The sequence below is a fragment of the Microlunatus sp. GCM10028923 genome (assembly GCF_042666975.1).
In the GTDB taxonomy this organism is placed as follows: domain Bacteria; phylum Actinomycetota; class Actinomycetes; order Propionibacteriales; family Propionibacteriaceae; genus Microlunatus.
Genome location: NZ_JBHTFF010000007.1, coordinates 223,715 through 279,639, shown reverse-complemented (window position 1 = coordinate 279,639; position 55,925 = coordinate 223,715). Strand labels below are relative to the sequence as shown.

56 protein-coding genes (2 of these 56 running past the window's edge) are annotated in these 55,925 nt (G+C 68.6%); 42 read left to right on the top strand and 14 right to left on the bottom strand.

Translation table 11 applies throughout. The annotated features are described in order from the left end of the window. The 14 genes from ACFQU4_RS19120 to ACFQU4_RS19055 form a co-directional block, all read left to right on the top strand. A protein-coding gene (locus tag ACFQU4_RS19120; protein ID WP_377494778.1) for a cell division protein FtsK crosses the window boundary here: on the top strand, nt 1-2,021 show its 3' portion. The gene continues 376 nt to the left of window position 1, outside the view; 2,021 of the gene's 2,397 nt are visible here — the last part of the coding sequence; its start codon lies off the left edge, out of view; it ends in the stop codon at nt 2,019-2,021. 142 nt (nt 2,022-2,163) lie between these two features. Next, on the top strand, nt 2,164-2,526 hold the full coding sequence (locus tag ACFQU4_RS19115; protein WP_377494776.1) for a hypothetical protein: 363 nt from the start codon (nt 2,164-2,166) through the stop codon (nt 2,524-2,526). Continuing rightward, a complete protein-coding gene (locus ACFQU4_RS19110) occupies nt 2,523-2,837 on the top strand; it encodes a hypothetical protein (protein ID WP_377494774.1) in 315 nt (104 codons plus the stop codon). Before ACFQU4_RS19115 ends, ACFQU4_RS19110 begins: the two co-directional genes overlap by 4 nt. Beyond that, nucleotides 2,834-3,076 carry a hypothetical protein gene (locus ACFQU4_RS19105; protein WP_377494772.1) on the top strand — a complete coding sequence of 81 codons (243 nt, stop codon included), beginning with the start codon at nt 2,834-2,836 and terminating at the stop codon, nt 3,074-3,076. The genes ACFQU4_RS19110 and ACFQU4_RS19105 overlap by 4 nt, the downstream gene beginning before the upstream one ends. An 18-nt stretch (nt 3,077-3,094) precedes the next feature. Continuing rightward, on the top strand, nt 3,095-3,529 hold the full coding sequence (locus ACFQU4_RS19100) for an ABC transporter ATP-binding protein (RefSeq protein ID WP_377494770.1): 435 nt from the start codon (nt 3,095-3,097) through the stop codon (nt 3,527-3,529). Nucleotides 3,530-3,565: 36 nt separating this feature from the next. Then, the gene (locus ACFQU4_RS19095; protein ID WP_377494768.1) at nt 3,566-3,961 is read left to right on the top strand and encodes a hypothetical protein; all 396 of its coding nucleotides are present in this window, start codon (nt 3,566-3,568) and stop codon (nt 3,959-3,961) included. Nucleotides 3,962-3,964: 3 nt separating this feature from the next. Continuing rightward, nucleotides 3,965-4,315, top strand: coding sequence for a hypothetical protein (locus ACFQU4_RS19090; RefSeq protein ID WP_377494766.1), 351 nt, complete (start codon nt 3,965-3,967; stop codon nt 4,313-4,315). 23 nt (nt 4,316-4,338) lie between these two features. Then, complete coding sequence (gene ssb, locus ACFQU4_RS19085; protein ID WP_377494764.1) at nt 4,339-4,830, top strand: single-stranded DNA-binding protein; 492 nt, start codon at nt 4,339-4,341, stop codon at nt 4,828-4,830. A gap of 101 nt (nt 4,831-4,931) precedes the next feature. Continuing rightward, nucleotides 4,932-5,222 (top strand): hypothetical protein, encoded by a 291-nt coding sequence (locus tag ACFQU4_RS19080; protein ID WP_377494762.1) that lies wholly within the window; start codon nt 4,932-4,934, stop codon nt 5,220-5,222. Continuing rightward, nucleotides 5,219-6,898 carry a DNA cytosine methyltransferase gene (locus tag ACFQU4_RS19075; RefSeq protein WP_377494760.1) on the top strand — a complete coding sequence of 560 codons (1,680 nt, stop codon included), beginning with the start codon at nt 5,219-5,221 and terminating at the stop codon, nt 6,896-6,898. Before ACFQU4_RS19080 ends, ACFQU4_RS19075 begins: the two co-directional genes overlap by 4 nt. Beyond that, nucleotides 6,895-7,788: a bifunctional DNA primase/polymerase gene (locus ACFQU4_RS19070; protein ID WP_377494758.1), complete on the top strand. Its 894-nt coding sequence runs from the start codon at nt 6,895-6,897 to the stop codon at nt 7,786-7,788. The genes ACFQU4_RS19075 and ACFQU4_RS19070 overlap by 4 nt, the downstream gene beginning before the upstream one ends. Next, on the top strand, nt 7,785-9,383 hold the full coding sequence (locus ACFQU4_RS19065; protein WP_377494756.1) for a YfjI family protein: 1,599 nt from the start codon (nt 7,785-7,787) through the stop codon (nt 9,381-9,383). The genes ACFQU4_RS19070 and ACFQU4_RS19065 overlap by 4 nt, the downstream gene beginning before the upstream one ends. Nucleotides 9,384-9,606: 223 nt before the next feature. Next, nucleotides 9,607-11,073: a recombinase family protein gene (locus ACFQU4_RS19060; protein ID WP_377494754.1), complete on the top strand. Its 1,467-nt coding sequence runs from the start codon at nt 9,607-9,609 to the stop codon at nt 11,071-11,073. A 771-nt stretch (nt 11,074-11,844) separates the two neighbouring features. Then, nucleotides 11,845-13,284 (top strand): AAA family ATPase, encoded by a 1,440-nt coding sequence (locus tag ACFQU4_RS19055; RefSeq protein ID WP_377494752.1) that lies wholly within the window; start codon nt 11,845-11,847, stop codon nt 13,282-13,284. Between the two features lie 324 nt (nt 13,285-13,608). On the opposite strand, the gene msrA is transcribed toward ACFQU4_RS19055, so the two are convergent. Beyond that, on the bottom strand, nt 13,609-14,247 hold the full coding sequence (gene msrA / locus ACFQU4_RS19050; protein WP_377494750.1) for a peptide-methionine (S)-S-oxide reductase MsrA: 639 nt from the start codon (nt 14,245-14,247) through the stop codon (nt 13,609-13,611). 92 nt (nt 14,248-14,339) lie between these two features. On the opposite strand from msrA, the gene ACFQU4_RS19045 reads away from it, so the two are divergent. Continuing rightward, nucleotides 14,340-15,521: a cystathionine gamma-synthase gene (locus ACFQU4_RS19045; protein WP_377494748.1), complete on the top strand. Its 1,182-nt coding sequence runs from the start codon at nt 14,340-14,342 to the stop codon at nt 15,519-15,521. Between the two features lie 133 nt (nt 15,522-15,654). Here ACFQU4_RS19045 and ACFQU4_RS19040 read toward each other — a convergent pair whose 3' ends face one another. Next, nucleotides 15,655-16,371 (bottom strand): uracil-DNA glycosylase, encoded by a 717-nt coding sequence (locus tag ACFQU4_RS19040; RefSeq protein WP_377495164.1) that lies wholly within the window; start codon nt 16,369-16,371, stop codon nt 15,655-15,657. 145 nt (nt 16,372-16,516) lie between these two features. On the opposite strand from ACFQU4_RS19040, the gene ACFQU4_RS19035 reads away from it, so the two are divergent. Then, entirely contained in the window at nt 16,517-17,851 is a 1,335-nt protein-coding gene (locus ACFQU4_RS19035; RefSeq protein WP_377494746.1) for an AI-2E family transporter, read from the top strand. A 7-nt stretch (nt 17,852-17,858) separates the two neighbouring features. Here the strand turns inward: ACFQU4_RS19035 and ACFQU4_RS19030 are convergent, their stop codons facing one another. Beyond that, a complete protein-coding gene (locus tag ACFQU4_RS19030) occupies nt 17,859-19,139 on the bottom strand; it encodes an Ig-like domain-containing protein (RefSeq protein WP_377494744.1) in 1,281 nt (426 codons plus the stop codon). Between the two features lie 189 nt (nt 19,140-19,328). Here ACFQU4_RS19030 and ACFQU4_RS19025 point away from each other — a divergent pair, with 189 nt between their 5' ends. Further along, nucleotides 19,329-20,291 carry a hypothetical protein gene (locus ACFQU4_RS19025; protein ID WP_377494742.1) on the top strand — a complete coding sequence of 321 codons (963 nt, stop codon included), beginning with the start codon at nt 19,329-19,331 and terminating at the stop codon, nt 20,289-20,291. Next, nucleotides 20,291-20,716, top strand: a complete 426-nt coding sequence (locus ACFQU4_RS19020; RefSeq protein WP_377494740.1) for a DUF2089 domain-containing protein — start codon at nt 20,291-20,293, stop codon at nt 20,714-20,716. Before ACFQU4_RS19025 ends, ACFQU4_RS19020 begins: the two co-directional genes overlap by 1 nt. A 63-nt stretch (nt 20,717-20,779) precedes the next feature. On the opposite strand, the gene greA is transcribed toward ACFQU4_RS19020, so the two are convergent. Both greA and ACFQU4_RS19010 read right to left on the bottom strand, forming a co-directional pair. Next, nucleotides 20,780-21,286: a transcription elongation factor GreA gene (gene greA, locus ACFQU4_RS19015; RefSeq protein ID WP_377494738.1), complete on the bottom strand. Its 507-nt coding sequence runs from the start codon at nt 21,284-21,286 to the stop codon at nt 20,780-20,782. 29 nt (nt 21,287-21,315) lie between these two features. Then, entirely contained in the window at nt 21,316-21,738 is a 423-nt protein-coding gene (locus tag ACFQU4_RS19010) for a DUF4307 domain-containing protein (protein WP_377494736.1), read from the bottom strand. 258 nt (nt 21,739-21,996) lie between these two features. On the opposite strand from ACFQU4_RS19010, the gene mca reads away from it, so the two are divergent. From mca to ACFQU4_RS18980, 6 genes are all read left to right on the top strand, one after another. Further along, nucleotides 21,997-22,968: a mycothiol conjugate amidase Mca gene (gene mca / locus ACFQU4_RS19005; protein WP_377494734.1), complete on the top strand. Its 972-nt coding sequence runs from the start codon at nt 21,997-21,999 to the stop codon at nt 22,966-22,968. Continuing rightward, entirely contained in the window at nt 22,965-23,183 is a 219-nt protein-coding gene (locus ACFQU4_RS19000) for a hypothetical protein (RefSeq protein ID WP_377494732.1), read from the top strand. The genes mca and ACFQU4_RS19000 overlap by 4 nt, the downstream gene beginning before the upstream one ends. Nucleotides 23,184-23,222: 39 nt before the next feature. Then, complete coding sequence (gene araB, locus ACFQU4_RS18995) at nt 23,223-24,905, top strand: ribulokinase (RefSeq protein ID WP_377494730.1); 1,683 nt, start codon at nt 23,223-23,225, stop codon at nt 24,903-24,905. Between the two features lie 2 nt (nt 24,906-24,907). Next, the gene (locus ACFQU4_RS18990; protein ID WP_377494728.1) at nt 24,908-25,588 is read left to right on the top strand and encodes an L-ribulose-5-phosphate 4-epimerase; all 681 of its coding nucleotides are present in this window, start codon (nt 24,908-24,910) and stop codon (nt 25,586-25,588) included. Nucleotides 25,589-25,590: 2 nt separating this feature from the next. Next, entirely contained in the window at nt 25,591-27,087 is a 1,497-nt protein-coding gene (gene araA, locus ACFQU4_RS18985) for an L-arabinose isomerase (protein WP_377494726.1), read from the top strand. 487 nt (nt 27,088-27,574) lie between these two features. Beyond that, nucleotides 27,575-28,558, top strand: a complete 984-nt coding sequence (locus ACFQU4_RS18980; RefSeq protein WP_377494724.1) for a TIGR03557 family F420-dependent LLM class oxidoreductase — start codon at nt 27,575-27,577, stop codon at nt 28,556-28,558. Here the strand turns inward: ACFQU4_RS18980 and ACFQU4_RS18975 are convergent. Genes ACFQU4_RS18975 through ACFQU4_RS18965 form a run of 3 tightly spaced genes read right to left on the bottom strand, consistent with a single transcriptional unit; the run spans nt 28,513 to nt 31,348 of the window. Next, nucleotides 28,513-29,325, bottom strand: coding sequence for an ABC transporter ATP-binding protein (locus ACFQU4_RS18975; protein ID WP_377494722.1), 813 nt, complete (start codon nt 29,323-29,325; stop codon nt 28,513-28,515). The two genes, ACFQU4_RS18980 and ACFQU4_RS18975, sit on opposite strands and share 46 nt — an antisense overlap. After that, nucleotides 29,322-30,395, bottom strand: coding sequence for an iron chelate uptake ABC transporter family permease subunit (locus ACFQU4_RS18970; RefSeq protein WP_377494720.1), 1,074 nt, complete (start codon nt 30,393-30,395; stop codon nt 29,322-29,324). Before ACFQU4_RS18970 ends, ACFQU4_RS18975 begins: the two co-directional genes overlap by 4 nt. Continuing rightward, entirely contained in the window at nt 30,392-31,348 is a 957-nt protein-coding gene (locus ACFQU4_RS18965; protein WP_377494718.1) for a putative F420-0 ABC transporter substrate-binding protein, read from the bottom strand. The genes ACFQU4_RS18970 and ACFQU4_RS18965 overlap by 4 nt, the downstream gene beginning before the upstream one ends. 229 nt (nt 31,349-31,577) lie before the next feature. Here ACFQU4_RS18965 and ACFQU4_RS18960 point away from each other — a divergent pair, with 229 nt between their 5' ends. Genes ACFQU4_RS18960 through ACFQU4_RS18920 form a run of 9 tightly spaced genes read left to right on the top strand, consistent with a single transcriptional unit; the run spans nt 31,578 to nt 39,682 of the window. After that, nucleotides 31,578-32,531: a nucleoside hydrolase gene (locus ACFQU4_RS18960; protein WP_377494716.1), complete on the top strand. Its 954-nt coding sequence runs from the start codon at nt 31,578-31,580 to the stop codon at nt 32,529-32,531. Continuing rightward, nucleotides 32,531-33,859: an extracellular solute-binding protein gene (locus ACFQU4_RS18955; RefSeq protein ID WP_377494714.1), complete on the top strand. Its 1,329-nt coding sequence runs from the start codon at nt 32,531-32,533 to the stop codon at nt 33,857-33,859. The genes ACFQU4_RS18960 and ACFQU4_RS18955 overlap by 1 nt, the downstream gene beginning before the upstream one ends. Nucleotides 33,860-33,863: 4 nt before the next feature. Next, nucleotides 33,864-34,736, top strand: a complete 873-nt coding sequence (locus ACFQU4_RS18950; RefSeq protein ID WP_377494712.1) for a carbohydrate ABC transporter permease — start codon at nt 33,864-33,866, stop codon at nt 34,734-34,736. After that, a complete protein-coding gene (locus ACFQU4_RS18945; protein WP_377494710.1) occupies nt 34,733-35,638 on the top strand; it encodes a carbohydrate ABC transporter permease in 906 nt (301 codons plus the stop codon). The genes ACFQU4_RS18950 and ACFQU4_RS18945 overlap by 4 nt, the downstream gene beginning before the upstream one ends. A 21-nt stretch (nt 35,639-35,659) precedes the next feature. After that, a complete protein-coding gene (locus ACFQU4_RS18940; protein WP_377494708.1) occupies nt 35,660-36,682 on the top strand; it encodes a LacI family DNA-binding transcriptional regulator in 1,023 nt (340 codons plus the stop codon). Nucleotides 36,683-36,691: 9 nt separating this feature from the next. Then, nucleotides 36,692-37,066 (top strand): YybH family protein, encoded by a 375-nt coding sequence (locus tag ACFQU4_RS18935; RefSeq protein ID WP_377494706.1) that lies wholly within the window; start codon nt 36,692-36,694, stop codon nt 37,064-37,066. After that, the gene (locus ACFQU4_RS18930; protein WP_377494704.1) at nt 37,041-38,030 is read left to right on the top strand and encodes an alpha/beta fold hydrolase; all 990 of its coding nucleotides are present in this window, start codon (nt 37,041-37,043) and stop codon (nt 38,028-38,030) included. The genes ACFQU4_RS18935 and ACFQU4_RS18930 overlap by 26 nt, the downstream gene beginning before the upstream one ends. A gap of 45 nt (nt 38,031-38,075) precedes the next feature. Beyond that, nucleotides 38,076-38,837, top strand: a complete 762-nt coding sequence (locus ACFQU4_RS18925; protein ID WP_377494702.1) for a helix-turn-helix transcriptional regulator — start codon at nt 38,076-38,078, stop codon at nt 38,835-38,837. Next, a complete protein-coding gene (locus ACFQU4_RS18920; protein WP_377494700.1) occupies nt 38,834-39,682 on the top strand; it encodes a hypothetical protein in 849 nt (282 codons plus the stop codon). The genes ACFQU4_RS18925 and ACFQU4_RS18920 overlap by 4 nt, the downstream gene beginning before the upstream one ends. Before the next feature lies 1 nt (nt 39,683). Here ACFQU4_RS18920 and ACFQU4_RS18915 read toward each other — a convergent pair whose 3' ends face one another. The 4 genes from ACFQU4_RS18915 to ACFQU4_RS18900 all read right to left on the bottom strand — a co-directional run bounded on the left by ACFQU4_RS18915 (nt 39,684) and on the right by ACFQU4_RS18900 (nt 42,532). Continuing rightward, a complete protein-coding gene (locus ACFQU4_RS18915) occupies nt 39,684-40,817 on the bottom strand; it encodes a hypothetical protein (protein WP_377494698.1) in 1,134 nt (377 codons plus the stop codon). A gap of 2 nt (nt 40,818-40,819) precedes the next feature. Next, entirely contained in the window at nt 40,820-41,320 is a 501-nt protein-coding gene (locus ACFQU4_RS18910) for a SigE family RNA polymerase sigma factor (protein WP_377494696.1), read from the bottom strand. Nucleotides 41,321-41,395: 75 nt separating this feature from the next. Continuing rightward, nucleotides 41,396-41,704, bottom strand: coding sequence for a hypothetical protein (locus ACFQU4_RS18905; RefSeq protein WP_377494694.1), 309 nt, complete (start codon nt 41,702-41,704; stop codon nt 41,396-41,398). 99 nt (nt 41,705-41,803) lie between these two features. Continuing rightward, nucleotides 41,804-42,532 carry a helix-turn-helix domain-containing protein gene (locus tag ACFQU4_RS18900; protein ID WP_377494692.1) on the bottom strand — a complete coding sequence of 243 codons (729 nt, stop codon included), beginning with the start codon at nt 42,530-42,532 and terminating at the stop codon, nt 41,804-41,806. Nucleotides 42,533-42,705: 173 nt separating this feature from the next. Between ACFQU4_RS18900 and ACFQU4_RS18895 the strand changes: the two genes are divergently transcribed. Both ACFQU4_RS18895 and ACFQU4_RS18890 read left to right on the top strand, forming a co-directional pair. Then, the gene (locus ACFQU4_RS18895; RefSeq protein WP_377494690.1) at nt 42,706-43,899 is read left to right on the top strand and encodes a DUF418 domain-containing protein; all 1,194 of its coding nucleotides are present in this window, start codon (nt 42,706-42,708) and stop codon (nt 43,897-43,899) included. 27 nt (nt 43,900-43,926) lie between these two features. Further along, complete coding sequence (locus tag ACFQU4_RS18890; RefSeq protein WP_377494688.1) at nt 43,927-45,930, top strand: thioredoxin domain-containing protein; 2,004 nt, start codon at nt 43,927-43,929, stop codon at nt 45,928-45,930. Nucleotides 45,931-45,987: 57 nt separating this feature from the next. On the opposite strand, the gene ACFQU4_RS18885 is transcribed toward ACFQU4_RS18890, so the two are convergent. Then, complete coding sequence (locus ACFQU4_RS18885) at nt 45,988-47,073, bottom strand: alpha/beta fold hydrolase (protein WP_377494686.1); 1,086 nt, start codon at nt 47,071-47,073, stop codon at nt 45,988-45,990. Between the two features lie 81 nt (nt 47,074-47,154). Here ACFQU4_RS18885 and ACFQU4_RS18880 point away from each other — a divergent pair, with 81 nt between their 5' ends. After that, a complete protein-coding gene (locus ACFQU4_RS18880) occupies nt 47,155-47,391 on the top strand; it encodes an AbrB/MazE/SpoVT family DNA-binding domain-containing protein (protein ID WP_377494683.1) in 237 nt (78 codons plus the stop codon). Between the two features lie 11 nt (nt 47,392-47,402). On the opposite strand, the gene ACFQU4_RS18875 is transcribed toward ACFQU4_RS18880, so the two are convergent. Beyond that, nucleotides 47,403-48,113 (bottom strand): hemolysin III family protein, encoded by a 711-nt coding sequence (locus ACFQU4_RS18875; RefSeq protein ID WP_377494681.1) that lies wholly within the window; start codon nt 48,111-48,113, stop codon nt 47,403-47,405. A 163-nt stretch (nt 48,114-48,276) separates the two neighbouring features. Here ACFQU4_RS18875 and ACFQU4_RS18870 point away from each other — a divergent pair, with 163 nt between their 5' ends. From ACFQU4_RS18870 to ACFQU4_RS18845, 6 genes are all read left to right on the top strand, one after another. Continuing rightward, entirely contained in the window at nt 48,277-49,086 is an 810-nt protein-coding gene (locus ACFQU4_RS18870) for an isoprenyl transferase (protein ID WP_377494679.1), read from the top strand. Nucleotides 49,087-49,412: 326 nt separating this feature from the next. Beyond that, entirely contained in the window at nt 49,413-50,732 is a 1,320-nt protein-coding gene (locus ACFQU4_RS18865; RefSeq protein WP_377495162.1) for a PhoH family protein, read from the top strand. Between the two features lie 508 nt (nt 50,733-51,240). Beyond that, a complete protein-coding gene (locus ACFQU4_RS18860) occupies nt 51,241-53,256 on the top strand; it encodes a choice-of-anchor G family protein (protein ID WP_377494676.1) in 2,016 nt (671 codons plus the stop codon). Nucleotides 53,257-53,391: 135 nt separating this feature from the next. Then, a complete protein-coding gene (locus ACFQU4_RS18855) occupies nt 53,392-54,159 on the top strand; it encodes a DUF5819 family protein (RefSeq protein WP_377494674.1) in 768 nt (255 codons plus the stop codon). Beyond that, entirely contained in the window at nt 54,156-55,337 is a 1,182-nt protein-coding gene (locus ACFQU4_RS18850; protein ID WP_377494672.1) for an HTTM domain-containing protein, read from the top strand. Before ACFQU4_RS18855 ends, ACFQU4_RS18850 begins: the two co-directional genes overlap by 4 nt. Next, nucleotides 55,334-55,925, top strand: partial view of a phytoene desaturase family protein gene (locus tag ACFQU4_RS18845; RefSeq protein WP_377494670.1) — the 5' end (the start) only. Its footprint extends 860 nt past the window's final position; 592 of the gene's 1,452 nt are visible here — the first part of the coding sequence; its start codon is at nt 55,334-55,336; its stop codon lies beyond the right edge, outside the window. Before ACFQU4_RS18850 ends, ACFQU4_RS18845 begins: the two co-directional genes overlap by 4 nt.

The following is a 55,925-nucleotide window of genomic DNA, read 5'->3' as shown; positions in this document are numbered from 1 at the left end:
TGCCGCGGTGGCGGCAGGCGGAGGACCGGCCGCCGGTCATCCCGGTCTGGCTGCGGGATCGTCAGACGCGGTGGGAGGCGTGTGTTTGGGCTGCCCGGGCCGCGCGGCATGTGACGGCGTTCCACGCGGCGCGGGTCCCGGTCTACGGGGCGCGGCTGTTGGCCCGGTCTCCGCGGGGCGCGTACCGGCTGGTGCGGGACTGGCGCCTGTGGGTGCTCGATATCGAGTCCCGCCCGTTGGTTCTGTCGGCGATCCGGGCCGAGGACGCGGAGATGCACCTGAAGCTGACCGAGAAGCGGGTCAACCGGATGCGGACCCGGGGCTTGCTGTCCGGGATGGGCGTGATCGCTGTGACCGGGGTCGCGGCGTTCGGGATCGTGACCGCGATCGTCCCGGTCCCGGTGATGCTGCTGATCGCGGCGGTCGTGATCGGGCTGCTCGGCAAGGTCGGGACGGACCGGGACAAGCCGGTGATCTCCCGGGCCCTGGCGAGCAAGAAGATCCCGATCCTGACCTCGGACTTGGTCCTGACCGCGCTCGGCGCGCTCGGGATCGCTGACCTGAACCGGGCGCTGAAGACCCCGGGGGCGGACCAGCGGATGTTCCCGGACCCGATCGCCCGGGACAAACAGGGCTGGCGGGCCACGATCGATCTCCCGTACGGCGTGACCGCCCAGGAGGTGATCCAGAAGCGCCAGACCCTCGCCGCTGCGCTGCGGCGCCCGGTGAACTGCGTGTGGCCGGACGCCGATCCGTCGGTGCACCCGGGCCGGTTGATCTTGTGGGTCGGCGATACCGACATCGCTACGGCGGAGAAGACCCCGGGTCCGTTGGCGAAGCTGGCCCGGACCGACATCTTCACCCCGATCCCGTTCGGGCTGGACCCGCGCGGCCGGGAAGTGTCACTGACGCTGATGTTCAATTCGATGCTGATCGGGTCGATGCCCCGGTACGGCAAGACGTCCTCGCTACTGGGGATCGTGCTGGCCGCTGCCCTGGACCCGTACGTGATCTTGGACGTGTTCGAGCTGAAGGGGACCGGTGACCTCGGTCCGGCCGAACCGGTCTGCCACACCTACGTGTCCGGGCTGGCGACCGGGGACGACAACGATCCGACCCTGGCCGCGGTGATGGTGCGGTTGCGGGAACTGGTGGCCGAGCTGGGCAAGCGGTCGGAGCGGATCAGCCGTCTCCCGGCTGATCTGTGCCCGGAACGCAAGATCACCCCGGCGATCGCCCGCCGTCCTGAGCTGGGGCTGCAACCGATCCTGGTGATCTTGGACGAGTGCCAGGAACTGTTCGAGTCCGAGAAGTTCGGCGAGGAGGCCGCGTACCTGTGCAAGCGACTGACCAAGATCGGCCCGGCGATGGGGATCATCTTCGTCCCGGCCACCCAGAAGCCGGACGCGAACAGCCTTCCGACCGGGGTCAGCTCCAACGCCGGGATCCGGTACTGCCTGCGCGTGATGGGCCACACCGAGAACGACATGATCTTGGGTTCGGGCATGAACAAGGCCGGCGTGAAGGCCACCGAGTTCACCGAAGCCGACAAGGGCGTGGGCATCCTGCGCGGCCACGGGCCGCGGATCGAGACCGTGAAGGCCTACTTCTTCGACGCCAAGACCGCGGCCCCGGTGATCGAACGGGCCCGGGCGCTTCGTGAGGAAGCCGGCACCCTGACCGGTCACGCCATCGGCGAGACGACCGAGGTTGCCGGGCCCACGTTCTCGCTGCTGGACGACCTGGCCGCCGTGTGGCCGTCCGGGGTGGACAAGGTCTGGTCGGAGGTGCTGTGCGACGGGCTGACCAAGCTCCGCCCGGACCACTACCGCGGACTGGACCCGGCCGGGCTGACCGGTCAGCTCAAGCCGTACGGCATCGAGACGAAACAGGTCTGGGGCACCGACCCCCACACCGGCAAGGGCACCAGCCGCCGGGGTCCCCACCGCGCCGACCTCGACCAGGCCCGCCGCGAGCTGAAACGCAAGCGGCAGACCGAGACCGACGGGAGTGGCGACTGACCCAGACCCGGCCACACCGGGCCCGCTAGGTCTAGCAGGCCCGCTAGCGCCCCTATCTAGCACCCCACTAGGGACGACACACACCTAGCAGGGGCAGCCGATCACACCCAAAAACAGGCTCAAACCCCCGAAAAGGAGCACCATGACCACCATCGGACCGCTAGCCGCTAGCGACCATGACGAACACGACGGCGGCGAGGCGCCGTTCACGCTGGACCAGGTCACGGCCGCGCTCGCCGCGCTGCCGATTGCCGAGCTGCGCAACGGCGACGCGGTCAGCTACCCGTACCCGATCTGGCGCTTCGGGCTGGTGTGGGAAGTCACCATCGACCTGCCCGCCGGCCTCACTCCGGCCCATCTGCGACCGCACCGGGCCGCGCTCAGCGCCGGAATCGGGGTCGAAGACCAGTACCGGGTGTTCGTCATCAACGACGACGACCCGACGCGGACTGACCGCGCCTACCTGTGGGTCTTTCCCGACCTGCGGACCGGCGGTGCGGCGTGAATCCCGAAACCGTCCTGAGCGTGTTCACCTCGATCTTCTCGGGGATGGCCGGACTCGGCCTCGCACTCGGTGGTTACAGGATCTTGTGCTGGGTGTACGACCACGGCCGACCGACCAGCCCGGCCCCGGACGACCTGGCCCGCCGGGCCTATGGCTACGGAATCCGGATCGGCGAGTGGACCGAACGGCACCCCGGCCTGGCGATCGCCACCGCGGTCGTCGGCGTCATGGGCCCGCCCATCGCCGTGGTGATCATGATCGGCGAGTTCTGGCGCATGATCGCGCGACTGATCGGCGGGCTGATCGCGTGACCGAAACCGGGCTGATCGTGCTGGCCGTGCTCGGCCTGGCCGGCGCGGGCGCGCTGTACGGGCTGGCGTGCTGGATCTGGCCATTTTCCGCCTGCCGCCGTTGCGACGGCTCAGGGAAACGTCGCTCACCGTCCGGCAGGGCCTGGCGTGACTGCGGTCGCTGCAAGGGCACCGGCAAACGTCTCCGGCTCGGCTGGCGGATCGCCAACCAGGCCGGGAAGAACCGCAAACACCTCTAACCCCGAAAGGACCACCCGATGAACACCACCAAGATCGACAATGCCACCCGGCTCCGCGAATGGGCCCGCGGCCTGTACACGACCGAGGCCGCCGCCGAACTCCTGATCCGCGCCATGAGCGGCCGACTGATGAACGGGCCGTGGATCGGATGCGAGGACGACGGCACGGTGTGGTTCGACACCTCCCAGGTCCGCGAAGCCGGCTACCTGTCCGGCGGCGAACGGCGGCTGTTGGACCTCGCCGCGTCCCTGTCAGCCGACCGGCCCGTGCACCTCGGCGACACCCTCACCGGCCTCGACCGGTCCACCGTCGTCCTGGTCCTGGCCGCGATGGCGCACGCCGCCGGAACTCATGAGCACTCCCGGATGACGACCGAGGCGACCACCGGCCGCCCGACCGGGTTCGAACAGCTCACCAGCCTCTACCCCTGGCCCACCGACCAGATCGCCTGAACAGCCCAGATCGCCTGAAACGGAAGGAACGAACCCATGAACCCACTCGATCCCGCCGAAGCCCTGGCCTACGAGGCCCGGATCTCTGCCCAGGTCTTCCAATCCATGACTGACCGCCTCCGCGACCGGCCGACACTGCCCGGGCCCGATCTCGCCCTGGTGATCGCCGATCTGGCCATCGCAACCGAACGGCTGTGGCACCTGTGCGGGCAACTGTCCGCCGCCCTCGCCAACCAGGAAGCCGACCAGGGCGAAGGCGCCGACACCGACCAGGCCCGGTCCATCGCCCGGGCCCGCCGTCACCTGGACTCCGCCGCCGACGGCGCCCTCGATCTGAGTTCCTGGCTGACCGTGGCACACGGCGCGATCCGCAGAGCCGAACTGCCACCCCTGCCCTGGAAGTCAACCGCAACCACCACGAGGAAGGACTGAACCATGAACACCACGCATCCACAGCACGCGGCGATCCTGGCCGCTGTCCGGCAGGCCGCCGAGCTGATCGACACCGCGCACGCCGAGATGGCCGGCACACCGATGCCCGGGCCGACCGTGGCCGCCGTCGCGGCCGAGCTGGAACACCTCGGCGTCGGGCTGGCCGCCCACTGTGACCAGCTGGTCCGCTCGCTCGCCCTGGCCGGTCACGGCGGCACCTCGGCCGGCTGCAACCCGCTCGCTGTCGCCGAACACCTCCGCACCGCTGAACGGCACGCCCGCTACGCCGCCGCCTGGATCGGCGAAGCCACCCAAGCCGCCCACACCGGCCACGCGCCCGAGCTGGCCGCCTAACCCCAACCCGAGAGGAACGCACGATGAGCAACGAACCGACGATCACGATCACCGGGAACTTGACTGGGGATCCGGAGCTGCGGTACACGACCGGCGGGCAGGCCTATGCCCGGTTCACGATCGCGGCGACCCCGCGCCGCTACGACCGCACCACCAACCAGTGGACCGACGGGGAAACGATGTTCCTCCGCTCGACGGCCTGGCGGGACCTTGCCGAGCATGCCGCCGCCACGCTCGCCAAGGGCGTACGGGTGATCGCGACCGGCAGGCTCCGGCAGAACACGTGGACGACCCCGGAGGGCGAATCGCGGTGGTCGATCGATCTCGATGTGGACGACCTCGGCCCGTCCCTGCAATGGGCTACGGCCGAGGTCCGCAAGGCCACCCGCGAGCAGCAGCGGAAGGGGCCGGACGCGGCGCCGGCCGGTGGTGACCCGTGGGTCACGACACCGGCCGGCAACCAGGTCCGGCCGGTCACCGCCGGAGCCGCTGCGACGGACGAACCGCCGTTCTGACCCCGTTGGTGAGCCGGGCCCGGAGCACCACCTCCGGAGCCCGGCCGCCGGTCGGACCTAACACGTACTCATCACCGACGAACCTAGGAGAAACGCCGATCATGAATGAGGTTTCAGACTACGCCGGGTCCGTGCTGGACACCCGGCTGTTGGTCGATCGATCCGCCCAGAACTGGACCACGGTCGATTTCGAGTACGACGACGAGGGGGTCGTCGGTGTCGGCGACCGCGGCGAGACCGTGGAGCGGAAGGCCCGTGCGTACGACGTGCTCACCGAGTGGCACACCCTCCATCACGTCGGCCGGTTCGCCTGGTGCACCGAACAGCCCTGCCACGCGGTCAACGGCGCGGTGACCGCCGAGGGCACCCGCGGGCTGGAGCTGCTGGGATGATCCCCGCTCACGACATGTACGCCGGGGCCGGCGGGTCCTCGGACGGGATGCGCCAGACCGGCAAGATCACCATCGTCGGCGCCGGAAATCATTGGCCGCTGGCGATCGAGGTCCACAACGCCAATCACCCTGACACCGACCACATCTGTGCCGATCTCTCGCAGATCCATCCGCGGATGTTCAAGCCCGCCGTGTTCGCCTGGTTCAGCCCCGAATGCACGAACCACACGATCGCGAAGGGCAAGAAGCAGCAGGATCGCCAACCGGATCTGTTCGGCGAGGTGCTGCCGGACGAGGCGGCCGAGCGGTCCCGGGCAACGATGTGGGATGTCGTCCGGTTCAGCGAGTATCACCGCTACCGGGCACTGGTCGTGGAGAACGTCGTTGACGCCTACCAGTGGGTGCCGTTCCAGGCCTGGCTGATGGCCATGGCGAGCCTGGGTTATGACCACCAGATCGTCTACCTCAACTCGATGCACGCCCAGCACGGCGGGCTTCCGGCACCACAAAGCCGGGACCGGATGTATGTCGTGTTCTGGCTCCGCGGCGAGCGACGGCCAGACCTGCAACGGATCCAGCGCCCGGCCGCGTGGTGCCCGTCCTGTGACGAGGTAGTGGAGCCGCTGCAGACCTGGAAGAAGCCGGACCGGCCATGGGGCCGCTACCGGGCCCAGTACTACTACCGGTGCCCGAAGCACTCATGCCGCGGGCAGCGGGTCGAACCCGGCTGGCTGCCCGCCGTGACGGCGATCGACTGGACGATCCCGGGGACCCGGATCGGGGACCGGCCGCTGAAGGAATTCTTCGCCGACAAGGCCAAAACCCAATCGCTCGGCTGGCACCACATCGCACCGAAGACACGGGCCAGGATCGCGGCCGGGATCGCCCGCTACTGGGGCCCGTTCAGTGCCGAGGTGGCCGGGCACACCTACGACGCCGCCGACCCCCGCCACCCGGCCTATGGGCGGCCGGACGGCTATTACCGGGCCTGGCCGACCAGTGAGGTTCTGAAGACGCTGCACACGATCGATTCCAAGGCGCTGCTGGTGCCGGTCGAGGGCCGCGACGGCAAGGAAGCCCGCTCCGCGGATGCCGCGATGCGAACCATGACGACCCGCAACGAAACCGGGGTGCTGATGCCGTTTATCGCCGAGCTGCGCGGCGGTGGCTCCGACGCTCGGCCGGCCGCCGAGCCGCTCGCCACGGTCACGGCGTCCGGCAACCATCACGGCCTGGTCGTCCCGGCCGGCGGCACCTGGAACGACGACGCCCGCTCCACCGACGAGGCGTTACGGACCCTGGCCACCCGCGACGCCTACGCCATGGTCACCGCCTACTACGGCACTAGCACGGCCGCGCAGCCGGCCGGTGATCCGCTGGGCACCGTCACCACCCGGGACCGGCACGCGTTGATCATGCGCAACGACACCGGCAAGTCCGAACCGACCGTGATCACTCCGGGTGATCTTGAGGCCGCCGATCGGCGGGTGGACGACTGCCTGTTCCGGATGTTCGAACCTCACGAGATCGCCGCGGGGATGGCGTTCCCGGCCACCTACCGGTGGCGCGGCACCCGCCGCGAACGGGTCCGCTTGGCCGGGAACGCGGTCACCCCGCCGGTCTCTCGTGATCTTGGTTCCGTCGTCGTTGAGGACGTGTTCGGGGAGGCCGCGTGACGAACCGTCACCTCGCCGCAGCGCTCGCCGCCGCCGCCCGGGGGTGGCCGGTGTTCCCGCTGCTGGTCGGCCGCAAACAACCGCTGTGGGAGGACTGGGAGGCCAACGCCACGACTGACCCGGGCCGGATTCGGGGTTGGTGGAGCCAGCCTGGCCACGACCGGAACGGGGTCGGGATCGCCTGCGGTCCGGCCGGGCTGCTGGTGATCGACTGCGACCAGCCGAAGCCGAAGGATCCACCGCCGACCGAGCCCGGGATCTGTGACGGTGCGGATGCACTGGCGGCACTCGCCGACCATGCCGGCGGGGTGCTGCCGCTCGACACCTACACGGTCCAGACCCCGAGCGGCGGGATCCACCTCTACTACCGGGCCCCGGCCGGTAACCGGCTCGGCAACACTCAACGGTCCCTCGGGTGGCTGCTCGACACCCGCGGCCAGGTCGGCCTGGTCGTCGCCGCAGGGACCCGGCACGGGGCCGGGGTCTACCGGGCCGTGCACGACGCCCCGGCCGCCCCGCTGCCGGACTGGATCGCCGACCGCCTGACCAAGCCCGCCTACGTCCCGGCAGAGCCGACCGAGGCCGCTGTAGGGCACCTGAGCGCCTATCTCGCCGCGATCGTGGACGGAGAGATGCGGCGGGTGGCCGACGCGCCCGCCGGGGCGCACAACCTGGAGCTGTTCAAGGCCTCGATCAACCTCGGTCGATTGGTGGCCGGCGGCGAGCTGACGCACCAGACCGCCTATGACGCATTGCGGTCGGCCGAGTTGATCATGCGCGGCCGGTGCGGGAAGTCCGATCACACCGACCGGCAGGCGCACAACACGATCCTGTCCGGTTTCCGGACCGGCGCCACGGATCCCCGAACCCTTGGGAGGGCAGCAGCGTGACCGATCAAGCACCCGTCCGATACCTCCATCCCGTCGAACCCGCGCACGCCGCCGAGTCGTCGGTGACGGAGGGGCCGGCCGGGTGGGAGCCGTACCTGCCGCTCACCCCGGAACGGCAGCTCCCACAGTTCCCGCTCGACGGGGTGCCCGGCTGGCTGGCGGACATGATCACCGAGACCGCGACCGCCTTGCAGGTCCCGATCGACCTCCCGGCAACCCTCGGCCTGGCCGGGCTGGCCGTCGCCGCGGGCGGCCGGGTCGATGTGTCGCCGATCCCGGGATGGGTCGAACCGACCAACCTCTACACCGTCATTGCCCTGGCGCCCGGATCCCGAAAATCCCCGACGTTCAACGCGATGACCCAGCCCCTCCGCGACGCCGAGCAAGCCCTGTGCGACGCCACCGAAACCCAACGGATCCAGGCATCCCTGGAAGCCCGCCGCATCCGGGCCCAAGCCGAGAAAGCCGCCCGGGCCGCCGAACTCGCCGACAAGGATCCCGATGCCGCCATGGCCGAGGCCATGGCTACTGCCCAGGACGCCTACGAACTCATCGAACAGCCCGAACCGCGCCTGTTGGCCGACGACCTGACCCCCGAGACCGCCGCGTCCCTGCTGGCCCAGCACGGCGGGCGGCTCGGCATCCTGTCCGCCGAGGGCGGATCGTTCGCCACCGTGGCCGGTGTCCGCTACAGCACCGCTCCGAACCTGGAAACGCTGCTCAAAGCCCACGCCGGGGACATGATCAGGATCGACCGCAAGGGACGGCCGGCCGAGCGGATCGAACGGCCCGCGCTGACCATCGCGATCACCACACAGCCCGGCAACCTGGCCACCATCGCGCGCACCCCCGAGGCGCGCGAGCGTGGCCTGCTGGCCCGGTTCCTGTACTGCCTGCCGGTCAACACCGTGGGCCGTCGCCAGATCCACCCGCCGCCCGTCACCGAACCCACCCGCAACGCCTACGCCGCGCACCTGCACGGCCTGGTGCTCGACCTCGCACAGCTCGACCAGCGCGCCGAACTTGCCTGCGACCCGGGCGCCGTGAGGGTCCTGGAGGACCTGGAAACCTGGCTGGAACCCCAGCTCCACCCCGAGACCGGCGCCCTGGCCGCCATCTCCGACTGGGCATCGAAGATGGCCGGCGCCGCGCTGCGGCTGGCCGGGCTGCTGCACCTTGCAGAAACCGGCGCCGACGGCATCACCGAACCCATCACCGAAGCCACCATGACGGCCGCGGTCGGGCTGGCCCGCTACTACCTCGCCCACGCCCAAGCCACGTTCGACGCCCTCACCGCCGACCCCGCACACAAGACCGCCAAGCGCGTCCTGGACTGGCTCACCACCAATGCCGCCGCCACGTTCACTCGCCGCGAGCTGCAACGCGGCCTCAGCAACGTCAAGGCCGACGACCTGACCGGGCCCCTTGCCCTGCTCACCGAACACGGCTACATCCGCCAACGGCAACCCGCCGGCCGTACGACAGGCCGACCCAGCACCACCTACGAAACCCACCCCGGCGTCGTCCAGGGGGCTTTTGTCAGTGAAACCGCCCATTCCGTCGAAACCGGGCCCGACACCAAAACAAGCCGATGACTAGGGAGGAGAGGGTTTTGTCGCCTGTGTCAGTTCTGTCAGAGCGGATGCAAAGTGTTCCTGGTGTTCCCGATCGGGAGGTTGAAGGAATCCGGGAGGCGGCCCGGGCGGCCGCTGCCAGCGCTCCCCCCATGTCGGTGAAGCTGCAGTCAGACACAGCGGCGCTCTTCGGTCTGTCGCTTGTCGAGCCTGTTCAACGTGCCGCGTGAAAGGAGTTTGAACAATGACCGTAAAAGCGGCGATCTACTGCAGAATCTCAGACGATCGCGAGGGTCAAGCCTTAGGGGTTGCGCGTCAGGAACAGGACTGCCGGGCGCTCGCCGGCCGCATGAATCTGTCGGTTTCGGATGATGCGGTCTTCGTCGACAATGACATCTCTGCATCGACTCGCAGCCGCAAAGCTCGGCCACGTTACTCTGAATTGATTGCGCGGGCTCACCGCGGGGAATTTACGGCGGTAATTGCGTATTCAAACTCACGATTAACGCGTAGGCCACTAGAACTTGAGGACTTAATCAAGCTGCACGAATCAACCGGAATCATCATCGCAACGGTGGCAAGCGGAAATGATGACCTAAGCACTGCAGACGGTCGTATGGTCGCTCGAATCAAAGCGAGCGTGGATGCTGCCGAAGCGGAACGAGTGAGCGAACGGTTGGCACGGAAACACCGTCAATCGGCTGAAACTGGCCGAGCCGTGGGCGGAACTCGCCCGTTCGGTTGGCTGGATGATCGCCTAAGGCTGGATCCGATCGAAGCATCCGCGGCTCGGCACGCCGTTGACGGATTTCTAGCCGGCAAGACGCTCTACGCGTTAGTGAACGAGCTAACGGAACGTGGTCTTACTACGACGCTAGGTAATCCGTGGACAACCGTCGCCCTTCGCAGGTACCTCGGGAACCCTCGATTGTGCGGGTGGCGCATCCTGCACGGCGAAATCGTACGCAATCGCGACGCCACCCCGGTCATTGGGGACTGGCAACCAATCATCAGTTCGGATGATTGGGAGGCGGTCAGGGGGCGCCTCGATAGTCGGCGAATGAGAATGTACGGCCGGCATGGACAGACTGGTCAGATGTACCAACCGGGCTGGGATTCTCGGAAGTACTTGCTGAGCGGATTCCTGCGCTGCGGCAAGACAAAGCCAGACGGATCTCTGTGTATGGCGGGTCTTCGCGTATCTCAGCACCGTGATACCAGTGGTCACCTCTATGTCTGCCCGCCAAAGCAGGCGGGAGGGTGCGCAGGGATTGGGCGCCATGGCCCGCGCCTTGAACTTTTTGTCTCTGAGGCCGTGATAGCTCGCGCCGAGTCTCTGAAGGTCACGGCGACCGAATCGGCCTGGGGTCACGAAGTGGAACTAGGTTCGGAGATTGAGCGACGCGCCCGGATAAATGCGGCTTGGCGACTGGGGCGAGTCTCTGACGAGACATACTTTTCTCAGCTCGAGCTGCTTGAGGAAGCTATCCAGCGCCTTCGATCTGACCGGCAAATTTGGCAGGCCGAGCAAGCCGCAAAGGTTCTGATGCCCGACGATATCCGCACAGAGTGGGAGCGAAGGGTCGATGACTTGGATTGGCGGCGTTCAGTGATCGGTCGACACCTTCGATTTGTCGTGGTATTCCCGGTTGGAAAGGGTGTGCGCCGTTACACCGCGGACACTGCCCGGCTGGCCTGGCGAGAGGACTAGCCGAGAATGAATCCGATGCAGATCGCAACACGGGCGGACCGGCTCAGCGTGGTCCGATGTGTTCGGATTCCAACCCGAGACGGTCCGTCACTCCGACCAGTTCGCCAATCACTGCCAGTTGTGGCGCAAGGGCCTCCTTCGGCACATTGGGATCCCGGGTCAGGGTTGCAGGTGACTCCGGTCGCGTGCACGGGGCGGTAGCCGTTCGGGCTTGTACCCTCGCTCAGGTACTGCTGGGCGGCAGTAGTCCCGGGTGGATACAAGATAGCCACGATCCACGCTGTCACGACACGAACGCCTGGTGACTGTGCTCAAATATGGGCGTACGCCTCGGTTGCCGGCTTGGGCCCTCCCGTTGGACCCAAGCAGACCGCAGCGACGGTTATGTCCGGCTTGTCACATTCTGGGGTGGAAATGCAGCTATTTGTTCGAGCGCCGTTCAAGTCCATAAAGTCTGGAGATCTATCCGACATTGTGTTGCCCAATTTCACGATACTCTCTGGTCGGAATGGCGCAGGAAAGACGCACTTGCTGGAGGCGCTAACTCAGAGCCGAGTTGTCATGTCGGACATGCAAGCCGACCCCAACGCAGGTGAAATCAGATACTTCGGCTTGGGGCAGCTAGCTGCGCAGACGGAAGATCCGCAACCGGCCGTGAATCTTGCGGAGTCATGGTCCGAATCGTGGCGGGGGTTTGACAGAGTCCGAGGCCGCGTGCTGGAGCAAAATAATGGACGAAATCAAGCATTGAATTCGAAGTCAGATGAGACCATGAGAGAGGAAATAAGACTCGGGCTTGACGAGTACCTAACGATCGACGCACTCGATCGAATGATTGAATTGACGGGCAGAGACGAATTGTCGCTCGCTGTCGAGGACTTCAAGAAAGCAAACGTGAGTCCTCCGGTTCGTGACCCATTCTCGATCTCCCTGAGTCGCGTGTTCCTTTCTTACCACTCGGCATGGCAAAGTAACGGCTACAGGCGATGGAGGTTTGAGAAGTCGGGCGAGGGTTCCTCCTCCCTTACCGAGGACGAGTTCATTGGATTGTACGGACCAATGCCTTGGCGTCTATTGGACTCAGTGCTTGGAATCATGCGTCTGCCGTATACGTTTGTGCCGCCGATGGATGATGCGACGACCGTGCCCTACGAGCCGAAGCTGGTAAACGCAGCGGGTACGGAACTCGGGCTTGGAGACCTATCCTCAGGTGAGCGTGTGCTATTGGCAATTGCTGTTAGCGTATTCCTTGATGGCAGCATCAGGAACATTGCAAGGATACCGAAATTGCTGTTGCTCGACGAAGCAGACGCGAGCCTTCATCCTTCGATGGTAAAGACTTTGCTGTCGATGATCGACGAGATACTAGTCCAGCGGAACGGCATTCGGGTGATCATGACGACCCACTCTCCGTCAACGGTGGCTCTTGCGCCGCCCGACTCGCTGTTCAGCATGAGTGATGTTGCGCCTCGAGTTGTCAAGACCAATGTTGACCGAGCCGTGAAGGCACTCACGGAGGGGGTGTCAACGCTAAGCGTAAGCATCGAGAATCGGCGTCAAGTGTTCGTGGAGAGTTACAAGGACCAGGATGTATACCAGCGGTATTTTCCGATTCTAAAGAGCTTGATCCCGTCGGATGTCTCACTGGAGTTCATTGCCACCGGGAACCACGGAACCACAGGAGGTTGTGTTCCCGTACTTGGTCTCGTGAAGGATCTGACGAATGCTGGGGTAAAGTCCGTTCGCGGTCTTATCGACCGCGACAAACGTACAGGCAGTCCCATCAATGTATATTACGTCGCTGATCGCTACTCCATAGAGAACATCGTCCTTGATCCGCTACAACTCGGAGTGCTGGTGATTCGGGATCGAATCTTTAGGCCAGACGAGATTGGGCTTGGCGCCGAAAAGAGACATTTTCAACTTGCTCAGGAAGACGCTGAGCCAATCGTTCAATTTCTGGCGTCGCGGTTCGGGTTCAGTGGTGTACCCAAGTCAGTCAAGTATCTGGGCGGATTTGAAGTTTTAGTACCGTCCGAGTTCCTTGAGACCCAAGGTCACGCCCTGCATGACCTGATCCGTGACGCAATGCCACAGCTCAAGCGATATCCGAACCTTCTGACCTCTATTGTCGATCTTGCCGCCAGCGATGTCCCTGCCTATATTCCGAAGCCTTTGCTGGATGCATTTGTGGCGCTCGCCAGGAATTGAGTGAACATGCCTGTCTACTCCTGGCGCCGTGCTGCGCGAACGTCGCACCCGCCCGATACTCGGCGACCAGCTCACCCCTGCCAATATCGGAGCCCATGGCCAGTCAGCTTTGCAGTCGTGCCGGGATGGCGCGAGGGTACGGCTTCGATCGGCCTATTGTCAGCGATCGGCGCCATGTGTCAACCGAGTCACTGACAGGCAAGTCTGCCCCTGGCTAGGGGATTCGCGATTCTGTCAGCACTGTCGATTCTGTCAGCGGGGACCCCAATGCTCTAGCCATCAACTGCCCCGGTGCTGGAGCTTGGGGGATCCTTCGGTTGGGGTCTACGGATTGCAGGTCACCCCAGTCGCGTGGATCGGGCAGTAGCCGTTCGGGTTTTTACCCTCGCTCAGGTACTGCTGGTGATAGTCCTCCGCGAAGAAGAACTCACCCGCCGGTACGACAGCGGTGGTGATCTTGCCGTATCCCGCCGCGCTGAACGCTGCCTGGAACTCGGCCAGCACCCGGGCGGCCACCTCGGCCTGCTCCTCGGTCGCGGTGTAGATCGCGGAGCGGTACTGGGTGCCGACGTCGTTGCCCTGCCGCATGCCCTGGGTCGGGTCGTGGTTCTCGAAGAAGATCTTCAGCAGGTCGGCGTAGCTGATCTTGTTCGGGTCGTACGCGACCCGGACCACCTCGGCGTGACCGGTGCCGCCGCTGCAGACCTCTTCGTACGTCGGGTTGGGGGTGTATCCGCCCTGGTAGCCGGCGGCGGAGTTGGTCACCCCGGGGGTCTGCCAGAACAGCTTCTCCGCGCCCCAGAAACAACCCAGTGCCAGGTACGCCACCTCGGAGCCGGCCGGAGTGCTCTGGACGGGGATGCCGAAGATCTCGTGGAACGTCGGGTTCTCCAGCACGGTGCGGTCCCGGCCGGGGAGGGCCGAGGCCTGGTCGATCAGGGCGGTCTTCTGGCTCAGGAACATGGTCACAGTCTGCCTCGCATGCCTTGGGACGGGGAATACGCGGTTGCCAACACCTCCGCAAGGGCCGCTATTCCGGGCGATACCCTGCCCGGGTGACGACGGACCGACCCGCCGGGACACCCGGCTTCGCGACTCGCGCGATCCATGCCGGGCAGGAACCCGACCCGACCACCGGAGCGGTGGTACCGCCCATCTACGCCACGTCGACGTACGCCCAGGACGGCGTCGGCGGGCTCCGCAACGGGTACGAGTACTCGCGCTCGGCCAACCCGACCAGGACCGCGCTGGAGGAGTGCCTGGCCGCGTTGGAGGGCGGCCGCCATGGCTTCGCGTTCGCCAGCGGGCTGGCCGCCGAGGACACGCTGATCCGGTCCGTCTGCCGGCCGGGCGACCACCTGGTGATCCCGCACGACGCGTACGGCGGGTCGTTCCGGCTGTTCGACAAGGTGCACAGCCAATGGGGCGTCACCGCGACCCCGGTCGACCTGACCGACCTGGCCGCGGTCGAGCGGGCGATCCAGCCGGGCCGGACCCGGCTGCTCTGGATCGAGACCCCGACCAACCCGCTGCTGGCCGTCGCGGACATCGCCGCGTTGGCCGAGCTGGCCGGACGGCACGGGATCGTGACCGCGGTCGACAACACCTTCGCCTCGCCGTACCTGCAGCAGCCGCTCGCCCTCGGCGCCGACCTGGCCGTGCACTCGACCACCAAGTACTGCGGCGGCCACTCCGACGTCGTCGGCGGCGCGATCGTCGTCGAGGACGACGAGCTGGCGGACAAGCTGCGGTTCCACCAGAACGCCATGGGTGCGGTGGCCGGTCCGTTCGACTCCTGGCTCGTGCTGCGCGGGCTGAAGACGCTCGCCCTGCGGATGGAGCGGCACAGCGACAACGCGGAGGCGGTGGCCGCCTTCCTGGCCGAGCATCCGGCGGTCGCCGAGACCATCTATCCGGGGCTGCCCCAGCACGCCGGGCACGAGCTGGCGGCCCGGCAGATGCGCCGGTTCGGCGGCATGGTGAGCTTCCGGGTCGCCGCGGGGGAGCAGGCCGCAGTCGATCTGTGTGCGCGGACCGAGGTGTTCACGCTGGGGGAGTCGCTCGGCGGCGTGGAGTCCCTGATCGAGCATCCGGGCCGGATGACGCACGCCTCGGTCGCCGGTACGGCGCTGGAGGTGCCGGCGGACCTGGTCCGGCTGAGCGTAGGCATCGAGGATGTTAACGATTTGCTCGAAGATCTGGATCAGGCGCTGCGCGAAGCGGGGTCTGGAAGGTAGCGTTCCGCAAGACGGTTGCGGGCGGGTGACGTCCGATCGGTGGACAGAGTGGTCCGCCGGTCGGCGCTGCGGACTTCTTTTCTCGATGCGGGCGGATGATCATCCGCCCGCCGGTGATCATGGGTACGAGAGCTCAGACCGGCACCCGGGCGACGGTCCAGTCGACCGGGCTCCCGCCGGCCGCCACCAGCAGCTCGTTGGCCCGGCTGAACGGACGCGAACCGAAGAACCCGCTGCGCGCCGACAAGGGTGACGGGTGGGCGCTGGCGAGGTACGGCACCGAGCCCAGCATCGGGATCAGCGACTGCGCGTCGCGTCCCCACAGGATCGCCACCAGCGGACCGCCGCGGGCGACCAGGGCCTCGATGGCGACCTGGGTGACCCGCTCCCAGCCCTTGCCCCGGTGCGAGGCGGAGCGGCCGGGCTGCACGGTCAGCACCCTGTTCAGCAACAGCACGCCCTGCTCGAACCACGGCGTCAGATCGCCGGTCTGGGCCGGCTCGATGCCGAGGTCGTCGCGCAGCTCGGTGTAGATGTTGATCAAGCTCTTCGGCAGCGGCCGGACCTCCGGCGCGACCGAGAAGCACAATCCCACCGGGTGTCCCGGGGTCGGGTACGGATCCTGGCCGACGATCAGCACCCGGACGTCGGCGAGCGGCCGGGTGAACGCGCGCAGCACGTGCTCACCGGCCGGCAGGTAGCCGCGGCCGGCGGCGAGCTCCTCGCGGAGGAACGCGCCCATCGCCGCGATGTCGGGCTCCACCGGCGCCAGGGCCTCGGCCCAGTCGGCGGAGATCAGGTCGGACAGCGGACGTGCCGGCACGACGCCCTCCCTCTCGGTCGTGAGCAGTGGGTCATGATCAACGGGCGTCGCGGCGGTACGGGTGCCGCGTCGTCCCGCGGCTACCGTACTAGGCCCGCATCGCCCGCTCCGCTACGGTTGGACTACCCCTGGGGCGGGGGTACGACTGCGGGGGCCGGCGGTGGAGGGTGGCATGGCGATAGGCAAACGGGTCCGGTCAGGTGCAGAACCGATCGATCCTCCGGGCAAGCGCGCGTCCGGCGACGAGCCGGCGCCGGAGTCCGGTGAAGATCATCCGCGGCGGGCCGACCCGGTGTCGGCGGAGCCCGACCAAGATCAGCAACCGGACGACGACGCTGCGGGCCCCGACTTCGTGATGAAGCCGGCCGAAGCCGAGGTCGAGGGCGCCGAGGTCGCCGAGGCCGAGGTCGAGGAGGCTCCGGTCGAGCCGCTCCCGGCGGACGGCGTACCGCACGGGCTGAAGATCGCCGCCGGCTGGGCCTGGCGGGTGCTGCTGGTGGCGGCCCTGGTGCTCGGGCTCGCCTTCCTGTTCCAGTTCCTGTCCGAGGTGACGATTCCGCTCGCGATCGCCACGCTGCTGACGGCGCTGCTCTCGCCGGTCGCGTCCCGGCTGCGGAAGTGGCGCGTCCCGCGGGCCCTGGCGGCCGCGATCTCCGTGGTCGGCGGGCTCGCCCTGCTGGCCGGCGTGCTGACGTTCATCGTGCAGCAGATCGTCCGGCAGTCCGGCGAGCTGGCGACGTCGGCGATCCAGGGCTATCAGCAGCTGCTCGCCTGGGTCGCCGGGCCGCCGCTGAACATCGACAGCCGGCAGCTGGCCGACTACGGCAACCAGGTGCTGGCCTGGATCCAGACGATCGATCTGGCCGCCATCCTGCCCGGCTACGCGGCCGGGGTCGGCTCGGGCGTCGGCCATTTCCTGGCCGGCTTCGCGATCTGCCTGTTCGCCCTCTTCTACTTCCTGTACGACGGCCGCAGCGTGTTCACCGCGCTGCTGAAGTTCGTCCCGCGGGCCGCCCGGCCGAGGGCGGACGCGGCCGCCCGGAACGGCTGGAACTCGCTCGTCTCCTACGTTCGGGCGACCATCGCCGTCGCGTTCGTCGACGCCATCGGCGTGCTGATCATCGCGCTGATCCTGCGGGTGCCGCTGGCCATCCCGCTGGCAGCGCTGGTCTTCCTGGCCGCGTTCATCCCGCTGGTCGGCGCGCTGGTCTCCGGGTTCGTCGCGGTCGCCGTCGCCCTGGTCGCCGTCGGGCCGATCCAGGCGTTGATCATGCTGATCGGGATCATCGTCGTGATGCAGGTCGAGAGCCACGTGCTGCAGCCGTTCCTGCTCGGTCGGGCCGTCGCGCTGCATCCGCTGGCGGTGCTGCTCGCGATCGCGATCGGCGTCATCCTCGGCGGGATCGTCGGCGCCCTGCTCGCCGTACCGCTGCTGGCGTTCGCGAAGACCTACATCTCCTCGCTCGCCGCCGGCAACGAGGCTGCCCCGGCCGTCGTCAAGCGCTGACCAGCGGTCAGAGCGCGGAACCCTTCTGGTACTCCGCCCAGGAACGATTCCAGTCGGTCCAGCCGTTGCCCCACTCGGTCTCCCGGTTGCTGCCGGTGGTGATCACCGGCGAGCCGACCTCGGCGTTCCGGAACAGCCAGTAGGCGTCGTCGGTCTTCATCCCGGTGCAGCCGTGGCTGGCGTTGACCTTGCCCATGTTGCCCGCGTTCCACGGGGCGGCATGGACGAACTCGCCGGACTGGGTGATCCGCATCGCGAACTCGACCATCATGTTGTAACCCTCGCTGGAGTTCTCGTTGATGCCGACGGTCTCCGACGCCATCCGGGTCTTGTCCAGCTTCTCCATGATCAGCTTGCTGCCGCTGCGGGTGATGAAGCCCGACTTGCCGGCGCTGATCGGAATGGTCTTGGCCTTCTTGCCGTCGATCTCGACGACGGCCTTCTTCGCCTTCAGGTCCACCTTGGTGATCACCGAACGGCCGACCGAGTAGGTCTTGGACGAGGAGTTCTGGCCGTAGATGCCGTTGCCGGCGTTGATCCCGTTCAGGTTGGCGTTGACGGTGATCTTGGTGCCCGACTTCCAGTACGTCTTCGGCCGGAAGTGGACCTCCTTGTCGGAGAACCAGTTCCAGCTGCCTTCCTGGGCCGGCACCGAGGTCACCTTCAGCTGCTTCTCGAACGCCGCCTTGTCCTTCACCGGTACGTCGAACGTGAGCACGGCCGGCATCCCGACGCCGACCTTCTGGCCGTCCTTCGGGTAGATGTTGACGAAGGTCTGCTTGGTCCGGTCCACCGACTTGGTGGTGAAGGTGATCTTCTCGGTCTTCTCCTCGCCGGCCGCGTTGGCGCCGGTGATCTTCAGCGTGTACGTCGCCGCGGGGTCCAGCCCGGAGCCCGCGGTCCAGCTGGTCTTCTCGTCGTTGAGGGCGCCGGTCACCTTCGGAACGTCCATCTTCGGCGAGCCGGTGCCGCCGTGTTCCAGCGTGACCGCCGACAGCGTGCCGTACTTCGCCGTCGCCTTGATCACCGTGTCGATCTTCACGCCGTCGGCATCGTCCTCGACGTTGGCGCTCAACTCGACCGGGCCACCCGGGGCCTCGGACTCCGGCGGCTCCGCCGACTCCTCGTCGGACGGCTTCGCCCCGGGCGAGTTCGGCGCCGAGGCCGGCGGCTGGCTCGACGAAGCCGGCCCGGTGGACGACTCCGGTACGGTCCCGCAGGCCGTGACAAGACCGGCCAGCAGGGCGACCGCCAACCAGCGGACTCCGGAAACTGCACGCGTGAACATCGAAAACTTCCCCCTTGACAACGCGCGGACCCGCCCGCGCTCGTCCAGCCTCTCATCCGGTTCAACCACCACCCATCCTGACGCGGGCCAGCAACCAAACCGTGACGTCTAGGTATCCAACCCCGAACCAACCCTGATTCCCCTGCACTCAACCTTCCATTCTGGAAAGTCCGGCTTTAGATTTTTGGCATGACTTCACCCGAGATCACCGAGATCCTGGAGGAACTGGCCGCTGGGCGGATCGACGCCGCCGAGGCCGCCCGCCGGATCGACGCCCTGAAGACCACGCCGCCGGCCCCCGCCGCCGAGCCGAGCAACGAGGAACTGGCCGCCAAGTCGGACACCTCGCCGAGCGAGGAAGGTGCCTGGGCCGCCGCGACCGACCGGCCGCAGTACGCCTCGTACACCAAGGAGCGCGTCGGTTCGGCGGAAGCCGAGTCCGAGGAGCCGGCCGAGGAGAAGGAGCCGCCGAAGCGGTCCAAGCCGGTCAACACCCAGGGCGTGGAGCGGCTCTCGGTCCGTGCGATCGGGCGCCGGGTCCGGATCATCGGTGAGACCTCGGTGGCCACCGTGTCGGCCGACGGCCCGCACGTGCTGCGCCGCAACGGTTCCGTCCTCGAGGTGTCCAGCGACGGCGAGATGGGCTCGTCCCTGGACGGGTTCTCGATCCTGCGGGCACCGCGCAACCTGGACGACATCCGCTCCCTCGGCCTCGGCAAGGAACTCTTCCTGCGGGTCAACCCGAACCTGATCGTCGACGTCGAGGTGACCGCCGGCAGCCTGAACACGGAGCGGGTGCCGCACCTGGGCAAGATCCGGGTCACCGCCGGCGGCGCCAAGCTGCTCGACGTCGCCGAGATCAACGACGCGCTGATCCAGGCCGGTCAGGCGACCATCAAGGGCGCCATCACGAGCGGCCGGTCCCGGGTCCGGGCCGAGTCCGGTTCGCTGTCGCTGCACCTGTCCGACGAGTCGAACGTGACCGTCAAGGGCGACGCGCAGCTGGGCAAGGTGAGCTGGACCGGCGGGCACTCCGGACCGGGCGACGAAGTCGTCATGGGCAACGGCAGCGCCAAGCTGGACATCGAGGTCGTGATGGGCCACGCGATGATCCGGGTCGGCTCCGACGGCGACACCTGGACCAAGGACTGATGGCGGAGCGTACGCGGTCGCAGGCCCGGGCTCCGGGGAGCCGGGCCCACGATCACCGCGCGCCGGACGCCTGTCCGGTCTGCGGTGATCACCTGGCCGTGACCCGGCTCGGCTGCGGCTCCTGCGGAACCGAGCTGGCCGGCATCTTCCGGCAGTGCGAGTTCTGCGCCCTGAGCGACGCCGAGATCGAGCTGCTCCGGGTCTTCCTGTCCTCCCGCGGCAACCTGCGCGAGGTCGAGCGGTTCCTCGGCGTCTCGTACCCGACCGCCCGGCTGCGGTACGCCGACCTGCTCCGCAAGCTCGGCCTGACCGGCGAGCCGGCACCGGAGACGGAGGCGTTGACCCGGGAGCAGGTGCTGGCCGAGGTGGCCAGCGGTGCCCTCACCCCCGACGAGGCGGCGCGGCTGATCGCCGACCTGGCCTGACCGGATAGACGAACGTTCCCTGAGCCCGAGGCTCAGGGAACGTCGCGGTTGGCGCGCGGAACGTCAGCCGACGTACGGCTCGATGGCGACGATGGTGACGTTGACCGACTTCCCGTTCGGGGTCTGGTAGCTCGCCTCGTCGCCCTTCTGCTTGCCGAGGATGGCCGAACCGAGCGGCGACTGTGGGCTGTAGACGTTGAGGGCGCTGTCGTCGAGGCCGAGCAACTCACGGGAGCCGAGCAGGAACGTGTCGGTGTCCGACTCGTCGCCGTCGAAGGCGATCGTCACCTTGCTGCCGGGCCCGACAGCCCCGTCGCCGGCCGGTGCCTCGCCGACCTCGGCCTTGCGCAGCATGTCTTCCAACTGGCGGATCCGGAGCTCCTGCTGACCCTGCTCCTCGCGGGCCGCGTGGTAGCCGCCGTTCTCCTTCAGGTCGCCTTCTTCGCGGGCCGAGGCGATCCGCGCCGAGACCTCCTGGCGACCTTCGCCCTTCAGGTATTCCAGCTCCTGGGCCAGCTTGTCGCGGGCCTCCGGGGTAAGCCAGATCACCTGTTCCGTGTTCTCAGACATCGGACAAGACTAGCAAGCAGTGCCGGGGTTCAGCCTTGAAGTCGGCATCCGTCCACCGAGGCCGAGCTGGCTCGGCGCAGCGTCTTGATCCGTACGGTGAGGTCGGCCAGCTCGTGCTCGCTGGGCGGCACCGCGACCTGCACCTCGCCGACCCGTTCGAAGTCGATCGCCTGCGCGATGGCCAGGCAGGTGACCGGGATCGACGGGTCCTCCCGCTGCACCGTCAGGGTCACCTCGGTCTCGGTGTCGCTGATCACGCGGTAGCCGGCCAGCTGACCGCTCACCGCCGGCTGGGCATGGATCGTGGCGACCCAGATCAGCCAGCCGAGGCCGGCCAGGGCACAGATCCCGACCAGGGCGACGACCAGTTGCCGGGGGACCCGCGACCGCGGGTAGCGATTCCGGATCCGCTCGGCGGCAGCGGCGTCGAGGCTCGGGGCCGGCTCGGGCATGGAGTGGGCGGTGTGTCTCGGGATTGGCTCACCGGTGGGAGGCACCTGGGCACGCACCTCGCTGCGTTCTCCTCGGTCGCGATACAACCCGGTATCGCTCCCTCGTCGGCCTTGCGATGCACGCACCCAGGCACCTCCCACCGGCAAGCCAATCCCGAGACACACCGCCAGTATCCAGCACCCGGTACGAGCTCCGGGCCCGGCCCGGCAGACGGGCCCGATCCGCACCCACCTCGTTGCAGGTGGCAGCATGTGCGCATGACTGATCTCGCTTCTGGAGCCGCGGCGGGCCGGCCGGTCCGAGTGGACGCGGCCGGCGAGCCTCTGCGGCTGTTGCACGTCCACGCCCACCCCGACGACGAGTCGAGCAAGGGGGCCGCGAGCACGGCCCGCTACGTCGCGGAAGGCGTCGAGGTGGTGGTCGCCACCTGTACCGGTGGCGAGCGCGGATCGATCCTCAACCCGGCCATGGACCGCCCCGACGTGCTCGCCAATCTGGCCGAGATCCGCCGGCAGGAGATGGACCGGGCGCGGGAGATCCTCGGCATCCGGCAGGTCTGGCTCGGCTTCGTCGACTCCGGGTTGCCGGAGGGTGATCCGCTGCCGCCGCTGCCCGAGGGCTCCTTCGCCCTGGTGCCGCTGGCCGAGGCCGCCGAGCCGCTGGTCCGGCTGATCCGCGAGTTCCGGCCGCACGTGATCACCACGTACGACGAGAACGGCGGCTACCCGCACCCGGACCACATCAAGTGCCACGAGATCAGCGTCGCCGCGTACGAGGCGGCCGGCGATCCGGAGGCGTACCCGGACGCGGGCGAGCCGTGGACGCCGCTGAAGCTCTATTACCAGTTCACCTTCCACCGGGAACGGATCGTGGCGCTGGACCAGGCGATGCGGGACCGCGGCCTGGAGTCGCCGTACGCGGAGCGGCTCGCCGAGTGGAAGCCCGATCCGGACCATCAGGCCCGGGTCACCACCCGGGTGCCGTGCGCCGACTACTTCGCGGTACGGGACCAGGCGCTGCTCGCCCACGCGACGCAGATCGATCCGCTCGGCCACTGGTTCAGCGTGCCCCTGGAACTGCACCAGTCGGCCTGGCCGACCGAGGACTTCGAGCTGGCCCGCAGCCGGGTGTCGTCGGCGGCGCCGGAGGACGATCTGTTCGCCGGCATCGCGGTGGATCCTGCGGCCGGCAACGGCAGCGGCAAGCAGAGCTCGAGGGTCCCGGCATGATCGCGCTGGAGCTGGACCCGAACCTGGTCAAGCCGGGCTGGACGGCGTTGATCATCGTCATCGTGCTGGCCGCGATCATGGTCTTCCTGTTCATCAGCATGATGCGCCAAATGCGCAAGATCAAGGTCCCGCGCTCGGATGATGATCAAGCTCCGGTCGACGATGAGACCCGGGTCGATGATCAGGAGAAGCACGAGCAGCACAACGGCACCTGACGGTTCCGCAGCAAGATCAACTCGGTGAGGAGTTCCCAGATGACGGCTGACCCCGCGCAGACGTACACGATCGGTATCGACTTCGGCACCCTGTCCGGCCGGGCCCTGGTGGTCCGTGTCTCGGACGGGGCCGAACTCGCCTCGGCGGTGCACGAGTATCCGCACGGAGTCGTCGACGACACGCTGCCGACCACCGGAGAGAAGCTGCCGCCCGACTGGGCGCTGCAGGTGCCGGAGGACTACCGCGAGGTGCTCCGGAAGGCGGTGCCGGCGGCGATCGAGGCGGCCGGGATCGACCCGTCCCAGGTGATCGGCATCGGCACCGACTTCACCGCCTGCACGATGGTGCCGACCACCGACGACGGCACGCCGCTGAACGAGGTGCCGCAGTTCGCCGACCGCAAGCACGCGTACGTGAAGCTGTGGCGGCACCACGCGGCGCAGGGGCAGGCGGACCGGATCAACCAGGTCGCCGCCGAGCGCGGCGAGTCGTGGCTGGCCCGCTACGGCGGCCTGATCTCCTCGGAGTGGGAGTTCGCCAAGGGCCTGCAGGTGCTGGAGGAGGACCCCGAGGTCTACGCCGCGATCGAGCACTGGGTCGAGGGCGCCGACTGGATCGTCTGGCAGCTGACCGGGACCTACACCCGGAACGCCTGCACGGCCGGCTACAAGGGGATCCGGCAGGACGGCGCGTACCCGTCGAAGGAATACCTGGCCGCGCTGAACCCGGACTTCGCCGACTTCGTGGAGACCAAGGTCGACTGGCCGATCATCCAGCTCGGTGAGAACGCTGGCGGGCTGTCGGCGCAGGCCGCGGAGTGGACCGGGCTGCCGGAGGGCATCGCGGTGTCGGCCGGCAACGTCGACGCGCACGTGACGAACCCGGCCGGCCAGGCTATCGCGCCGGGTCAGATGGTGGCGATCATGGGCACGTCGACCTGCCACATCATGAACTCCGACGAGCTGCGTGAGGTGCCCGGCATGTGCGGCGTCGTCGAGGGCGGCGTCACCAAGGGCCTGTACGGCTACGAGGCCGGCCAGTCCGGCGTCGGCGACATCTTCGCCTGGTACGTCCGCAACGGCGTGCCCGCCTCGTACACGGAGGAGGCCGAGAAGCAGGGCGTCAGCGTGCACGAGATCCTCACCGCGAAGGCCGCCGAGCAGGGCGTCGGCGAGCACGGGCTGATCGCGCTGGACTGGCACAGCGGCAACCGCTCGGTGCTCGTCGATCATGATCTTTCCGGCGTGATCGTGGGGCAGACCCTGGCGACCAGGCCGGAGGAGATCTACCGCGCCCTGATCGAGGCGACGGCCTTCGGCGCCCGGACGATCGTCGACGCGTTCAACACGGCGGGCGTGCCGGTGAAGGAGTTCGTCGCGGCCGGCGGACTGGTCAAGAACCCGCTGCTGATGCAGATCTACGCCGACATCCTCGACCTGCCGATCACCGTGGTCACCTCCGACCAGGCGCCGGCGCTCGGGTCCGCGATCCACGCCGCCGTCGCCGCCGGGGCGTACCCGGACGTCGCCGCGGCCGCCGAGAAGATGGGCCGGTCGGAGAAGGCGAAGTTCAAGCCGATCGCCGAGAACGTGGAGATCTACGCCAAGCTCTACCAGGAGTACACGCTGCTGCACGACTACTTCGGTCGCGGCGAGAACGAGGTCATGCACCGGTTGCGAGAGCTCCGCCGGGACGCCGCCGCGCGTCGGAACGGCAACTGATCATGGCCGAGGTGGACCCGGACGAGGCGCTGTTCCTGATCCAGCAGGAGGTCTCCGACCTGCACGCCGAGCTGCCGAAGAATGATCTTGTGGTGTGGACGGCCGGCAACGTGTCGGCCCGGGTGCCCGGCCGGGACCTGTTGGTGATCAAGCCCTCCGGGATCCGGTACGAGGAGCTCAGCCCGGGCCTGATGGTGGTCTGCGACCTGGACGGCAACCTGGTCGACGGTGATCATGCGCCGTCGTCGGACACCGCCGCGCACGCGTACGTCTACAAGCACTGGCCGGAGATCAACGGCGTGGTGCACACCCACTCGACGTACGCGACGGCCTGGGCGGCCCGCGGCGAGCCGATCCCTTGCGTGCTGACGATGATGGCCGACGAGTTCGGCGGCGAGGTGCCGGTCGGCCCGTTCGCCCTGATCGGCGACGACTCGATCGGCCGCGGCATCGTGGAGACGCTGCGTGATCATCGTTCGAAGGCCGTCCTGATGCAGAACCACGGCGTCTTCACGGTCGGCCCGTCGGCGAAGGCCGCGGTCAAGGCGGCGGTGCTCTGCGAGGAGGTGGCCCGCACAGTCCACGTCGCCCGTCAGCTGGGCGAGCCGATCCCGATCCCGCAGAGCGACATCGACAGCCTCTACGAGCGTTATCAGAACGTGTACGGACAACGACAAGGGTGATCATGACCGAACGAGTTCAGCAGGTGTGGTTCCTCACCGGAAGCCAGGGCCTGTACGGTCCGGAGACCCTCGACCAGGTCGCGGACCAGTCCCGAGCGATCGTTGATCAACTCAACGCCGCCGCCGAGCTGCCGCTGGACGTGGTCTGGCAGCCGGTGCTGACCGACTCCGAGGCGATCCACCGGCAGATCCTGGCCGCGAACTCCGATCCGGACTGCGTCGGCGTGATCGCCTGGATGCACACGTTCTCGCCGGCGAAGATGTGGATCACCGGGCTGGACGCCCTGCAGGTGCCGCTGCTGCACCTGCACACCCAGGCGAACGTCGACCTGCCCTGGGCCGAGATCGACATGGACTTCATGAACCTGAACCAGGCCGCGCATGGCGACCGCGAGTTCGGCTACATCCAGACCCGGCTCGCGGTGCCCCGCAAGACGGTGGCCGGGCACGTGTCCGACCCGCAGGCCCGGCAGCGGATCGGCGCCTGGCAGCGGGCGGCCAGGGGAGTGGCGGCGCTGCGCTCGCTGCGGCTGGTCCGGTTCGGCGACAACATGCGCGACGTCGCCGTGACCGAGGGCGACAAGGTCGAGGCGCAGCTGCGGTTCGGCGTCTCGGTGAACACGTACGGCGTGAACGATCTGGTCGCGGTCGTCGACCAGATCGCCGACACCGAGATCGATTCCTTGATCACCGAGTACGTCGACACGTACGACCTGGCGCCGGAGCTTGCGCCGGGCGGCGATCGGCACGACGCGCTGCGCTACGGCGCCCGGATCGAGGCCGGACTGCGGGCGTTCCTGACCGACGGCGGCTACGGCGCGTTCACCACGAACTTCGAGGACCTCGGCGGGCTGCAGCAGCTGCCCGGCCTGGCCGTCCAGCGGCTGATGGCCGACGGGTACGGCTTCGGCGGCGAGGGCGACTGGAAGACCTCGATGGTGCTGCACACGGTGAAGGCGATCGGCGCCGGCCGGCCCGGCGGCACCTCGTTCATGGAGGACTACACGTACAACCTGGTGCCCGGCTCGGAGAAGATCCTTGGCGCCCACATGCTCGAGGTCTGCCCGACCATCGCCGCCGAGCGGCCGCGGATCGAGATCCACCCGCTCGGCATCGGCAACCGGTCCGACCCGGTCCGGCTGGTCTTCGACGCGGCCCGCGGCCCGGCCACCGTCCTCGGCATCTGCGACCTCGGCGACCGGTTCCGGCTGGTGCTGAACGAGGTCGACGTGGTGCCGCCCGACCAGCCGCTGCCGAACCTGCCGGTGGCCCGGGCCGTCTGGGAGCCGAAGCCGGAATTCGCCACCTCGACCGAGTGCTGGCTCACCGCCGGCGGCCCGCACCACACCGTGCTCTCGACCGCGGTCAGCACCGAGGAACTGGAGGACTTCGCCCGGATCGCCGGCGTGGAGCTGGCGATCATCGACGCCGACACCACCCGCCGCGGCTTCGCCAACGAACTCCGCTGGAACCAAGCCGCCCACCGCCTAGGCCTCTAACCCCCCCAAAAAAAAGCCCGCTGACTGGGCACAAAAGCAGGCGTTCTGGCGGCGTGTCGCTGCAGAGGTGCCCTGTCGGCGATCGAGGGATGGGCCCCGGGCCGTGGAGTCGACCCGCGAGCCGGTACGACGACAACGCGACGCTCTTCACTACGACGCGCGATGTTCCTCACCGAGTGGACGATGGTGGCAAGGGTTCGCGTCCGAAGCTGCCGTATGCGTCCACTCGGTGACCTGGGCGAGGTGCAGGCGTCTCGACCGCTCGGAGCGGGCGCCGACCCGTACCGGATCAATCCAAGTCGACCAGCCCGCGATCGATGGTCCAGCAGACTCCCGGCCCTGCAGTTGTCCTGCCCTCGGCTCCACCTTGAGCATGCGCTGCCGCAACCCCTCCCTGCCGACTCGGCACCTCAGCAGCGACACGCCGTCAAAACGCCTGCTTTTGTGCCCGGTGGGCGGATTGGGGGGTGGGGGTTAGGGTGCCGGAGTGGCGATCATCGGGCACGCGATCATGCTGGAGGCAGTCGCGCCGGGGCGTGCGGTGCAGCTCGCGGAATCGGCGGAGCGGCACGGGTTCGGGTCGGTGATGTTCTCGGACCGGTTCGCGCCGTGGACCGCCGGTCAGGGGCAGGCGGCGTTCGTCTGGAACGTGGCCGCGGCCGCGTCGGCCCGGACCGGCATCGCGGTCAATCCCGGGGTGATCAGCCCGACCTACCGGATGCATCCCGCGGTGGTCGCGCAGGCGTCGGCGACGCTGGCGGCCCTGTTCCCGGATCGGCACTGGCTCGGCATCGGGGCCGGCGAGTTGATCAACGAGCACGTCACCGGGCAGTACTGGCCCGAGCCGCCGCGCCGGATCAACCGGATGTTCTCGGCGATCGACATCATCCGGAAGCTCTTCACCGGTCGCGAGGCCCGGCACTCCGATCCAGAGTTGATCATGGAACAGGCGCGGCTGTGGACGCTGCCGGAGCGGTTGCCGAAGATCCTGGTGGCGACCGCCGGACCGGTCACGGCGCGGCGGGCCGGTGGGATGGCCGACGGCATGATCACCGAAGGCGGCAGGGCGGATCAGGTTGCGGGGCTGTTCGAGCAGCTGCGGACCGGCGCGCTGCGGGCCGGCACCGACCCGCGCCGGCTCTACCGGGTGGTCCGGCTGCACCACGCCTGGGCCGAGACCGAGCCCGATGCGCTGGCGGCGGCCGTCGACCACTGGCCGGTCCCGGCAGTGCGCTATCCGGTCTCCGAGGTACGCAACACCCGTGACTTCGAGCAACTGGCCCGGCGCCTCCGGCGGGAGGACTTCGCCGACCGCATGATCATCTCCAGCGATCTCGACGCCCACCGGCAGCGGATCCAGCAGTTCCTCGACCTCGGTGTCGACGAGGTGCAACTGCACCTGGCCGGACCCGATCCGGAACGCGCTCAGGCGGTCTTCGGCGCCGAGGTGCTGCCCAAGCTGAACTCCTGATCGCGGTCGAACACGAGCACCGGGCGGTCACTGTCCGGGCGGTCCAGCAGCTGCACCCGGACACCGTACGTCGAGCCGATCAGTTCCGGTGTGAGTACGGTCTCCGGCGGTCCGGCGGCGACCACCCGGCCGTGGTCGAGCAGCACCAGCCAGTCGCAGAAGGTCGCGGCCAGGTTGAGATCGTGGACGGCGGCGATACCGGTCCGGCCAAGATCGGCCACCTGCGCCATGATCATCAGCTGGGCGGCCAAGTCGAGGTGGTTGGTCGGTTCGTCCAAGATCAACACCTCGGGCTGCTGGGCCAGCGCGCGGGCCAGCTGGACCCGTTGCTGCTCGCCTCCGGACAGGGTGCTCCAGCGGCGCTCGGCGTACTCGATCATGCCGACCGCGACCAGCGCGTCCAGCACTGCAGCCCGGTCTGCCGGGCCGGGCGGCTGCCAGCGGCCGAGGTGCGGAATCCGGCCCAGCTCGACCACCTGCCGGACCAGCAGCGGCTGTTCCGTGGTCGACTGTTGTTCCAGGTACGCGACGCGCCGGGCCCGGAGCCGTCGCGGCAGCCGGTGCAGATCATGATCACCGAGCAGGATCTGGCCGCCGACCGGCCGGGTCAGCCCGGCGATCAGCCGCAGCAGGGTGGACTTGCCGGCGCCGTTGGGCCCGAGGACGCCGGTCAGCCGCCCGGCGGGGGCGGTCAGCGAAACCCCGTGCAGCAAGGGGATCCCGTCGATCGCGTACCGGACGTCGTCGACCTGGACCGGAGTGCTCATGCGGCCCTCCGCTGACGCCAGAGCAGCAGGCAGAAGACCGGTGCACCGATCAGTGCGGTGAGGATGCCGACCGGGACCTCCTCGGGCGCCAGGACGGTCCGGGCGGCGGTGTCGGTCCAGATCAGGAAGATCGCTCCGGCCGGGGCGAGCACCGGGAGCAGCCGGGCGTGTGCCGGGCCGGTGATGAAGCGGACCGCGTGCGGGAGGGTGAGGCCGAGGAATCCGATCGCTCCGCTGACGGCCACCGCCGAGCCGGTCAGCAGGGCGACCAGGCCGAGCAGGATCATCCGGGTCGGCCCGGCGGCGACGCCGAGCGAACCGGCCAGTTGATCACCGAAGGCGAACGCGTCCAGCGACCGGGCGTAGCCGAGCAGCACCAGCCCGGCCGCGACGATGATCGGCCCGGCCACCGCGAGGGAGGCCCAGTCGGCGCCGCCCAGCGAACCCATCAGCCAGGCCAGCACCTCCCGGTAGGAGTCGCCCTGGGCGTTTGAGAAGATCACGAAGGAGGTCCCGGCCGAACAGATCTGGGCGACCGCGATCCCGGCCAGCACGATCCTGGTCGAGCCGCGCGTCGCGGCCCGGCCGGCCAGCGCCAGCGCCCCGGCCAGCGCCAGCATCGCGCCGAGGAACGCCGCCAGCGGCAGCACCAGGCCGACGCCGAGCAGCAGCACCGACACCGCACCGAGAGCGGCGCCGGACGACAGCCCGAGCAGGTACGGATCCGCCAGCGGGTTCTGGGTCAGTGTCTGCATCACCGACCCGGACAGGGCCAGCGCCGCACCGACCAGCGCGGCGGTGAGCACCCGCGGCAGCCGGAGCTCGAAGATGATCGCGTCGTCCAGCCGGGGCAGCCCGACCGGGGTCAGTCCGAGGTGGTGGCCGATCGACTGGGCCACCTGGGCCGGGCCGAGCCCGCTGGCGCCCACGGCCGTCGCCGCCAGCACCGACGCTGCGAGCAAGATCACCAGCACGCCGCCGACCAGCCAGATCGGCAGCCCGGACCGCCGGCCCGCCGGCGGCCGGGGCCCCGGTGGCGCGGTCGGTGGCCGGGTGATCACCGCGGTCACGGCGTGCTCGCCAACTGTTCGGCCAGGTCGGTGACCGCCTCGGCCGTCGCCACGCCGCCCTCGCCGGCCGGGAACCGTACCGTCAGATAACGCTGCTCCCGTACGGCATCCAGGGCGGCGGCGGGGGACTCGGCGAGCACCTTCTTCTTCGACTCGGCGGTGTTCCAGGTGGCGTCGACCAGCACGATCAGGTCCGGGTCCTGCTTCAGCACGCTCTCCCAGGAGACCGTGCTCCAGGTGTCCTCGACTGCGCCGAAGACGTTCCGGACGCCGATCGAGTCCATGATCAACTGCGGAGCGCCGATGCCGGCGCCGACGTACGGACTGTCGGTGCCGGAGCTGTACCAGAGCACGGTCCGCTGCCCGGCATCCTTCTTCACGGCGGCCAGCGCCTCGCGCTGCTCGGTGATCAACTTCTCGGCCCGCTCCGGCACGCCGAAGATCGCGGCGACCTCGCGCATCTCGCGCTCCAGCAGGTCACGGGTCAACGGCTTCGGCTGGTAGGCCGGCTCCTTGCAGGCCGCCGGCGCGACGTAGCTGGCCACGCCGAGCTCGGCCAGCCCGGTCCGGTCGCCGGCACCCTGCGCGGTCAGGTTGCTCTCCCAACCGGCGTACACGAAGTCGGGCCGGGCCGCGAGCAGCGCCTCCCGGCCGGGCACCTTGTCGGCCAGCACCGGCGGCGGCGTCCCGTACTTCTCCGGCAGTGGCCCGTCGCCGAACGCGGTGCCGACGATCTTGTCGCCGAGCCCCAGCGCCAGCAGCAGTTCGATCGCGGTCGACTTGATCGCCACCACCCGCTCCGGCGGGCGTCGGATCGTGACTTCGGTGCCGCAGTTGTCCAGCGTGACGGTACGAAAGCTGGGAGCGACCGGCTGGGCCGACGGCGCGGGCGTACTGCAACCGGCCAGCAGGACCAGGAACATGAGGGAGACCAGGGCGCGCACGGGCAGCATCCTTCGAGGCAGGGTAGGAACAACCGCCGTGGTGAACACGGCCTCGACGACACCCACCGACCACAGCCCGGCCGGCCGACACGCACCACAATCCTGACGCGCGGGCTCTGCCATCGTAATCGATCCCGCGCGTGGTCCCACGGGTGGACCAGAACTGGTTGCGGTCGCGTTCAACACGTGTCAACATGGCGAACCAGAACTTCGTCAACACGTGTTGAGGACTCGAATCATGGAACGTGTGATGCTCGATGTCGACCTGGCCATGGGTGCTCCGGGGAGCGACGTCGACGATGGGTTCGCGCTGGCGCTGGCGCTGGCCGACCCCGACATCTCGCTGGAACTCGTCACCACTGTCAACGGGAACACCGACGTCGCGTCGGCGACCACGCTGACCCTCGAACTGCTGCACCGGCTCGGTCATCCCGAGGTCCCGGTGCACCGCGGCGCCCAGGTGCCGTTGCTCCGTCCGCAGGCCAAGTTCGGCTCCGTGCCGGAGGAGGTCGTGGTCCGTGAACCACGGCCGATGCCCGCCGCGGCGGCCATGGTCGAGCACGTCCGCGCCAACCCGGGGGAGATCACCCTGGTCGCGGTCGGGCCGCTGACCAACGTCGCGCTGGCGATGCGGTTGGACCACACCTTCGCCTCGTCGCTGAAGCGGCTGGTGATCATGGGCGGCGTCTTCAACCAGCCGACCAACGAGACCCGGATGCCCGGTGAGTACAACATCTGGAACGACCCGGAGGCGGCCGAGATCGTGCTCGGCTCCGGCATCGTCGCGCAGTGGGTCGGGCTCGACGTCACGCTCAAGGTCCGGGTGACCATGGAGGAGGCCCGGGCGATGGCGGCGAGTGATCACGAGTTCGCGGCCTTCGCCGGCCGCTACACCGTGGCCTGGATCGACCACCTGAGCAGCCGCCGGCCGGAGCAGGTCGGGTCCTGCGCGATGCACGATCCGCTCGCCGTCGCCGCGGTGACCCATCCGGAGTTGATCACCTGGCAGGACTCCTACGTCCAGGTGGAGACCGGCGACCGGCTCCGCGGCGCGATGCTGGCCGACCCGCTGACCCGCGGCTGGGCCCCGGACGGCGACGGTACGAAGCTCGAGCCGAACGCGTCGATCGCCGTCGACGTCGATGCCGCCGGCTTCACCCGATTCTTCATGGACAAGCTGAAGGAGTTGTGATGCGCCTCAGGTCATTGCTGACCAGCCTCACCGCCGGAGCCGGCGCGCTGGTCCTCTTCGCGGCCTGCGCGAGCGGCCCGGCCGAGAGCCCGGGCACCGGCCAGCCCTGGTCGATCCCGGACACCGACCCGACCACGACGATCAAGGTCGTCGGCATCCTCGACCCGAAGGCCGACGGGATGACCGACGTGGTCGCGGCGTTCGAGAAGGAACACCCGACGATCAAGGTCGACTACCAGTACGTGCCGTTCGATGACCTGAACAGCGTGCTGGACTCGCGGATCACCCAGAAGACGGGCGATCCGGACGTGTTCTGGGTCGACCAGCCGCGGGTGCCGGCGCTGGCCACCCGGGGTTACCTGGAGGACCTGTCCGGCCCGTTCCAGGGGCTGACCGACGCGCTGCAGCCGGTCACCGTCGAGGCGAGTTCGTTCGGCGGCAAGCTGTACTCGCTGCCGGTCGCGAACTCGACCCAACTCCTCTTCTACAACAAGGATCTGCTCGACGCGGCCGGGGTGAAGCCGCCGTCGACCGACGACGCCGCCCGGATCACCTGGCAGCAGTTGAAGCAGGACGCCGCGCAGGTGCAGCAGAAGGGCAACGCGCAGCACGGCCTGCTGCTCGGCCAGCCGGACCGCTACTACCAGTTGGAGCCGCTGCCGTACTCGGCGGGCGGCGGACTCGGTGCGACCGGTGACGGCAATCTGACGCCGGACGTGACCAACGACGGCTGGGTGCAGTCGATGACCTACTACGGCTCGCTGTACGCGGACAAGATCACCCCGCGCGGCATCCCGGCCGAGCAGATCGACTCGACCTTCCTGGCCGGCAAGACGGCCTATCTGGTCGAGGGCAACTGGATGGTCGGCAAGCTCGCCGATTCCAAGATCAACTGGGGCGCGGCGCTGAACCCGGTCTGGCAGGGCGGCGAGCCGGCCAGCCCGACCGGCTCCTGGTCGGTCGGCATCAACCCGTTCTCCAAGAACAAGGAGGCGTCGGCGATCTTCCTGCGCTGGCTGGCGATCGACGGCGAGAGCGGGTACGCCAAGCACCGCGCGTACGCCGAGCTGCCGGCGAACACGGCCGGCCTGAAGTCGTACCTGCAGGCCGAGATGTTCACCTCCTCCGAAGGCGGCCAGCAGGCCGCAAAGGTGGTCGAGTACGAGACCGAGCACACCGCGGTGGGCCGGGTCTCGACGGCCGGCTACATCGAGTTCGAGGACATCATGGGCCGGGCGTTCTCCGACATCGCCAACGGCGCGGATCCGAAGCAGGCCTTGGAATCCGCGCAGAGCCAGCTGGCGACAGCCTGGAAGCAGTACCAGTAGCGCCATGCTCCGTCGTCGCACTGTGATCACCGCCGCGGTGTTCCTCGCCCCGGCGCTGCTGGCGATCGTGCTGCTCCGGCTGGTGCCGTTCGCCGGCGCGGTCTGGTCCACCCTGTTCGAGCGGGTCGGCGTCGGCCTGCTCGCCGAGGAACGGTTCGCCGGGCTGAAGAACTACGCCGTGCTGTTCAGTGATCAGCTGTTCCTGGGCACGCTGGTTCGTACCGTCCTGTTCAACCTGGTGATCAATCCGCTGCAGATCGCCCTGGCGATGGCGGTGGCGGTGCTGTTGACCCGGAAGCTGCCCGGCCGTGGCATCTGGCGGACGGCGGTGTTCATCCCGTGCACGATCCCGATCGTCGGGTCGTCGATCGCCTGGGGTGTCGCGCTGCGCAACGACGGCCCGGTCAACGGCCTGCTCGGCGTGTTCGGCATCGGGCCGCAGCCGTTCTTCACCTCGCCGGCCCAGGCGCTGCCCAGCATCGTGCTGGTGGCGTCCTGGGTCGGCATCGGCTACTGGATGCTGTTCCTGATCGGCGGCCTGAACGACATCAATCGTGAGGTGTACGAGGCGGCGTCGATCGACGGCGCCGGGGCCTGGCGGACGTTCTGGTCGATCACGCTGCCGCTGATGAAGCGGCCGCTGCTGTTCGTCCTGGTCGCGGACACGGTGGCGAACTTCGTCCTGTTCGTCCCGGTGCAGATGCTGACCAACGGTGGGCCACAGGAGTCGACCACGCTGTTGATGTTCGACGCCTACCGGCGCACCTACACGTACTCGCAGCCGAACCTCGGTGCCACCTCGACCCTCGTCCTGACCTTGATCATGTTGCTGATCGTCGCGATCCAGTTCCGGCTGCTCCGGGAGCGTGACGCATGACCACCCTGCTGACCGAACCGTCGACGAGTACGGTGCGTGTGGTCGTGCCGAGACGGTCGAAGGGCCGGTTCCAGGCCGGCTTGTTGATCACGCTGCTGACCGTGCTGGCCGTGATCGTGGCGCTGCTGTTCGCCCTGCCGGCGCTCTGGATGCTGTTCGGCTCGCTGCGGCCGGGCAGCCAGGTGATCGAGAGCGTCAGCCCGCTCAGTTGGCGGACACTGATCCCGGACCTCTGGACGCTGGACAACTACCGGGCCCTGTTCGGGGAGTTGCGGTTCGGCCAGAGCATGGCCAACTCGCTGCTGGTCGCGTTCGCCTCGGTGATCATCGGCCTGGCCATCTCGGTGCCGGCGGCGTACGCGCTGACCGTGCTCCGGTTCCGCGGCCGCGAGTTCATCTTCGCGCTGCTGGTGATCGGCTTCATGATTCCGTTCGAGGCGATCGCGATTCCGCTGGCCCAGTTCTTCACCAGCTGGCACCTGAACAACAGCTACCTCGGCCTGATCCTGCCCGGCATCGGCAACGGGCTGGCGATCTTCAACATGAGGCAGTTCTTCCGCGGTATCCCGACGTCGCTGCGCGAGGCGGCGGTGATCGACGGCGCCTCCGATTTCCGGATCATGACCAGGATCTACGTGCCGCTCAGCGTCACCACCCTGATCAACTCCGGGCTGCTGATCTTCCTCGGCCAGTGGTCCTCGTACCTGTGGCCGCTGCTGATCATCTCCGAGGAGGCCAAGCAGGTGGCGCCGATCGCGATCGCCCGGACCTTCACGGACACGGAGTTCAACTTCGGCCAGATGTTCGGCGGGGCGCTGCTGATCTCGGTGGTGCCGGCGGTACTGCTGCTGTTCCTGCAACGGTTCTTCGCGGCTACGATCGCGAGCAGCGGCGAGAAATGATCACGACTGCGGGGGACGATTGTGGCGATCACGAGAGCTGATGTGGCCAGGGCGGCGGGGGTGTCGCCGGCTCTGGTCAGCTACGTTCTGAACGGCGGCCCGCGGCCGGTGTCGGCCGAGGCCCGGGAACGGGTGCTGGCCGCGGTGGCCGAGCTGAACTACCGGCCGAACCGGATCGCCCGGGCGTTGCGGGAGAACCGGACCCACTCGATCGCGATGCTGATGCCGGATCACCGGAACCCGCACTTCGGCGAACTGGCCCAGGCGGTCGAGGACGAGGCGTTCCGGAACGACTACATGTTGATCATCGGTACCGCGGACAACCAGACCGAGCGGGAGTCGGCGTACCTCCGGGCGTTCGTCGACCGTCAGGTGGACGGGCTGTTGTTGATCTCCGCGGCCTCGCATCCGGACGTCAGCATGCTGGACGAGGTACGGCTGCCGGTGGTGCTGCTGGACCGCGCGCCGCAGGGGACCGGCTTCTCCTCGGTCGTGATCGACAACCGGACCGCCGCCGCCGAGGCCGTTGATCATCTGCTGTCCCATGATCGCCGGAATCCGGTCTGCCTGGCCGGACCGGCCGAGATCGACGCGGTCCAGGAGCGGGTGGCCGGCTGGCAGGACGCGCTGGACCGGGCCGGGATGACCGCCGCCGCACCGGTGCACACCAGCTTCTCCAGCGAGGGCGGCTACCGCGCGATGCGCGAGCTGATCACCGCCGGCCGCGCGTTCGACGCCGTCTTCGCCACCAGTGACGCGCAGGCGATCGGTGCCATCGCCGCCTGCGCCGAGGCGGGGCTGCGGGTTCCCGATGATCTTGCCGTGGTCGCCTTCGACGGCACCGAGGCCGGCCGGTACGGGCAGCCGCCGCTCACCTCGGTCGACCAGGACGTCGCCGCCCTGGCCCGGACGGCCCTGGAGACCCTGGTCGGGCTGAGCCGGCGCGAGCACACCGAGGCCGTACACCGGGTGCTCCGGCCCCGGCTGCGGATCGGCCGATCCTGCGGCTGTACGCCGGAGGAGAGTGTCGGCGGCGGCGATTAGCGTCGTCGTATGACGCGCGCAACCGAACCCGGCCACCTCGGCCCGCTCCTGGTCGAGGCGATCAACGCCGGCGACCTCGACGGCCTGGTCGACCTCTATGAACCCGAGGCCGCGCTGGAGTTGCCGGACGGATCGGTGGCCCGCGGCCGGGCCGAGATCCGGGAGTTCTACGCGGCGTTCCTGGCCGGGCGGCCGGTGCTGACGCCGGGCGAGCCGCTGCCGCCGCTGGTGGTCGGTGATCTCGCTCTGACCAACACCCGGATCGGTCCGGACACCACCTGCGAGGTGGCCCGGCGGCAGCCGGACGGGTCCTGGCGGTGGCTGCTGGACCGGCCGAGCCTCGCTCTAGGATCGGCAGGTGTTCCCCAAGACTCCGATACGTGAATCAGGCCTGCTCGACGTCGGCTCCGGTCAGTCCGTCTACTGGGAGGAGTCCGGCCGGCCGGACGGCATCCCGGCGCTCTACCTGCACGGCGGACCGGGTGGCACCCTCGGTCCTGGTGGGTACGTCACCAAGTTCGACCCGGAACGGTTCCGGATCATCGGGATCGACCAGCGCGGCTGCGGCCGGTCCGTACCGCTCGCGACCGATTCCGATCATGATCTTGCCGGCAACACCACCCAGGCGCTGATCGCCGACTGCGAACAACTGCGCGAGACGCTCGGCGTCGACCGGTGGGTGATCAACGGCGTGTCCTGGGGGTCCACCCTCGCGCTGGCGTACGCGCTGGAACATCCGGACCGGGTGCTCGGCATCGTGATCATGGCCGTGACCACGACCGGCCGCGCCGAGGTGGACTGGATCACCGAGCGGGTCGGCGCGGTGTTCCCCGAAGCGTGGGACCGCTACGCGGGCCACGCCGAAGCGGCCGGGATTGGTTACCGGCGGCACGAGTCGCGGATCGTCGAGGCGTACGCGAAGTTGATCACCGACCCCGATCCGGCGGTACGTGACGCCGCGTCGCTGGCCTGGGCCGAGTGGGAGGACCACCACATCTCCCTCGCCGCCGGGCTGCGGCGCGACCCGCGCTGGGACGATCAGGTCTTCCGCCAGGTCTTCGTCACCCTGGCCACCCACTACTGGGCGGCCGACGGGTTCCTCGAACCGCCGATCCTGGCCCGGGCGAGCGAGCTCGCCGGGATCCCGGGAACCCTGATCCACGGTCGCGCCGACATCAGCGGCCCGTTGATCACCGCCTGGGAACTGAACCGGGCCTGGCCGGACTCGGAGTTGATCATCGACGAGGGCGAGGGACACGGCGGCACCCGGATGGTCGACGCCTGGGCCGCGGCGAACTCCCGGCTGGCCGACCGGATCCTGGGGTCGAGCGGGTCGACAGCCGACTGAGGACATCCCTGTTGCAGATTTGCAACAGCTAGCTAAGCTGACGGCATGGATCTTGCGGAGCGCATCTCGACGCTGCGCCGGGTGAACGGGCTGAGCGCTCGTCAACTCGCGGCGTTGGCCGACGTCGCTCCGACGACGGTGACCAGGATCGAGGCCGGCACGGTGAGTCCGTCCTTCGATCTGGCGCAGGAGATCCTGGCGGTCCTGGGTGAGCCGATCGGATTCACCGGAGTCGCCGACACCGCCGCCGTCGCGGCCGCGAGGCTGGCGCTCGATCCCGCGCTGGACCTTGCGCGGCCGACGGCGGTCGAGACATGGCTGCAGCGCTGGGCGCGGATCGGTCTTGTCGATGCCGCCGGCCGGGCGGTGGTCGGCAGGGAAGCGGACCTGCTGTTCCGCGCCGGACGTGTTGCTCGTTTGTCGCGTCGCCCGGGCGCTGTGGAGTTCGAACCCGGGCCGTCGGCGCACGAGGTCGCCGAGTCGCTCGGCCGAGCAGGCGTTGACTATGCGCTCACGGGTGATGCCGGTGCCAACCTCTACCGCTCCAGCGCGGGCGAGACGTGGCCCGTGCTCTACGTCGGAGACCTGGCCCGCGCGGCGGGCGTGGCCGGCCTCGCACGGAAGGAGCCGGGTGCGTTCGGGATGCGGCTCACGCTGATCCCCTTCGACGGCGTCAGCGAGGTCGGTCGGACTGTGATCGGCGGCGTCACGGTCGCTGCGCGGGACCAAGTGATCATCGATGCGTACGGCGGCATCGACCGGATGGCTGAGCAGGCCGACATCCTGACCGGACGGCGGGTGGCGTGACCGGCCTCAACGCTCCGAGTTCAGAGCTGGAGTGGAGTCGCCGGGCGATCATCAACGTGGTCGGCGTTCTGGAAGCGCACGCCGAGTCCTTGACTCTGGTCGGAGCCCACGCGGTCCTCCTGCGGACGGCGGATCTCAACGTGCCAGGGATGCCGACCGGCGACGGTGATCTCGGGGTGACGCCCGGTCTGGTGGCTGATCTGCCCAGCATCGAGGTGCTACTGGCCGCCGCCGGCTACGAGCACCGCACCACGGCTCGTCCGGGACTGTGGGGGCGGAAGGCGTACGACGAGGCCGACGGCACCCGGAACTTCCGGGAGAAGATCGACCTGCTGGCCCCGCACGGACTCTCCGGCACGACCAGTCGCAGCAAGCGCGGCGTGCCGGCGCTACAGCCCGCACATGGGAAGCACGCGGTCGGCAACGCTCTGGGCCTCGAGCCCGCGGCCTTCAACCGATCAGTCATGACGATCACCGACTTCGCGGATCCGCGGCTGTCGGTGCAGATCCAGGTTGCGGAGACTCCAGCGCTCATCCTCGCCAAGGGCTCCAAGGTCGGCGAACTGCTACGCGAGCCACGCAAGGGCGCCGTCAGCGACAAGGACCTCGGCGACCTCTGGCGGCTCATGGCCGTCGCCGACCCGGGCGAGACGGCGCGGGTGATCGCGGAGTTCCTCAGCCACGCCGACGTTGGCACCGATATCCGCCAGAGCGTCGAGTGGACCGCTTCCGTGGTGCGCGACCCACTCAGCCGCGAACGAGCGAAGTCCACGTTCGACACCTTCGTCGACCCTGCCGCGATCGACCGCGTCTTCGACCTGTGGCGCGACGCGCTGCCCGACTGAATCAGCCGAGTATGCCCCGGAAGTAGTCGCTCAGGCCCGGGACCTCGCTGGTGTCTCTCGGGCCGATGACGTACGCCGGGATCCCGTCGACGGCCCAGGGCGAGGTGGTCGCGACGTTCAGTTCGGCCGTGCCCTTCGCGGCGTGGATGCCGATGCAGTCTCCTGTATCGACGAGGACGACCTGGGTCTTTCCTTCCTTGCCGTGGATCCGGAGGACAACCCACTCGTCGGTGTAGGAGTCGATGCACTGCAGCTTGGGCGCCGAGTCGATCGCGGCCAGGAATGTGCGCGTCGAGGCGGCGTCGACCTCGGTGGCGTACTGGAGTGGAAAGCCGTTCGATCCTTCAGTTCGCCGGTACGCGCACACGGACATGCCGGTGGGATCGTCGACGGTGAAGTCGCTGACCGTCCGTTCACCGAGCTCGGCTTCGCAATCGGTACCGGGATTGGCCCTTGCGGTGCTGAGGATCCGCTCGCGCAACGCGTCGTCCTTCGTCGCCACCGTGACCGTACTGCCGCCGACCTTGACGGTCGTCTGCTGCCAGCCGCCGCCAAGATCACGGGTGCCCGGTTCGAGCGAGGCACCGAGCCAGGCGTAGGGGGCGGTCGGTTGCGGAAGATCTTGATCATGAACGACGGAGCAGGCGTCGGTCATCATGATCGGCCGTCCGACGTAGGGCAGGGCCGCGTCCTGGACCGGCTTGCCGTCGGCGGACCGGTAGGCCGCCATGCCGCAGTCGTACAGGTTGCCCGAGCGCGCGGATTCGCCGAATTCCTCCGGCGGGCTGGGCGCTCCGCCCCAACCCCAGTCCGGCGGGACGGAGACCTGGACGCCGTGCCAGGACTCCCACCGCCAGTCGCTGGGCGCCGGCGGGTTGGCCACCCGCGTGCGATCGTCGGACGGGGGTACGGGAACGTTGCCGTCCGGTACGACCAGCGCACCGACGACGAGGATCCCCACCGCTGCGGCGACCGCCGCCGGAAGCACCCAACGGCGGGACCGGGAACGGTTCACCGGGACCGGCACGTCGGTGTCGACCTGCCCGGCTCGCTCCGCCAGCCCGGCCCGCATCAGCTGTTCGAGCTCGTCGTCCGTGGGATCGGTCCTGCCCGGACCGGGTCGCTCCTCGACCATGATCAGTCCTCCGCTCGGGTCAGCTGCACCCGCAGGGCGGCGAGTGCTCGATGGATGTGGGAGCGGACGGTGGCCTCCGTGACCTCGAGGATCCGGGCGATCTCGGCGTAGTCGAGGTCCTCGTAGAACCGCAGCACCACCGCGGCCCGCTGCTGGCGCGGCAGGGCCGAGCAGACCCGCCAGACCGCATCGTTCGTCGCGATCGAGTCGGCCGGATCGCCACCGCGGTCCTCGGGCACGGCGGAGACGACGGCGATCCGCTTGCCGAACTTCCGCCACTGCGAGACATGCGCGTTGGCGATCATCCTCCGTACGTACGCGTCCGGGTCCGTGGTGCGGCGGACCCGCGACCACTTCTCGAAGGCGGCCGACAGCGCAGTCTGTACGGCCTCCTCGGCCGCGTCCTGGCTACCGGTCACCAGGTAGGCGAACCTCATCAGCTCCGGAACGCGGGTACTCACCCAGGTGTCGAAGGAGAGTTCCAGCCACGGCGGGTCGTTCACTCTCACTCCCATATAGGAACTCACGCCCGGCAAGAACGGGTTGTTGCATGCGGAGGTCGACTGATCGTCGCAGGGTCAGGCCGGGGCCGGGCGGCGTCCCGCGACCACGGCGCAGACGACCAGGGTCAGCCCGGCCGCCGAGATCAGATTGAACGCCACGCTGGGAATCACCAAGGTGGCCAGGGAGTAGCCGAACTCGTACTGGAACCGCGGGATCAGGAACGTCCAGACCGCACTCCCGATCCGGCTGACGAGCAGCACCACGCAGCCGATCACGCCGAGCACCCGAGCCGCGCCGCGGGCCAGGGCGGCCAGCAGGATGACGCCGAACAACGCGGGCAGCAGGAACACGCCCTGGAACAGGAAGTAGGACGGGTCGGGCATCGGATCAGTCCCTCGGCGAGGTCGGCGGCCGGGTTCGGCTCCGGCCATCGTTGCGACCCGACGCCCCAACGGCAAGCGCGAGCCCGGAGGGGGTTCGGCTCAGCGCCGGGGCCGACGTCGCGGCGTGGCCCGCCGCCGGCGCAGCCGCTCGGCACTGCCGGTCATCTCGGCCCCGAGATCGCGGAAGATTCCGCCGGCCTCGGTGAGCCGGGTTCCGGCGCCGGTCCGGGGGCCGAGCGCGATCGCGGCCCGGTCGAGGGTCTCGGCCAGGACGGTCAGCTGCCGGACCGCTTCCCGCCAGGATTCGTACCAGACGTCGGCGTCGATGACGTAGCGATCTCGCCGCCCGGCCGGTTCGCGCTCCCGGCGCAGCTGACCTTGCTGCTCCAACTCGCTGACCGCCTTCGAGATCGAGGCCGGGCTGACCCCGAGCCGGCGGACCAGGTCGGCCGCGGTGAGCGCACCGCTGTCGGTGGTGTACAGGCAGGCCAACACCCGTGCGGTCATCCGCGGCAGGCCGGTCCCGATCAGCGCCTCGGTCAGCTCGGCCTCGACCACCGCCACGTTGCCGGGCTCGTCGCCACTGCCGGGACCGGCGTGCCGGCCATCCCCGGCCGGGACCGGGCCGCGCCGCCAGGCTCGGTCCCGGGTGGACTGCTGCGCCCGGTCCGGGTCGTAGCCCGTCGACCCGCCGTTCCGCAGCACCTCGCGGCTGATGGTCGAGGTCGGCCGGGAGAGCTCCCGTGCGATCTCCGCAAAGCTGGAGCCGCCGGCCAATCCGACCGCGATCGTCCGACGATCCTGCGGGGAGAGTCGGCCACCGGGCACCGGCGTTCCTTTCGTCGCATTTCATTGCAATGATCAGGGTAACACCGTTGCGTTTGCAGGCATCACGATTGCAATATCGCCTTGTATGTAAGCGATCTGAGTTGCCTGTATTGCAAATGCAACGTAGCCTTTGTGTGGCATTGAATGATCATTCCAGTCACGGAGGAGGCCCGATGTCCCGCGAAACCCACGGCAGCACGGCGCTGCGGGAGCGTTCCCTGGCGCCGGACCTCGGCCGGGGTCTGATGCTGTTGCTGATCGCGGTCGCGCACGCTCCGGCGTTTGCCGGCGCGACGCCGGCTCCCCTTGATCACGGCGCGCAGTTCGTCAAGGCGCTGCTCGCGGACAACCTGGCCCGGACGCTCTTCGTCTTCCTGTTCGGGTACGGGCTGGGCCAGCTCGCGTACCGGCAACAGGGTGACGGCGTCGACTGGCCCGACACCCGGAAGCAGCTGCGCCGCCGCGGATGGTGGCTGATCATGATCGGCTTCCTGCATACCGTGATCTTGGTTCCGCTCGACATCATCGCCTACTACGGCGTGGCCCTGGTGCTGCTGGTCCCGTTGGTGCGGTCCCGTGACCTGGTGCTGCTCCGTACCGCCGCGATCACGCTGGTCCCGATGGGCGCGCTGCTCGCCTGGCAGACCGCGCAGTCATACCAGGCGATCGTGGCCGGCGGGCCGGTCGGGATGACCGGCTACCTGGAGCCGGACCTGCTGTCCCACCTGCTCGCCAACCTGCCGACCTGGCCGGTCGAGACGGTGCTGGGTACGGTCGCCGTCGTCCCGGGCATGCTGGTCGGTCTCTGGGCGGCCCGGCGGCGCCTCCTCGACGAACCGGGCCGGCACCTGCCGCTGCTGCGCCGGGTCGCCGTGATCGGGTTGATCATGGCCGTCGCGGGTCGGTTGCCGGGCGCCTTGATCACCGGCGGTCTGTGGGCGCCGACCGCTTCGCCCGCGATCTGGGGCGCCGCCGTCGCGCACGACCTGACCGGCTTCGCCGGCGGCCTGGCCCTGGCCGCGGCGATCGGTCTCCTGGCCCACGCGATCGGTTCGGCCCGGGGCCGGCTGATCACCGCCGTGGTCGCGCTCGGCCAGCGGTCGCTGACCTTCTATCTGTTCCAGTCGCTGGTCTGGCTGGTGTTGTTCTACCCGTTCACGCTGGGGCTGGCCGGGCGGGTCGGCGCGGCGGCGACGATCATGATCGCCGTGGCCGTCTGGCTGCTGTCGGTCGGGCTCGCCGAACTGATGCGCCGGGCCGGGCACCGGGGCCCGCTGGAACTGGTCCTGCGCCGGCTGGTCGCCGGCCGGACCGGGGTCCGCGGGTCGGCCGGGGACCGGCCGACGGTGGCCTCCCGTTCGAGTTGATCTTGCCGGGCGCGTACGGTCGGTGTCATGGCCAACCGTCTCGCCGACAGCACCTCGCCGTACCTGCTGCAGCATGCCGACAACCCGGTCGACTGGTGGGAGTGGGGCGACGAGGCGTTCGCCGAAGCCGCCCGGCGGGAGGTCCCGGTCCTGCTGTCGGTCGGTTATGCGGCCTGCCACTGGTGCCACGTGATGGCGCACGAGTCGTTCGAGGACGAGCGGATCGCGGCCATGATCAACTCAGGCTTCGTGGCGATCAAGGTGGACCGGGAGGAGCGGCCGGACGTCGACGCGGTCTACATGCAGGCCACCCAGGCGCTGACCGGGCAGGGCGGCTGGCCGATGACGGTGTTCCTGACGCCGGACCGGAGCCCGTTCTTCGCGGGCACCTACTATCCGCCGGCGCCGCGCGGTGGGCTGCCGTCCTTCCCGCAGGTGCTGCAGGCGATCGGTGAGGCCTGGCGGGACCGCCGGGAGGAGCTCGTCACCGCGGCCGGGACGATCAGTGATCAACTGGCCGGCGCCCGGCCCGACCTGGCCGGCCAGGCCGGCGCCGCCGAGATCGGCCAGGCCATCGCGACGTTGCGGCGGGACTACGACGGGGAACGTGGCGGCTTCGGTACGGCACCGAAGTTTCCGCCGTCGCTGGTCCTGGAGGCGTTGCTGCGGTCCGCCGACCCGGACGCGATGATCATGGTCGAGGGAACGCTGGAGGCGATGGCCCGCGGCGGCATCCATGATCAACTCGCCGGCGGCTTCGCCCGCTACAGCGTCGACGCCGGCTGGGTGGTGCCGCACTTCGAGAAGATGCTGTACGACAACGCGCTGCTCCTGGGCAGCTACGTCGGCTGGTGGCGCCGGACCGGCTCGCCACTGGCGGAGCGGGTCACGACCGACCTGGTGGACTGGCTGTTCACCGAGCTGCGGACCCCGGAGGGCGGCTTCGCCTCCAGCCTGGACGCCGACTCGCTCGATGCCGAGGGGACCCTCCGGGAGGGTGCCTACTACGCGTGGACGCCGGAGCAGCTTCGGGACGTGCTCGGCCCGGAGGACGGGGCCTGGGCAGCCGAGGTGTTCGTCGTGACAGCGAACGGCACCTTCGAGGACGGTGCGTCGACGCTGCAGCTGCCGGCGGACCAGGACCCGGTCCGACTGGCCGATATCCGCCGCAAGCTCGCCGACGCCCGAGCCGGGCGGGCCCGGCCGGGTCGCGACGACAAGATCATCACCGCCTGGAACGGCTGGGCGATCGACGCCCTGGTGCAGGCGGCGATGATCATGAACCGGCCGGACTGGCTTGAGGTGGCCCGGCACGCCGCCGACCTGGTCTGGCGGGTGCACCGGGTCGACGACGGCCTGCGGCGCAGCTCTCGGCAGGGTCGGGTCGGCACCGCCGCGGCGGTCCTGGAGGACTACGCGGCCCTGGCGCAGGCGGCCACCCGGCTCACGGCCGCTGGCGCCGACGCGGAATGGCTGTCCCGCGCCGAGTGGCTGGCGGACCGGATGATCACCGCGTTCGACGACGGCGCCGGCGGCTTCTACGACACGGCCGCCGAGGCCGAGCGGCTGTATCTGCGGCCGAAGGACCCGACCGACAACGCGACCCCGTCCGGGCTCAGCGCCGCCGTCCACGCCCTCACCCTGCTGGCCGAGCTGACCGGCCGGGCCGACTACGCCGAGCGGGCCGAACGGGCGGCCGCCTCGGCCGCCGGACTGATCACCGCCGCACCGCGGTTCGCCGGCTGGCTGCTCGCCGACGCGATCAGCCGGACCGAGGCTCCGCCGGTCGAGGTCGCGATCGCCGGGCCGCCGGACCACCCCGACACGATCGAGCTGCGCCGGACCGCCTGGCGGCTGGCCCCGGCCGGATCGGTCGTCCTGGCCGGCCCGCCGGACCTGCCCGGCTTCGCCCTGCTGGGGCAGCGGACCATGATCGACAACCGCCCGACCGCGTACGTCTGCCGCAACTTCGTCTGCCGGATGCCGGTCACGACGGTCGCCGACCTCACCACCGCCCTGGCCAGTCCCTGATCGTGGAACTTCGGTGCCACCGGACGCGGCGGAGATTTCCACACTGTCCGGTTGGGGTCAGGGGACGCGGGTGGTGAGGCGGGTGAAGGCGTCGAGGTAGGCGTCCGGGCGTTCGAAGTGGACCAGGTGGCCGGAGGGGACTTCGACCAGTTCCTCGTTCCTCAGCAGACCCAGGGCCCGGTCCTTCTCCTCGCCATCCATGGCCGCCATCAGGATGCCGTTCTGGTAGTAGCTGCCGGTGGTCTGCTGGAAGTAGTTGGTGTGCAGGAACACCGTCGGCACCTTGATCGACTTCAGCACCTGGTCGGTGTCGTAGCCGTCGTACCAGTGGTTGTCGAACCACGCGGCGCCGAAGGCCGGGTCGTAGTTGACCAGGCCGCGGAAGAAGACGTTGACCATCGGCGGCAGGAAGAAGATCTCCAGCGGCTGGCCCGGATGATCATCGAGGTAGCCGAGCGCGTACGCCTTGATCTGGTTCTTCACCGGGCCGAAGAAGGAGAAGTAGTCGCCGTGCTCGACGAAGTAGCGCTGGAAGTCGCGCTGCTCGGACTGGGCCAGGAAGTCCCTGGCGATCGGGAAGATCGCGCCGCCGGTCGTCTGCGCGGCCCTCGGCATGATCGACGAGTAGAACGGCGGGTCCTCCAGCAGCACACCGCTGACCAGGTCGGGCCGGTTCGCGGCCAGCCAGGCGGCGAGCAGGGCACCGGAGGAGTGGCCGGAGACCAGCGCCGACCCGCCCAGCCGCTGCTCCATGAACTCGGCGATCAGGGTGCCGATCCGTACCGCGGTGTACTCCTGTGCGGGCAGCCGGGCCGAGCGGCCGTGGCCGTACACGTCGATCACGAACACGTGATGTGAGTTGATCAAGGTCGGCAGGACCTTGGCGTAGTCGTCCCACTGGGAACCCTGGCCGTGGATCAGCAGCAGCGGCGGTCCGTTGTCCGGGCCTTCGGCGTAGTGGGTCTCGTGACCACCGACCGTCGTGATCTTGGTGGTGACGCCCGCCCGGGCCAGCTGCTCGGCGTCGCGTTCGGTGTAGTTCGTGTTCTGGTCGACGTAGCCCACCCCGACGAACACCAGGCCGAGCACCAGCACCCCGACCACACCCAGCACGATCCAGCGTGCCCGCCGCTTCCTGGCCATGTTCACCTTCCCGCACAAGTAGGAAAAGTTATACTAGTCCTACTGTACGAGAAGGGGAGCCACTTTGTTCAGGGAGATCGCATGGCCGGGAAGATGATCGAGGGCCCGGACGGCCGCTACATCGTGGGCACCGTCAAGATCGGGGAGAAGGGTCAGATCGTCATCCCGAAGGATGCTCGTGACCTGCTCGGGCTCGAGGCGGGCGACACGCTGCTGGTCCTGGTCGACAAGGCGCAGGGGATCGCGCTGGTCGACAACGAACGGTTCCAGCGCTTCGCCCGCGGCGTCCTCGCGGTGCAGGACGAGCCCGCGGACTGAGAACGAAGGGCTCAGCGCGCCGCGTACGTGATCAGCGAGATCGCGATGTAGTGCACCACGAACCCGGCGATCGTGAACGAGTGGAAGATCTCGTGGAAGCCGAACCAGCGCGGCGACGGGTCCGGCCGCTTCCTTCCGTACACCACGGCGCCGAGCGTGTAGAACAGTCCGCCGACGACGACCAGCGCGACGACGGCCGCCCCGCCCGCGGCGTAGAACGCGCCGAGCCAGCCGACGGCGGCCCAGCCCATCAGGATGTACAGGCCGGTATAGAGCCAGCGCGGCGCGGACAGCCAGAACAACCGGAACAGCAGTCCGCCCAGTGCCGCACTCCAGATCACACTCAACAGGACCACCCGGGACGTGCCGGACAGCATGATCAGCGCCAGCGGCGTGTAGGTCGCGGCGATGAAGACGTAGATGTTGGCGTGGTCCATCCGGCGCAGCACGGCGTCGCCGGTCGGGCCCCAGTGGAACCGGTGATAGAGGCCGCTGGTGCCGAACAGCAGCAACGAGGCCGCCAGGAACACGGCGCCGCCGATCTTGCCGGCGGCGGTCGGGGCCAGGCAGATCAGCACGATGCCGGCGGCCGCGGCGAGCGGCGTCATGCCGGCGTGCAGCCAGCCGCGCAGCTTCGGCTTGACCTGCCGGATCACCTTGGCGACCTGGTCGCCGGCGCTCCGGTCGGGCTCGAGTTCGGGATCGGTCCTGGTCGTGCTCATCGCTGTCGTCCTCCCGAGTGGGAATACCCCGGGCAGCGATTCTGCCCGACCAAAGTTACGGTTCCGTAGGTTACAGCGTAAACGAGAGGGCAAGGAAGCAAAATCCGACCGGTCTGCGGGCCGGCACAGGCGCGGCACAGCGACTGCGGATACGCTGCCGAATATGGTGCGTTTCGACCGGCTGCGCGAGTTCGTGGACCGGTTGCACCCCTCGGGGCTGCTCTACTCGACCTACGAGCACCGGCTGGTCGCCGAGCTCGACCGCAACCGATTGCCGCAGCATGTCGCCGTGCTGGCGGACGGCAATCGGCGCTGGGCCCGGGCCAACGCGCCCGGCGAGTCGCTGGTCGCGGGCTACCGGGCCGGTGCCGACAAGCTGATGCAGTTCGTCGACTGGTGCGACGAGATCGGGATCCCGCTGGTCACCCTCTGGGTGCTGTCCACCGACAACTTCTCCCGCAGCAGCACCGACCAACTGCGGCCGCTGCTCGGCGTGATCGAGCAGATGGTGGCCGACATGGCCGCGACCCGGCGCTGGCGGGTGCACCTGGTCGGCGCGCTGGACCTGCTGCCGGCGGAGTCGGCGCAGCGGATGAAGGCGTCCGCGCGGACCACCGACGACGTCTCCGGCCTGCTGGTCAACGTCGCGGTGTCGTACGGGGGCCGGCACGAGCTCCGCGACGCCGTCCGGTCGCTGCTGGCCGAGCACGCCAGGGCCGGTACGCCGATCGAGGAACTGGCCGAGACGCTGGAGATCGAGCACATCGCCGAGCATCTCTACACCCGCGGCCAACCCGATCCGGACCTGATCATCCGGACCTCCGGCGAGCAGCGGCTGTCCGGCTTCCTGATGTGGCAGTCGGCGCACAGCGAGTTCTACTTCTGCGAGGCGCTGTGGCCCGACTTCCGCAAGGTGGACTTCATCCGCGCCCTGCGTTCGTACGGGCAGCGCGAGCGAAGGTTCGGGCGCTAGTTCCCGCTGCCGGATGGTGATCGTGTTACGTCGAGGTGAACACGTCTCACCGATCGCTCCGGAAACGGCGTGGCTCTAGAGAGTCGTGGTGTGGGGGACGTACATTTCTGAGTGCGGGGCATGTGCCTGTGGCCCGTACGGGAGGCGAGCGATGCGCCGTTCGGCAGACCGACAACCCGGGTCGTTCATCGCGGCCAGGAGAGCCGCGGGATCGGAACCGGACGTCGATCACTTCCGGCCAACCACCTAGCCAGTGGGGCCGGAGCGGTGATCGTGTTCGGCCTCCGAGGAGAGCGATCGTGTCAGTTAACGACTCACACCAGCAGCTGGCCACCGCATCAACCGGGTCTGAGGGTACCCGTCGCACCTTTGTCATCGATACCTCGGTCCTGCTCAGCGATCCCCAGGCCATGCGCCGGTTCGACGAGCATGACGTCGTCCTTCCGGTGGTGGTGATCACCGAACTCGAGGCCAAACGCCAGCACGCCGAACTCGGCTATTTCGCTCGCGCCGCCTTGCGCTACCTGGACGACCTACGGGTCAAGCACGGCCAGCTGGATCGACCGGTGCCGGCCAATGATCATGGCGGCACGATCCACGTCGAACTGAACCACACGGATCCCGCGGTGCTGCCGGCCGGCTTCCGGCTCGGCGACAACGACTCGCGGATCCTTGCGGTCGCACTCAATCTGTCTGCGGAGGGCCATCGGGTCACGCTGATCTCCAAGGACCTGCCGATGCGGATCAAGGCGTCCGCGGTCGGCCTGCCCGCCGAGGAGTACGAGGCCGAGCTGGCCGTCGAGTCCGGCTGGACCGGGATGGCCGAGGTCGAGGTCGACGGCGCGGTCGTCGACCGGCTGTACGCCGAGGGCACGGTGGACTGCGACGAGGTCCGAGAACTGCCCTGTCACACCGGCGTCGTGCTGGTGGGCGGCTCGGGTACGGCGTTGGGCCGGGTCACTGCGGGGAAGCAGCTGACCTTGATCAAACCCGACCTGGAGGCGTTCGGCATCCGGGGCCGGTCGGCCGAGCAGCGGGTCGCGCTGGACCTGCTGCTCGATCCGGAGATCGGCATCGTCTCGCTCGGTGGCCGGGCCGGCACCGGCAAGTCCGCCCTCGCGCTGTGCGCCGGGCTGGAGGCCGCGCTGGAGCGCAACCAGCACTCCAAGGTGGTCGTGTTCCGGCCGCTGTACGCGGTCGGCGGCCAGGACCTCGGCTACCTGCCCGGGACCGAGGGGGAGAAGATGGCGCCCTGGGCCCAGGCCACGTTCGACACGCTGGGCGCGCTCGCCTCGCGGAACGTGATCGAGGAGGTGCTGGCCCGGAACCTGCTCGAGGTGCTGCCGCTGACCCACATCCGGGGCCGGTCGCTGCACGACGCTTTCGTGATCGTCGACGAGGCGCAGTCGCTGGAGCGCAACGTGCTGCTCACGGTGCTGAGCCGGATCGGGCAGAACTCCAAGGTGGTGCTGACCCACGACGTCGCGCAGCGGGACAACCTGCGCGTGGGCAGGCACGACGGGGTGGTCGCGGTGGTCGAGAAGCTCAAGGGCCACCCGCTGTTCGCCCACGTCACGCTGCACCGCTCCGAGCGGTCTCCGATCGCCGCTTTGGTGACCGAGATGCTTGAGGACGTTCAGCTTTGATCGAGGAATGATCATCCGACCTCGCCCCCTCGACGCAGGATCGCCGGGATCTCCGTACCCGTAGCGAAAATCCTCGTCGAGGGGGCGAGTTCTTGATCAAGGTCCGGGCGCCCGAGTTGGGTCGTTGATCATGGTTGTGATAAGGCCGCGGACAGATTCCTGAGAAACTTTGATAACGAATTGGTAACGGGGGCGAGACCTCCTTGCTGCCCTGTGTGCGTACCGATAGCTTCGTCCCCGAAGGCTCGCCAGTGGGTTCAAATGCCTGGGGGGGCGGCGGCAAAACTGTGGGCCTTCGAAATCACTGTCTTGGGGGAACTGGCGGAGCCATGTCCTCGCGACTTGCTCCCGTTCCTGAGGCAGATCCGTTTGGGGCTCCCGAATGCTGGGCGCTCCTGGTCAACAGGTAGGGAGAAGTATGTCGCGAAATTGGCGCGGTAAAACGCGTCTCGCTGCTGCTGCCGTAGCGGTCGGGGCGGTCTTGACCGCTTGGACCGCTGCACCCGCAGTGGCACTGCCCACGGACACGTCAGAAGCTGAAGGACGTGTTCTCAGCGGTGGCGGCTCCATCAATCTCAACGACATCGCCGAGCTCGAGGCCGCGTACAGCGGCAACCCGAGTGCTCCCGGTGCCGTCCAGAACCCCCTGGATGCGACGGTACTGAAGAGCCTCAACCTCGATCTGGGCAAGGGAATCCAGCTCGGAAGCGCGAGCGACGTGCTGGGCGCTGGGATCCTGGGGCAGTACGCCTCCACGCGTGAGGACGGCGCTCCGTTCGCCTCCGCTGGTGCGATCAACGATGACGGCTCCATCGCCGTTGCGCCGAACGACGAGGAGGCTCCGGCCGGCGACGAGAACGCATACGTCGACCTGTCCGGCACCCTCGGCGAGGCCGGCGTCGAAGAGCTGATCTCGAAGCTGCGTGTCGAGCTGGGCGCTCTGTCCGCCTCGGCGACGTACGACGAGAACGGCGAGATCTCCAGCGACTACCAGGTTGCCGACGGCAAGCTGTGGCTGGAGAGCCCGAAGATCGCTGAGATCTCGAAGCAGTTGTCGGACCAGGCTGACGAGCTCTCGGGCACCGTCAACGGCCTGACCGACTCCCTCGCCCCGGTCATCGAGCAGGCACTGGCTGCGGCCAGCGGCCTGGGCGTTGCCGAGGTCGAGGCGACGGTGAATGTCGACGTCGACCTCAAGGCCGCTCTGCAGTCGGTCCTGGAGGAAGAGGTCACGGATCCGGACAGCGCAGCCAGCATCAACCTGGCTGACGGCACGGTCACCATCGACCTGGCCAAGCTGGTCAAGGATTCGCAGCCGGACGACAAGTTCTACGGGACCCTGAACGGCCTCGAGCCGAACACGGAGATCGTGGACGCCCAGCTCGTGCAGGCCGCGCTCGACGGCGCGATCGGCACCCTGCTGGACCAGATCCCGGCCGCGATCTCGGAGGCGCTCGTTGACGCGGTCAACAGCGCCGACATCGAGATCACGATCGAGGGCACGTCCGACCTGCCGCTCGTCGGTGGAGACTTCTCCGCCAGCCTCAAGGGCACCCTGGGCCAGCTCGTTGGCACCCAGGAGCCGGCTCTGAAGTTCGAGGTTGAGGGCGAAGGCACCGCCGGTGCGCTGATCGAGCTGCTGGAGCCGGTGCTGAACGAGACGGTTCTGCCGTTGGTTCAGTCCACCGTCAAGGAGGTCACGGACAAGGTTGCCGATCCGGGCGCCTTGGACACGGTCTTCCGTCCGATCGTCGAGGCGATCCGCGACCTGGTGAAGCCGCTGGTTGACGCTATTGCGAACAACCTGCTGTCGATCAAGGTCAATGTTCAGGAAGAGCCGGGCGAGTTCACCCACGAGGGTGCCGGTGCCGAGGGCGAGGCGGGTCAGGTCAAGACCGCCGCGACCACGGAGGGTTCTTTCACCCAGCGCGCGATCAAGATCACCGCGCTGCCGGGCGACGAGCCGCTCGCCACGGTGAGCCTGGCTTCGGCCACGGTTCGCCAGGCTGACGCCACTGGTGAGGACGATTCGACTGCCGACGCTGACGCGACGGCTGACGCTGACTCCACCGCCGATGACGATGCCGCTGCTGACGCTGACGCCGCTGCTGATGACGATGCTGCTGCTGATGACGATGCCGCTGCTGATGATGACGCTGCTGCTGACGCTGACGCTGCTGCTGACGACGATGCCGCTGCTGATGATGACGCTGCTGCTGACGCTGACGCCGCTGCTGACGACGATGCCGCTGCTGATGATGACGCTGCTGCTGACGCTGACGCCGCTGCTGATGATGACGCCGCTGCTGATGACGATGCTGCTGCTGATGATGACGCTGCTGCCGACGACGACGCTGCCGCCGATTACGCGGCCGCTGCCGACGGCAACGGTGGCGATGGAGAGCTGCCGAACACCGGTTCCAACCTGTCTCTCGGCCTGCTGGCCGGTGCGGGTGCCCTGGTGCTCGCCGGTGCGTCGACCGTTGTGGTCGGCCGGATCCGTCGCAATGGTTCCGCCCTGTGAGGTATGACCTCCACATGATCATCTTCGGATGATCAACAGATTCGGCCCCTCGCACGTGGTGCGAGGGGCCGAATCCTTGCTCATGATCGCCGGTTCCTACTGGTGCCGGCAGCGCCCGGGGAGTAGAACACAACAATGACCGACCGGCCCACAGCCGCCAAGCGTCCCGTACTCCGGCGAGTGACGCTGATCGTGCTGGCAGCGTTCACCGCCTGGCACATCTTCGCGACTTTCCTCTGGATCGCGCCCGCCTCCGGACTGCGGCAACTTCTTCCCGGCGATCTCCTCCGCAGCTACATGGTTCCGCTCTTCGGACAGAGCTGGAGCGTCTTCGCCCCCGAGCCGATCAACGGCGACTACCGGCTGCGGGTCCGCGCCGTCGTCGTCCAGGACGGCGAGGAGAAGACCAGCGCGTGGATCGACGCCACCAAAGCCGAACTGGCGATGTCCACCCACCATCTCTTTCCGCCCCGCGCCGCGATCCTGGCCACCGAGCTGGCGTCGCGCTACAAGGGCAGCTACGACGACCTGGGTAACGGCCACCACCGGATCGCCGCACTCAGCTACTACAAGGGCGCCGACTGGTCCGACCGGCTGCGTGGCGATCTGATCAAGCAGGGCAAGGATCCGGACCTGGACGCGTATCTCGACGTGGAGCGCAAGACGACCGCGTACGCCACCCAGGTCGCCTATGCGGTCTGGCCGGGCGAGGTGGTCCGGGTCCAGTACGAGGTCAGCCGGCAGAACGTGATCCCGTTCGAGCGGCGTAACGACCCGGACGCGAAACGGCCGAAACCCAAGATCGTCAAGACCGGCTGGCGCGGTCCGATCGAGGAGCCCGGCCAGTCCAGGAGCGCCTTCACCGAAACGTTCCGCAAGGGCCTGAGGGAGTCCGGGCAATGAATCTGGCAGGGACACTCGGCCGGTGCGTCCGGTTCGTCGAGAACTTGATCATCGGCGTGCTGCGGGTGCTGCGCCGGCTGGCGAACCGCGGCGGCGGCTTCGTCGAGCACTGGCTCACCGACGCCAAGCGCGCCCGGTACGGGATCGCCGTCACCCGGATGCTGCTCGGCGCCACCGGCATCGGCCTGTTGCTGACCAACCTCAGCACCTTCCGCTACACGTTCGGCAGCGGCGTCGCCTGGTCCGGCGAGACCGCGGAGCCGTCCAGCCTGTTGCCGCAGGCCTGGTTGTTCAGCCTGTTCCACCGGATCCAGCTCAACGACGCCGCGTTCACCGTCGGCTACGTGATCTTGCTGCTGCTGGCCGTCGCGGTGCTGCTCGGCTGGCGGACCCGCCTGACGCTGCCGATCTTCTTCATCGGCTGGGTCAGCTTCATCGAGCTGAACGATGCGGCCAGCGACCAGGGCGACAACATGTTCCGGATCGCGCTGCTGTCGTTGATCTTCGCCGACTCCGCGAGCCGGTGGTCCCTGGACTCGCGGCGGCGGTCCCGGGTCACGGTGGACCCGACCAGGAACTTCGTGGTCCGGGTCTGGCAGGGCGAGCGCCTGCTGCCGGAGTGGCTGACCAACATCAGCCACAACCTGGTGCTGGTGTCGATGACCCTGCACGTCTGCATGGTGTACGCGTCCGGCGCGCTCTACAAGGCCGGCGGCGCGCCGTGGCAGCAGGGCTACGCGATCTACAACCCGCTGCACGTGGAGCGGTTCGGCCCGTGGCCGGAGCTGAGCGACCTGCTGACCACCTGGGCGCCGTCGGTGACGGTGATCTCGTGGAGTTCGATCGTCATCCAGATGTGCTTCCCGATGATGCTGCTGAACCGGATCAGCCGGGTGATCGGACTGATCGGCATCCTCAGCTTCCACATCGGGATCGCCGTCCTGATGGGCCTGCCGTGGTTCTCGCTGGCCATGATCGCGATCGACTCGATCTTCATCCGCGACGTCACCTGGCGCCGGATGGCGGCCTTCGTCAAGCGTTCCTGGCGAAGATCAGAAGCAAGTCGGCCGGCACAGCAACAGGAGACCGTCGGCGTGCTGATCGATCAACCGCGGGAGCTCGCCGACGCGGGTCTCACGTCGAGGCTGGAACACCAGACGCAGCCCGGGGGCGGTTGATCCCGCTGAGTTCGGTAGCGATCATCGGGGCCGGGCCGAACGGCCTGGCCGCGGCCGTCACCTTGGCCCGGGCCGGCCTGGACGTCACCGTGTACGAGGCCGCCGACCGGCCCGGCGGCGGCACCCGTACCGCGGAGCTGATCGAGCCGGGCAGCTGGCACGACGTCTGCTCGGCGGTCCATCCCGGCGCCCTGGCGTCGCCGTTCTTCCGCCGGTTCGGGCTGGCCGACCGGGTCGAGTTCGTCACCCCGGAGATCGCGTACGGGCAGCCGCGGACCGGTCGTCCGGCCGTGCTGGCGTACTCGGACCTGGAGGCGACGGTGGCCCGGCTCGGCCGGGCCGGAGCCGGCTGGCGCCGGGTGTTCGGGCCGCTGACCGACCGGTTCGCCGCGATCACCGAGCTCACCTCCGACCATCCGCTGCTGGCGCCGCGCCGGCCCGGCACCGCGATCACCTTCGGGCTGAGGGCGGCCAGCCAGTGGCAGCCGGTCCAGGCGGCCCGGCTGCTCGGCGGCGACGCGGCCGACCTCTTCTCCGGGGTGGCCGGGCATGCCAGCCAGCCGCTGTCGGCGCTGAGCACCACCCTGA

Excerpts from the sequence above, each read along its gene's own strand:
- ACFQU4_RS19115 (WP_377494776.1), top strand. The coding sequence starts at position 2,164 with ATGACCACCATCGGACCGCTAGCCGCTAGCGACCATGACGAACACGAC.
- ACFQU4_RS19100 (WP_377494770.1), top strand. The coding sequence starts at position 3,095 with ATGAACACCACCAAGATCGACAATGCCACCCGGCTCCGCGAATGGGCC.
- ACFQU4_RS19095 (WP_377494768.1), top strand. The coding sequence starts at position 3,566 with ATGAACCCACTCGATCCCGCCGAAGCCCTGGCCTACGAGGCCCGGATC.
- ACFQU4_RS19090 (WP_377494766.1), top strand. The coding sequence starts at position 3,965 with ATGAACACCACGCATCCACAGCACGCGGCGATCCTGGCCGCTGTCCGG.
- ssb (WP_377494764.1), top strand. The coding sequence starts at position 4,339 with ATGAGCAACGAACCGACGATCACGATCACCGGGAACTTGACTGGGGAT.
- ACFQU4_RS19080 (WP_377494762.1), top strand. The coding sequence starts at position 4,932 with ATGAATGAGGTTTCAGACTACGCCGGGTCCGTGCTGGACACCCGGCTG.
- ACFQU4_RS19075 (WP_377494760.1), top strand. The coding sequence starts at position 5,219 with ATGATCCCCGCTCACGACATGTACGCCGGGGCCGGCGGGTCCTCGGAC.
- ACFQU4_RS19060 (WP_377494754.1), top strand. The coding sequence starts at position 9,607 with ATGACCGTAAAAGCGGCGATCTACTGCAGAATCTCAGACGATCGCGAG.
- ACFQU4_RS19055 (WP_377494752.1), top strand. The coding sequence starts at position 11,845 with ATGAGAGAGGAAATAAGACTCGGGCTTGACGAGTACCTAACGATCGAC.
- msrA (WP_377494750.1), bottom strand. The coding sequence starts at position 14,247 with ATGTTCCTGAGCCAGAAGACCGCCCTGATCGACCAGGCCTCGGCCCTC.
- ACFQU4_RS19035 (WP_377494746.1), top strand. The coding sequence starts at position 16,517 with ATGGCGATAGGCAAACGGGTCCGGTCAGGTGCAGAACCGATCGATCCT.
- ACFQU4_RS19030 (WP_377494744.1), bottom strand. The coding sequence starts at position 19,139 with ATGTTCACGCGTGCAGTTTCCGGAGTCCGCTGGTTGGCGGTCGCCCTG.
- ACFQU4_RS19025 (WP_377494742.1), top strand. The coding sequence starts at position 19,329 with ATGACTTCACCCGAGATCACCGAGATCCTGGAGGAACTGGCCGCTGGG.
- ACFQU4_RS19020 (WP_377494740.1), top strand. The coding sequence starts at position 20,291 with ATGGCGGAGCGTACGCGGTCGCAGGCCCGGGCTCCGGGGAGCCGGGCC.
- greA (WP_377494738.1), bottom strand. The coding sequence starts at position 21,286 with ATGTCTGAGAACACGGAACAGGTGATCTGGCTTACCCCGGAGGCCCGC.
- ACFQU4_RS19010 (WP_377494736.1), bottom strand. The coding sequence starts at position 21,738 with ATGCCCGAGCCGGCCCCGAGCCTCGACGCCGCTGCCGCCGAGCGGATC.
- mca (WP_377494734.1), top strand. The coding sequence starts at position 21,997 with ATGACTGATCTCGCTTCTGGAGCCGCGGCGGGCCGGCCGGTCCGAGTG.
- ACFQU4_RS19000 (WP_377494732.1), top strand. The coding sequence starts at position 22,965 with ATGATCGCGCTGGAGCTGGACCCGAACCTGGTCAAGCCGGGCTGGACG.
- araB (WP_377494730.1), top strand. The coding sequence starts at position 23,223 with ATGACGGCTGACCCCGCGCAGACGTACACGATCGGTATCGACTTCGGC.
- ACFQU4_RS18990 (WP_377494728.1), top strand. The coding sequence starts at position 24,908 with ATGGCCGAGGTGGACCCGGACGAGGCGCTGTTCCTGATCCAGCAGGAG.
- araA (WP_377494726.1), top strand. The coding sequence starts at position 25,591 with ATGACCGAACGAGTTCAGCAGGTGTGGTTCCTCACCGGAAGCCAGGGC.
- ACFQU4_RS18975 (WP_377494722.1), bottom strand. The coding sequence starts at position 29,325 with ATGAGCACTCCGGTCCAGGTCGACGACGTCCGGTACGCGATCGACGGG.
- ACFQU4_RS18965 (WP_377494718.1), bottom strand. The coding sequence starts at position 31,348 with ATGCTGCCCGTGCGCGCCCTGGTCTCCCTCATGTTCCTGGTCCTGCTG.
- ACFQU4_RS18960 (WP_377494716.1), top strand. The coding sequence starts at position 31,578 with ATGGAACGTGTGATGCTCGATGTCGACCTGGCCATGGGTGCTCCGGGG.
- ACFQU4_RS18955 (WP_377494714.1), top strand. The coding sequence starts at position 32,531 with ATGCGCCTCAGGTCATTGCTGACCAGCCTCACCGCCGGAGCCGGCGCG.
- ACFQU4_RS18950 (WP_377494712.1), top strand. The coding sequence starts at position 33,864 with ATGCTCCGTCGTCGCACTGTGATCACCGCCGCGGTGTTCCTCGCCCCG.
- ACFQU4_RS18945 (WP_377494710.1), top strand. The coding sequence starts at position 34,733 with ATGACCACCCTGCTGACCGAACCGTCGACGAGTACGGTGCGTGTGGTC.
- ACFQU4_RS18935 (WP_377494706.1), top strand. The coding sequence starts at position 36,692 with ATGACGCGCGCAACCGAACCCGGCCACCTCGGCCCGCTCCTGGTCGAG.
- ACFQU4_RS18925 (WP_377494702.1), top strand. The coding sequence starts at position 38,076 with ATGGATCTTGCGGAGCGCATCTCGACGCTGCGCCGGGTGAACGGGCTG.
- ACFQU4_RS18915 (WP_377494698.1), bottom strand. The coding sequence starts at position 40,817 with ATGGTCGAGGAGCGACCCGGTCCGGGCAGGACCGATCCCACGGACGAC.
- ACFQU4_RS18905 (WP_377494694.1), bottom strand. The coding sequence starts at position 41,704 with ATGCCCGACCCGTCCTACTTCCTGTTCCAGGGCGTGTTCCTGCTGCCC.
- ACFQU4_RS18895 (WP_377494690.1), top strand. The coding sequence starts at position 42,706 with ATGTCCCGCGAAACCCACGGCAGCACGGCGCTGCGGGAGCGTTCCCTG.
- ACFQU4_RS18890 (WP_377494688.1), top strand. The coding sequence starts at position 43,927 with ATGGCCAACCGTCTCGCCGACAGCACCTCGCCGTACCTGCTGCAGCAT.
- ACFQU4_RS18885 (WP_377494686.1), bottom strand. The coding sequence starts at position 47,073 with ATGGCCAGGAAGCGGCGGGCACGCTGGATCGTGCTGGGTGTGGTCGGG.
- ACFQU4_RS18880 (WP_377494683.1), top strand. The coding sequence starts at position 47,155 with ATGGCCGGGAAGATGATCGAGGGCCCGGACGGCCGCTACATCGTGGGC.
- ACFQU4_RS18875 (WP_377494681.1), bottom strand. The coding sequence starts at position 48,113 with ATGAGCACGACCAGGACCGATCCCGAACTCGAGCCCGACCGGAGCGCC.
- ACFQU4_RS18870 (WP_377494679.1), top strand. The coding sequence starts at position 48,277 with ATGGTGCGTTTCGACCGGCTGCGCGAGTTCGTGGACCGGTTGCACCCC.
- ACFQU4_RS18855 (WP_377494674.1), top strand. The coding sequence starts at position 53,392 with ATGACCGACCGGCCCACAGCCGCCAAGCGTCCCGTACTCCGGCGAGTG.
- ACFQU4_RS18850 (WP_377494672.1), top strand. The coding sequence starts at position 54,156 with ATGAATCTGGCAGGGACACTCGGCCGGTGCGTCCGGTTCGTCGAGAAC.